The organism is Rathayibacter sp. AY1B4 (genome assembly GCF_002932815.1).
GTDB lineage: Bacteria > Actinomycetota > Actinomycetes > Actinomycetales > Microbacteriaceae > Rathayibacter.
The window spans coordinates 1-56,071 of the sequence record NZ_PSWN01000001.1 but is presented as its reverse complement, the minus strand read 5'-3'; the positions used below and the strand labels follow the sequence as shown (position 1 = coordinate 56,071).

Genomic DNA, 56,071 nt, shown 5'->3' with positions numbered 1-56,071 from the left:
TGACGGAGGTGCCCGCGCGCGGCTCGTCATCCGAGCCCCGGATCCGCGGATCCGCACCGCTTCATGAGAGTGATGTCTCGGGCACGATCTGCCCCCAGAGAGAGGTCGAGGGTGACTGTTAACGATCAGGACCCGTATTCCGTCGGTCACGTGGACTCGGACCCCGAGGAAACGTCGGAGTGGAACGAGTCGCTCGATGCGCTCGTCGAGGAGCGGGGCCGGGGTCGCGGGCGCGACGTCATGCTCAGCCTCCTCAAGCGCTCCAAGGAGCTCCACCTCGGCGTGCCGATGGTGCCCACCACGGACTACATCAACACCATCGCGCCCGAGAACGAGCCCGACTTCCCGGGCGACGAGGACGTCGAGCGCCGCTACCGCGCGTGGATCCGCTGGAACGCGGCCATCCTCGTGCACCGCGCGCAGCGTCCCGGCATCGGGGTCGGCGGCCACATCTCGACGTACGCGTCGAGCGCCTCGCTGTACGAGGTCGGCTTCAACCACTTCTTCCGCGGCCAGGACCACCCGGGCGGCGGCGACCAGGTCTTCATCCAGGGCCACGCCTCCCCCGGCCCGTACGCGCGTGCCTTCCTCGAGGGACGCCTGAGCGAGCACCAGCTCGACGGCTTCCGCCAGGAGAAGTCGCACCGGGGCGGCGGGCTCTCCAGCTACCCGCACCCGCGGCTCATGCCGGAGTTCTGGCAGTTCCCGACCGTGTCGATGGGCCTCGGCCCGATCAACGCGATCTACCAGGCGCAGGCGAACAAGTACCTCACCAACCGCGGCATCAAGGACGCCTCCGACCAGCAGGTCTGGGCGTTCCTCGGCGACGGCGAGATGGACGAGGTCGAGTCGCGCGGTCAGCTCCAGGTCGCCGCGAACGACGGCCTCGACAACCTGAACTTCATCGTCAACTGCAACCTCCAGCGCCTCGACGGACCCGTCCGCGGCAACGGCAAGATCGTGCAGGAGCTCGAGTCGTACTTCCGCGGCGCGGGCTGGAACGTCATCAAGCTCATCTGGGGCCGCGAGTGGGACGACCTGCTCGCCCGCGACACCGAGGGCGCGCTGCTCGACCTGATGAACAAGACGCCCGACGGCGACTTCCAGACCTACAAGACGGAGGACGGCGCCTACGTCCGCGAGAACTTCTTCGGCCGCGACCCGCGCGCCAAGAAGCTCGTCGAGGGCTACTCCGACGAGCAGATCTGGGGCCTGCGCCGCGGCGGCCACGACTACCGCAAGATCTACGCGGCCATGAAGGCCGCGACGGAGCACAAGGGCCAGCCCACCGTCATCCTCGCCCACACCATCAAGGGCTACGGTCTCGGCCGCAGCTTCGAGGGCCGCAACGCGACCCACCAGATGAAGAAGATGACGCTGGACAACCTCAAGTCGTTCCGCGACACCATGCGCATCCCGATCACGGACGCGCAGCTCGAGGAGAACCCCTACCTCCCGCCGTACTACCACCCCGGTCAGAACGACGAGGCGATCGAGTACCTGCAGGAGCGCCGCCGCGCGCTCGGCGGCTACCTCCCCGAGCGCCGCTCGAAGTACACGCAGCTGAACCTTCCCGAGGACTCGGCGTACGCGGTCGGCAAGAAGGGCTCCGGGACGCAGGAGATCGCCACCACCATGGCGTTCGTCCGCATCCTGAAGGACATCCTCCGCTCGAAGGACTTCGGCAACCGCGTCGTCCCGATCATCCCGGACGAGGCGCGCACCTTCGGCATGGACGCGTTCTTCCCGAACGCGAAGATCTACAACCCGCGCGGCCAGCACTACACGTCGGTCGACCGCGAGCTCCTCCTGGCCTACAAGGAGAGCCCGCAGGGCCAGATCCTCCACGTCGGCATCAACGAGGCGGGCGCCCTCGCGGCGTTCACCGCGATCGGCACCTCGTACTCGACGCAGGGCGAGCCGCTCATCCCGGTCTACGTCTTCTACTCGATGTTCGGGTTCCAGCGCACGGGCGACGCGATCTGGGCGGCCGGCGACATGATGTCGCGCGGCTTCATGATCGGCGCCACCGCGGGACGCACCACGCTGACCGGCGAGGGCCTCCAGCACGCGGACGGGCACTCCCCGATCCTCGCGGCGACCAACCCCGCCGTCGTGAGCTACGACCCGGCCTACGGGTACGAGATCGCGCACATCGTGCAGTCCGGACTCGAGCGCATGTACGGCGGGAAGCACACCGACCCGAACGTCATGTACTACATCACGGTCTACAACGAGCCGATCGTGCAGCCGAAGGAGCCGGAGGACGTCGACGTCGAGGGCATCGTCCGCGGCATCCACCGCATCTCCTGGGGTCAGTGGGACGGGCCGAAGGCCCAGCTCCTCGCCTCGGGCGTCGCCGTGCCGTGGGCGATCGAGGCGCAGAAGCTCCTCGCCGAGGACTGGGGCGTCTCGGCGGACGTCTGGTCGGTCACCTCGTGGAACGAGCTGCGCCGCGACGGCATCAAGGCCGAGCAGCACAACTTCCTCCACCCCGAGGACGCCGAGCAGGTGCCGTACGTGACGCAGAAGCTGGCCGACGCGAAGGGTCCCTTCGTCGCCGTCTCGGACTTCTCGCACCAGGTCCCCGACCAGCTCCGCCAGTTCATCCCGGGCGACTTCGCGACGCTCGGCGCGGACGACTTCGGCTTCTCGGACACCCGTGCGGCGGCGCGGCGCTACTTCCAGATCGACGGCCCCTCGGTCGTCGTGCGGACGCTGCAGCTGCTCGCCAAGCGCGGCGAGGTCGACCCCTCGCTCGCGGTCCAGGCGATCGAGAAGTACCGCCTCCTCGACGTCAACGCCGGCACCACCGGCAACGCGGGCGGCGAGAGCTGACGGACGAGTCCGTGCTCTCGCAGGAACCCGCACCGTCGAGTGCGCGGGGTCCTGCTCCTGCGGCGGAGCGTCCGGCCACCCGGCCGGGCGCTCCCCGCACGAAGGAGCAGACCCTCGCCTGGCTGCGCACCCTCGCCGGTGAGCTCTCGACGCAGACGATCAAGCGCCTCGAGGACACGCTGCCCTGGTACGGCAGCATGCCCCCCGGTCGGCGCTCGGCGGTCGGCCTCGTCGCCCAGGCCGGCATCACCTCGTTCATCTCGTGGTTCGACGACCCGTCGGCCACGCCGTGGATCGCGGCGGACGTGTTCGGAGCCGCTCCCCGCGAGCTGCTGCGCTCCGTCTCGCTGACGCAGACGCTGCAGCTGATCAAGGTGACGGTCGAGGTCGTCGAGGACCGGATCAAGAACGGCGGGGAGGACCTCCGCGAGGCGATCCTCCTCTACTCGCGCGAGATCGCCTTCGCCGCGGCCGACGTCTACGCGCGCGCCGCCGAGGCCCGAGGCCTCTGGGACGCGCGCCTGGAGGCGCTGGTCGTCGACTCGATCCTCACGGGCGAGGCCGACGACGAGCTGCCCAGCCGGATCGCCGCCCTCGGCTGGCACGGCCACGGCGAGGTCGCCGTCCTGGTGGGCACCGCCCCCAAGATGCTCGACGTCGACCAGCTGCGCCGCACGGCGCGGCACATGGACGCCGACGTGCTGATCGGCGTGCAGGGCAGCCGGCTCGTCCTGGTCATCGGCCGCGCCGAGCCGAGCGAGAACGCCACGGAGGAGACCGGCCCGCCGGTCGCGTTCCTCGAGATCGCGGAGGCGCTCGAGCCCGGCTTCGGGACGGGCCACCTCGTCCTCGGCCACGAGGTGCCGACCCTGGTCGAGGCGTCCCGCAGCGCCCGCGCGGCCCTCGCCGGCTTCGCGGTCGCCCGCTCCTGGCGGAACGCGCCGCGACCGGTCAACGCCGACGACCTCCTTCCCGAGCGCGCCCTCGCGGGCGACCCGCTCGCCCGGCAGAGCCTCATCACGCAGATCTACCGGCCCCTGCAGAAGCACTCGACCGAGCTTCTGACCACGCTGTGGGCCTACCTCGACAACGGCCGCTCCCTTGAGGCGACCGCCCGCGAGCTGTTCGTGCACCCGAACACGGTGCGCTACCGCCTCAAGCGGGTCGCCGAGGTGATCGGCTGGGACGCGACGGGCGCCCGCGAGGCGCTCATCCTCCAGTCCGCCCTCATCCTCGGCTCCATGAGCGACCCGGACGGCGCCGTCCGCCGGAAGCCGTCCCGCCGCTGAGGCCGTCTGCTCGCCGAACCCCTCCCGCCCCTGAACACTTGTAGACCCGCGACAAGCTCTTTGTGCTTTGTCAGTGGCTCCACGCGCCGCACGTGCGAGCGCAGATCGGAAGACTGGATACCGTGATCGTCGTCGTCGCCCCGGGTCAGGGCTCCCAGACCCCCGGATTCCTCGCCCCCTGGCTCGAGATCCCCTCCGTGGCCGAGCAGGTCGCCGCGCACTCGGAGGCGGTCGGCATCGACCTCGCCGCGCACGGCACCGTCTCGGACGCGGACACCATCCGCGACACCGCGGTCGCCCAGCCCCTGATCGTCTCCGCGGGACTCGTGAGCCTCGCCGCCCTCCTCGAGGGCGGACGGCGCGAGCGCATCGCGGGCATCGCCGGCCACTCCGTCGGCGAGATCACCGCGGCCGCCGGAGCCGGGGTCCTCACCGAGGCCGACGCGCTGGTGTTCGTCCGCGAGCGCGCCCGTGCCATGGCCGCTGCGGCCGCCGCCGAGCCGACCGCGATGAGCGCGGTCCTCGGCGGCGACGAGCAGGCCCTGATCGCCCGTCTCGACGAGCTCGGCCTCGAGCCGGCCAACTACAACGGCGGCGGGCAGATCGTCGTCGCCGGCGCGGTCGACGCGCTCGAGGCGCTCAAGGCGGAGCCGCTCCGCGGGACCCGCGTGATCCCCCTGCAGGTGGCCGGCGCCTTCCACACCCGCTACATGGCGCCCGCCCGCGACTCCCTCGCCGGCGTCGCCGCCGGGCTGACCCCCTCCGACCCGACGCTCCGTCTCTGGACGAACCGCGACGGGTCGGTCGTCGACTCCGGTGCCGCGTTCCTCGAGCTGCTCGTCGGCCAGGTCGCCTCCCCCGTCCGCTGGGACCTCTGCATGACGGCCTTCGCCGACGCGGGCGTCACCGGGATCATCGAGCTGGCACCCGCCGGCGCGCTGGTCGGCCTCGCCAAGCGCGGCCTCAAGGGCGTGCCGAGCATCGCCATCACGACCCCCGACGACGTGGACGCCGCCCGCGCCTTCCTCGACGAGCACGCCGCCTAGCAGGAGAGACCCCATGACGACCCCTTCCCTCACCCAGTCCAGCGGCAGCGCGTACACCCGGATCCTCGGCATCGGCGCGGCACGCGGCGACCTCGTCGTCCCGAACGACGACCTGATCGAGCCGATCAACTCCTCCGACGAGTGGATCCGCCAGCGCACCGGCATCATCGAGCGCCGCCGCGCCTCCGCCGACATCCACGCGGTCGACCTCGCGACCACCGCCTCCCTCGAGGCGATCGAGAAGGCGGGCATCCGCCCGGACCAGATCGGCGTCGTGCTCGTCTCCACGATCAGCAACACCGTGCAGACCCCGTCGCTGGCCGCGCTCCTCGCCGACCGCATCGGCGCGAACCCCGCCCCGGCGTACGACATCTCGGCCGCCTGCGCCGGCTACACCTACGGCATCGCCCAGGCCGACTCCTTCATCCGCTCCGGCCTGGCCGAGTACGTGCTCGTCGTCGGAGCCGAGAAGCTGTCCGAGCTGGTCAAGTCGACCGACCGCAGCATCTCCTTCCTCCTGGGCGACGGCGCGGGCGCCGCGGTCGTCGGCCCCAGCGACACCGCCGGCATCTCGAAGACCGTCTGGGGATCCGACGGTTCCAAGTGGGACACCGTCGGCATGGACAACCCGCTCGCGGCCTACCGCGACGGCACCGCCGAATGGCCCACCCTCCGCCAGGACGGCCCGTCGGTCTTCCGCTGGGCGGTCTGGGAGATGGCCAAGGTCGCCAAGCAGGCGCTCGCGGAGGCGGGCGTCCAGCCCGAGGACCTCGCCGCGTTCATCCCCCACCAGGCGAACATGCGCATCATCGACGAGCTCGCGAAGCAGCTGAAGCTCCCCGAGACCGTCGCTATCGGCCGCGACATCGAGACCACCGGCAACACCTCCGCCGCGTCGATCCCGCTCGCCACCCACCGCCTGCTCGAGGAGCACCCGGAGCTGCACGGCGGACTCGCGCTGCAGATCGGCTTCGGCGCCGGACTGGTGTTCGGCGCGCAGGTCGTGGTGCTCCCGTGACCGGCACGACCCCACCCCTAAACTGACCTACGGTCACTGACGAACACCCGAAGAACCCCCAAGGAGAGAACCATGGCACTGTCCAACGAAGAAGTCCTCGCCGGCCTGGCCGAGCTTGTCAACGACGAGACGGGCATCGCCACCGACTCCGTCGAGATGGACAAGTCGTTCACCGACGACCTCGACATCGACTCCATCTCGATGATGACCATCGTCGTCAACGCCGAGGAGAAGTTCGACGTGAAGATCCCCGACGACGAGGTCAAGAACCTCAAGACGGTCGGCGACGCGGTCCGCTTCATCGTCAAGGCGTCCGAGTAGTCGTCGCCCGCGCACCCCGTCCTCGTGGCGGACACCCCGGCCGGCGATCGTCGGCCGGGGTGAGCCCGGCACCCACCCACACGGAACAGAGAAGCTCGTCATGACCAAGAAGATCGTCGTCACCGGAATCGGTGCCAGCACTCCCCTCGGCGGGACCGCCCGGGAGTCCTGGAACGCACTCCTCGCCGGCGAATCAGGCGTCCGCTCCCTCGAGCAGGACTGGGTCGCTCAGTACGACATCCCGGTCACCTTCGCCGCCCAGGCCAAGGTCCGCCCGGAGGAGGTGCTCTCCCGCCCCGAGGCGAAGCGCCTCGACCCCTCCAGCCAGTTCGCGCTCATCTCGGCCCGCGAGGCGTGGGCCGACTCCGGCATCACCGACGTCGACCCGCTCCGCGTGGGCGTCGACTACTCGACCGGCATCGGCGGCCTCTGGACCCTCGTCGACGCGTGGGACACCCTCCGCGAGCGCGGACCCCGCCGGGTCCTCCCGATGACCATCCCGATGCTCATGCCCAACGCGGCCGCCGCCGCCATCAGCATGGCCATCCCCTCCCGCGCCTACGCCCGCACCGACGTGTCGGCCTGCGCCTCCAGCACCGAGGCCCTCGCGAACGCCTACGAGCACATGCAGCTCGGCCTCGCCGACGTGGTCGTCGCCGGCGGCACGGAGTCGGTCGTCCACCCGCTCCCGATCGCCGCCTTCGCGTCGATGCAGGCCCTCTCGCGCCGCAACGACGACCCGGCGACCGCCTCACGCCCCTACGACGTCTCCCGCGACGGCTTCGTCCTCGGAGAAGGCGCCGCGACACTCATCCTCGAGACCGAGGAGCACGCCCTCGCCCGCGGAGCCCGCATCTACGCGGAGCTCGCCGGCGGCGCCGTCACCAGCGACTCGTACCACATCACGGCGCCGGACCCCGAGGGCTCCGCCGCCGCCCGCGCCATGATCGGCGCCCTCGAGCAGGCCGGAGCCGCGCTCACCGACGTCACCCACGTCAACGCCCACGCGACGAGCACCCCGGTCGGCGACATCGCCGAGTACCGCGCCCTGCTGCGCGTCTTCGGCGACCACCTCCCGAACATCGCCGTCTCCGCGACCAAGGCGTCCACCGGCCACCTCCTCGGCGGCACCGGCGCGCTCGAGGCCATCTTCACCGTGCTCGCCCTCCACGAGCGCACCGCACCCCCCACCATCAACCTCTTCGAGCAGGACCCCCAGATCCCCCTCGACGTCGTCACCAGCCCCCGCGCCCTCGGCGACGGACCGCTGGTCGCCATCTCGAACTCGTTCGGGTTCGGGGGGCACAATGCTGTTGCCGCTTTCCGGACGGTGTAGCGGGGCGTAGCCCCGCTCCACCGTGCGGAAAGCGGGCTGCGCCGCTCCTTGCGCGGCGCAGGCGCGTCCGCTGGGGTGGGGGGCGGGGTTCCCGAGGGCCGGTGCGGTGCGGCGACGGTGATCCGCTGGAACGCGGATCCCCGGATACGCCTCGTGCCGCGAGGGATCTGCGCCGCCGTCTGGTGCGGGCTGGTGAGCCCGCCGTGCTGGTGGGGAGCGCGGGCTTCGCCGCGGCTCGGGTCGGATGCTCGGATCAACGAAGCTGTCCGGGTGGGAGCGCGTGCTTCGCCGCGGCTCGGGTAGAAAGCTTCGGTTCAAGCAGCTGTGCTCGAGGGGAGCGCGGGCTTCGCCGCGACTCGGGTCGGATGCTCGGATCAGGGCGGCTGCGCTCGTGGGGAGCGTGCGACTCGCCATTACTCGGGCCGTCGGTGTCGTGCGCAACAGAGGTGCGGGCGGCTCCACGAGCTTTCCGACGCCCTCCGCCGGAACGCGGTGCTCCGCCGACCGTCTGGTCGACGTGCCAGCGAGCGGCAACCGCGAGGTGACGACGCGACTTCGAGGCGGGCCTCTGCCGGAACGGGGGTCCGCTGGCCGCCTGGTTCAGGGAGGCGGGAGCGAGCGGTCCCCGCGAGGTGTATCCGCCGATCCGCGTGCCAGCGGATCGGCGTCGCCGGCCGCCGGCCGCTCCACGGAACCCGACCACCCGCCCGAGCCGACTGCGCGACGCCGCGCGAGGAGCGGCGTCGAATGAGCTCAGCCGACCCCGTGCATCCAGACGACGGGGGCGAAGTCGCCGCCGTAGCGGAAGGGCTCGAGCTCGTCCTCCCAGGCCTGGCCGAGGGCGAGGCGCAGCTCGCGGTGCAGCTCGATGGGGTCGGCGCCGGCGAGCTCCATGGCGGAGCGGATGCGGTCCTCGGGCACGACGGTGTTGCCCGCGCTGTCGGTCTGCGCGTAGAAGATGCCGAGCTCGGGCGCGTGCATCCAGCGGCCGCCGTCGACGCCGGGAGAGGGCTCCTCGGTGACCTCGTAGCGGACGTCGGCCCAGCCGCGGAGAGCGGACGCGATGACGGCACCGGTTCCGACCGGGCCCTCCCAGGCGAATTCGGCGCGCAGTGTGCTGCGGAGCACGGGCTGCTCGATCCAGGCGAAGTTCACGGCACGACCAAGGGCGCGACCTGTCCCCCACTCGAGATGGGGGCAGAGCGCGCGGGGGGCGGAGTGCACGAAGAGCACACCCCGAGTCTGCTGCGCCACCATGGTGTCCTCCGTTCGTCCCGGTGCGTCTTCCCCAACGACCCGGACCACGGAACACTCTGCGGTGCGCCTTCTTCGATTTTGACGGTGGACGTGCCACCACGCCCGATCATGCAGGAGCGGCGGACCTCCGTCAAGGCGGCTCGCCGCGCCTGCTCGACCGGCCGTGTGCGGCTCCTGCCTATACTCGGGTCGTCCGCGCCGCCGGACGCCGCACACCGCCAGACGCCCGCCGGGAGGAGCACCGTGTCCGTCCGCGACGGCCTGCTCGCCCTGCTCACGCTCGGCCCCGCCTACGGCCTCCAGCTGCACGCCGAGCTCCTCGACCGTGCCGCGCACCGGCCCCGGGTCAACGTCGGCCAGATCTACTCGACGCTCGAGCGCCTGCGCGAGCGGGGCCTCGTCGTCTCGGCCGGGTCCACCGACGACGGCCTCCCCCTGCACGCGCTCACCAGCGAGGGCCGCGCGGAGGCGGCCGCCTGGCTGACGGGTGACGGAGCGTCCCCGGAGGAGGACTGGGACGACGTCCTCGACCGGGTGCTGCTGGCCTCGAGCCTGTCCGGCGCCGACCTCGCCGCCGTCCTCGACGCGTACGAGAGCTCGCTGCCCGCCACCGCCGACGAGCAGGCGGAGGAGGAGGACGCGCACCCGCAGCGCCGCCTCGCCGCGATCGCCGCCGGCGTGCGGGAGGAGGCCCTGCGGCGCCTCCTCGAGGCGGCCCGCGACGAGCTCACGGGCGACGGGCCGGGACGGGGCGTCCGCGGATACGCTCTCGAGCGTCCCCGTCGGGGCCGTCGAGCCTCGAGCTAGGACGAGACAGGCGCGGGTGCCGTCGCCTAGGGTGGTTCGCATGTCCCGCACCCCCCTCGGTCTCCGCGTCCCCTCCCGGGCGCGCCGGCGCCTCGTCGCCGCCGGAGCGGGCACGGTCCTCGTCCTGTGCGCCGCCCTCGCCGCTCCGCTCTCCGCGTCCGCCGCCTACGACCCGTCCGACTACCCCTCGTGGTCCGATGTGGAGGCCGCGAAGTCGAGCGAGAGCGCCACCGCCGCCGAGGTCGACCGCATCACCGCCTTCCTCGCCGACCTGCGCGACCAGGCCGCCGCCCTCACCGACGCCGCCATCAGCCGGGCTGCCGAGGCGGACGCCGCGCAGAGCGCTCTCGACGAGGCGACTCAGCGCGTGAGCGCCCTGGAGGAGCGCGCCTCCGCCGCCCGCTCGGACGCCGACGCCGCGAAGGAGCAGGCCGGCCGTCTCGCCGCGCAGCTCTACCGCAACGGCGGGACCGATGCGACGCTCAACCTCCTCATCGGCGGCGACGAGTCGAGCGAGCTGCTCTACCGCCTCGGCACCATGACGCAGCTCACCCAGCAGACCAGCCGGCTCCAGACCGCGGCGCAGTCGACCGAGAACCAGGCCGTCTCCCTCGCCGCGCAGGCCGAGCAGGCCCGGGGCGAGCGCGTCTCCCTCGCCACCGCCGCGGCCGACGCGCTCTCGGCCGCCCGCTCCGCGCAGGCCGAGGCCGACGCCAAGGTCGCCGACCAGGAGAAGTACAGCCAGGAGCTCTACACCCAGCTCGCCTCGCTCAAGAACACCACCGCCGAGATCGAGCGGGAGTACGCCGACGGCCAGGACGCGAAGTCGGCGTTCGAGGAGCAGCAGCGCCTCTCCCGCCTCGCCGCCGAGGCCGAGGCCGCCCGCCAGCGCGCCGCGTCGGCTCCCGCCGCGGCCGCTGCTCCGGCAGCGCCCTCCAACAGCGGAGGCGGCGGAGGCGGCCCGGTCGAGCTCGGCGACGACGACCCGACCGGCGCGCGCAACAGCTCCGCCAAGACCATCGCCGCCCTCGGCACCTACGCCGGACGCACGGACGGCCTCTCCCCCGCGCAGGCCCAGGCCTACGCCCGCACCGCTGTCGGCCGCTTCGGCTGGGGCGCCGACCAGGTCGACCGGTGCCTCATCCCGCTGTGGAACGGCGAGTCGGGGTGGCGCTGGAACGCGCTGAACCGCTCCTCCGGCGCCTACGGCATCCCGCAGGCCCTCCCGGCGAGCAAGATGGCCAACTCGGGAGCCGACTACCAGACGAACGCGGCGACGCAGGTCGACTGGGGGCTCTCGTACATCAAGAGCGCCTACGGCTCGCCCTGCAACGCGTGGTCGAGCTGGAACAACCGCTCGCCGCACTGGTACTGATCCCGCGTCTCACTTCGCCTGGTCGTAGGAGTCGACGACGGCGACGGTGACCGGGAAGTCGACCTCGCCCTCTCCGAAGAGCGAGCGTCCGGCGCGCACCGCCGCCTCGCGGACGATCGCGGCGACCCGCTCGCCGACGTCGGCGGGAGCGTGCACGATCACCTCGTCGTGCAGGAAGTAGACGAGGTGCGCCCGGCCGACCGCGCCGCCCTCGGCGCGCAGTCGCGCCCGCAGCTCGCCCATCCAGCAGAGCGCCCACTCGGCCGCGGTCCCCTGCACCACGAAGTTGCGGGTGAAGCGTCCCCACTCGCGCGCTCGCGCCGCATCGGCCGAGAGCCCCTCGGGTCCGGGAGGCGAGCTGCGCCCGAGCCGCGTCGAGACGCTCTCGCCGCGCTCCCCCGCCCGAGCCGCCGCCTCGACGTGCGCGACCGAGCGCGGGTAGGCACGGGCGAGCCTCGGGAGCAGCCGCCCGGCCTCGCCGCTCGTCGCCCCGTACATCGCCCCCAGCATCGCGACCTTCGCCCGCGGCCGATCGGGGACCACGCCGGCGTCGACGATGCCCTGGTAGAGGTCGCGGCCCCGCCCGGCGGCGGCCATGGCCGAGTCGCCCGAGAGCGCGGCGAGGATGCGCGGCTCGAGCTGCGCGGCATCCGCGACCACGAGGCTCCAGCCCTGATCCGCGGTGACCGCGGCGCGGATCTGCCGCGGCAGCTGCAGCGCCCCTCCGCCCGAGGTCGCCCAGCGGCCGGTGACGACGCCGCCCACCACGTACTCCGGCCGGAACCGTCCGTCGCGCACCCACGCGTCGAGCCAGGCCCAGCCGTTGGCGGTGAGCAGCCGGGAGAGCTTCTTGTACTCCAGGAGCGGCGGCACCGCGGGGTGCTCGAGGGACTGCAGCTCCCAGGAGCGCGTCGACTCGACCGGCAGCCCCGCGCGCCGCAGCGCCTTGAGGAGCTCGGCCGGCGAGTCGGGGTTGAGCTCGGGCGCGCCGAGCTCGTCGCGCAGGCGGTCGGCCAGCGCCTCCAACCGGGCCGGGCGGCCGCCGAAGAGCGGGCGGGGGCCGAGCATCCCGGTGAGCACCCGGTCGTGCACATCGGCTCGCCACGGCAGCCCCGCGTGGGCGATCTCGCGAGCGATCAGGGCGCCGACGGATTCGGCGGCGAGCAGCAGGCGGAGCCGGCCGGCCTCGGCGGCGCCGGAGAGCGCCTCCTCCTGCAGGGCCAGCTCGAGGACGGGGTCGAGCTCGTCGGAGCCGCCCGCCGCCTCCTCGAACCCGATCAGCGTGTCCTGCGCGGCGGGGGCCGCGGCTCCCGCGTCCCACGGGTCGAGGGGCGAGCGCGCGAGAGCCGATGAGGCGGCGGAGACCGAGCGGCGGAGGATCGCGCGGGCCAGCCGGAGGTCGTGGCACCGGGCGACGACCACCCCGGCCGACAGCAGTGCGGGGTACCAGCGCGCGGTGTCGTCCCAGACCCAGCGCGGGCGCTCCGGCTCCCGCTCCCGGACGAACGCCGCCAGCTCGGCCGGCCCCCTGCCGCTCCCGGCCTCGGCGCCGCCGACGGGGTCGACCGCCCGCCACGCCCCCGTGGGGCCGCCGACGAGTGCGAGGAGCATCGGGCCATTCTCCCCCGTGGCGGACACGGAGGCCGCCGTCGCGAAGACGGCAGGGCCCCCTCTCGCTGAAGGAGTCACGGCGACGGCCGCGAGGGCGGGTAGCCGGGGAAGGGCTTCTCCTGCGCCGTCGGCGGCTGATGGGCCCACAGGGCGGCCGCGATGGTGTCCATCGAGCGGGAGTAGCCCACGAGCGTCCGCCTTTCCGGCTCGGCCGCCCAGGTCACCGCGCGGAACCAGGTCTCGCGGTACGGGCCGGTCTCGATGCGGCGCACCAGGCCGATCCGGCCGGTGCGCAGGGCGTCGACCATCACCCACTCGTCCTGCCCGCTGCTGCGCAGCATCTGGAGCGGACTCCACTCGATCATCGCGCCTCCCACCGGTCGATCCGCGGCCGTGGCGAGCACGAGCGCCGCGGCGTACACTCGCAGACTATCGAACACATGTTCGAACGGCCAACCGGGTCCGGCGAGTGAACGGGAGCACGACGATGGCGGTGATCGACGAGACGGCGCTGGTCTCGACCGACGGCGAGGGAGTGCCGATCGCGCTCGAGTGGCGGGGCGGGAGCTACCGGGTGACCGACCGGCCGACGGTGTGGACCTGCACGAGCGAGTGGTGGGCGCCCCTCGAGGGGTTCCCGCCGACGTTCGGGCGCACACCGGTGAGCATCGGCGGCTGGCGCTTCCAGGCGACGGACCTCGCGACCGGCGGAGCGTTCGTGCTCGACGTGGTCGCGTCGACGGAGCCGCAGTGGAGCGTGGTGCGGATCTACGAGTAGTGCCGGCGCGAGGCCGGCCGGGCGGCTACTTGTCGGCCGACCAGGGCGCCCGCGTCATGGCGATGAGAGCCGCGACTCCGGAGACGAGGCCGACACCGGCGATGGCGGACACGACGAGCCAGAGAACGAGTTCCATGCCACCAGTCTACCGAGCCCCGGAGCGGATCCTCTCCTCCCCGCTTCCATCCTCCGGCTGTGGAATAGCCTGGGCAGAGTGACCGACGCCCCCACCCGCGCGAGTGTCGGACTGCGCTCGGAGCGCGGCCCGATCCTGCTGTCCCTGATGATCTCGACCGCTCTGGTCGCCCTCGACGCCACGATCCTCTCGACGGCCGTGCCGTCCATCGTCGCCGACCTGGGGGGCTTCGAGCAGTTCCCCTGGCTGTTCTCGATCTACCTGCTGGCCCAGGCCGTCTCGGTCCCCCTCTACGGCAAGCTCGCCGACGTGATCGGGCGCAAGCCCATCATGCTGATCGGCATCGCCCTGTTCCTGGTCGGCTCGCTCCTGTGCGGCCTCGCCTGGAGCATGCCCGCGCTGATCGCGTTCCGAGCCCTGCAGGGCCTGGGGGCCGGAGCGATCCAGCCGATGGGCATCACCATCGCCGGCGACATCTACACGGTCGCCGAGCGTGCGAAGACCCAGGGCTACCTCGCGAGCGTCTGGGGCATCTCCTCGGTCGTCGGGCCGACCCTCGGCGGCGTGCTCTCGGACCTGGGCGCCTGGCGCGGCATCTTCCTCGTCAACATCCCGCTGTGCCTCCTGGCGGCGTTCCTCCTGATCCGCAGCTTCCGCGAGACCACGCGGGGCGAGAAGCAGCGGATCGACGTGGCGGGCGCCTCCGTGCTCGCCGTGGGCACCGCGCTGCTCATCCTCGGACTGCTCGAGGGCGGCAGCGCCTGGCCGTGGCTCTCCCCCGCCGGAGTCGGCGTGTTCGTCGTCTCGGCCCTCGCGTTCGCCGGCTTCGTCGCGATCGAGCGGCGCGCGGCCGCCCCGGTGCTCCCCCTCTGGGTCCTCACGCGGCGCGTGCTGATCTCGACCAGCCTGGTCTCGGTGACCGTCGGCGCGATCACGCTCGGCGTCACCTCGTACTTCCCGACCTTCGCGCAGGGCGTGCTCGGCAGCTCCGCTCTCGGCGCGGGCTTCGCCGTCGCGGCGATGACGCTCGGCTGGCCGGTCGCGGCGAGCCTGTCGGGCCGGCTCTACCTGCGCATCGGCTTCCGCAACACGGGCTTCCTCGGAGCGGGGCTCGTCGTGATCGGCACGGCGCTGACCGTCCTGCTCGGCGCCTCCTCGACGCTGTGGGAGATCGCCGGCTTCTGCGTGCTCATCGGCGCCGGGATGGGGCTCGTGGCGACTCCGACGCTGATCCGGGCGCAGTCGAGCGTCGACTGGAACGAGCGCGGAGTGGTCTCCTCGACCAACTTCTTCGCCCGCAACATCGGCAGCGCCGTCGCCGTCGCCGTGTTCGGCGCGATCGTGAACGCGAAGGCGGGCGGCGGCGTCCCCGCACCGGCGGACCTCGCCGAGGGCACCCGCTTCGTCTGCATCGCGCTCACGGTCCTCGCCGTGGGCATGCTCGCCGCGGTCTGGGCGATGCCGAAGGAGGGGCGCCCCGTGCCGGGAGAGGATCGGGCGGCGGAGGCCGAGCCCGATGCGGCCCGGCCGGACGCGGCCCAGCCCTAGCCGTCAGGCGGCGCCGTCGGTTCTCGTCGTCAGCCGGAGCGGCGCGCCGCGGCCGTCGCTCGCAGTCGGTCGCGGTGGGTGCGGCGCACCCGGTGCGTCCAGCGCTGCAGGGACGACCCCATCCCGGGGTGCCGCGCCAGCGTGTGCAGAGCGCGGTCGAACCGGCGGAGCATGTCCGCGAAGGCGCCGAAGGGGCGGGCCGAGATGCCGACCTCGAGGTGGCGGTCGAGCACGATCCGGTGCCGGAGTCCCAGGTGCACGCTGATCTCGACGTCGTCGTGCACGTAGGCGTCGTGCCGGTGCATCTCCTCCGCGATCTCCTCCCACGCCGACCGGCGGACGGCGCAGTTGGAGCCGAAGAGCGGCCAGTTGGCCAGCGCCGACCCCATCAGCACGAAGTAGGCGTCCATGTAGGCGACCCGCGCGATCACCCGGGCGATCGGGCCGAGCTCGTCGAAGCGTCCGGGACCGGTCACCGCTCCGACCTCGGGATCGGCGAAGTGGCCGGCCAGGCGCGCCAGCCAGTCGGGTCCCGGGCGGGAGTCGGCGTCGAGCCGTGCGAGGACGTCGCCGTGCGCCTCGTCGAAGCCGTGCGCCGTGCTCGCCGGGATCCCGGCTCCGTCGTGCCGCACCACCCGCGCGCCCGCCGCTCGCGCGACGGCGGCGCTGTCGTCGGTGCTCCCGTCGTCGACGACGACGATCTCGAACGGAGCGAGCGTCTGCTCGCGGAGGAGCTCGAGCAGCTGCTCGAGGTGGCGGGCGTCGTCCTTCACGGGGACGACGACCGAGATGCGCCGGTGATCCATCCGCCCAGTCAACGCGATCGGGCCGCTCAGCGGGGACACCGCCACGCGTCTCGCGCGAGCCCGGACCTGTCAACCGGCTCCCGAGCGCGCCGGATCCGCTGATGGGATCGGCCCGTGTCCGCCGGATCGGCGGCCCGATCGAGACAGGAGACGACATGACCCAGGGACCTCGAGACTTCCGGCCCACCCGTGCACTGGTGACCGCCTCGGACTCCGGCATCGGCCGGGCGACCGCGGTGGCACTGGCCGAGGCGGGCATGGACGTCGGCATCACCTGGCACAGCGACGAGGAGGGCGCGCAGGGCACGGCGGAGGAGGTGCGCTCCCTCGGCCGGCGCGCCGAGATCGCGCGCCTCGACACGACGGATCTGGAGGGCGCGGGCGACGTGATCGACGACCTCGCGGATCGACTGGGCGGACTCGACGTCGCCGTCAGCAATGCGGGCGGAGGCGGGGGCGAGCCCTTCCTCGAGCAGAGCCTCGACAGCTGGCGCTCGACCGTCGCCCTGAACCTCGACGGAGCGTTCGTCTGCCTCCAGCGCGCCGCGCGGCGCATGGCGGCCCAGGGCACGGGCGGCAGGATCATCGCGGTCACCAGTGTCCACGAGCACCAGCCGCGGGTCGGCTCCGTCGCCTACACCGCCGCCAAGCACGGGCTGGGCGGCCTGCTGAAGGTGGCCGCACTCGAGCTCGGCTCCCTCGGCATCACCGTCAACGCCGTCGCCCCCGGGGAGATCGCCACGCCGATGAACGACGCCGAGGATGTGGACCCCGTCACGATCGACCGCCCCGGCATCCCCCTCGGCCGCCCCGGCGACGCCCGCGAGATCGCGGCGGTGGTCGCCTTCCTGGCCTCTCCCGCTGCCTCCTACATCACCGGATCCTCGTACGTCGTGGACGGCGGGATGCTGCAGATGGGGCCGCAGGCCGGCTCCCACCTCCGGCAGGACGACTGGCGCGAGGCCTGAGCCGCCGACCACGGCGCCCGCCCGCCGGGTACTCTCGAAGAGGTGCTCCGGCGGGCGGGGCGCCTGCTCCGGGATGTAGGTGACGCACGTGTGGTTCCGGCGTCGACGCAGGTTCAAGATGGAGCCGTACGACCCCGATGAGAACCCGTCGCGCGAGCCCGCCTCCGTCGAGGAGGCCGCCGAGGAGGGCCTGATGCTCGCGCAGTACGCGAGCCGGATGGCCGTGAAGAACCGGGTGCTGATGGACGGCCTCGGCGCCGACGTCCCCTTCGACTCGGGCCGCTACTCCGTCGTCGCCGCGGAGGAGCTCGAGAAGCTGGCGCGCGAGTCCGAAGCGGCCGCCGAGCGCCTGCGCGGCATCGCCGCCGACGTGACCTCCGTAGGCGGCCGCTCCGACCACGTGCACGACTACCGCTCGGCCGACGTCGACAACCTCGACCACCGCGAGCGGCTCTCGCTCCTGGTCGCCGACTCCCTCCACAGGCGGGCGCAGGACGAGGAGTACCTCGCGACGCTCGTCGACGACGCCCGTCAGGACGCGTGGCGCGAGCTCGCGCAGTCGATCGAGGAGACCCTCGACCGCACCTCGCGGATCGACCCGGACGACGAGGAGTACCGCCGCGACCGCTCGGTGCGGATGGCGCTCGTGGTCGTCGACGACCTGGTCAAGCTGGCGGAGGAGCGCGGCGTCAGTCTCGAGGACTGACGGGCTCGTCGTGGGAGGCCGGGACGGGGCTCAGGCCCAGCCGGCGCGGAACGACTCGGTCGCCTCGGCGGAGCGCTCCCGGACCGACTCCAGCAGCTCCTTCATGGTGGAGCTGCGGAGGAACGCGAGGCGGTCGAGCTCGGTGACCGGTGCGACGCCGGCGAGCTGCCAGGCGTGCGCGGCCGGATCCTCGGCGAGCTCGACGACCGCGCCGTAGCGCTGCTCGACGAACTCGCTCGCGACCGCCAGTGCCGTGCGGACCGCCGACTCCGCCGCAGCCAGCGCGGGGGCGTGCTTCTCGTCCCACTCCAGATCGGGCAGCAGGCGGACCTCGGCGCGCGGGTACGGGTCGTCCTCGTACCAGCGGACGACCTCGAAGCGCTCCTCGCCCACGGAGTCGAGCGTGACGAACGACTCCGCCCCGTCGATGTTCAGGATGCGCGCGCGGGCGCCGACCGCGAACCGCTGGTCGCCGCCGCCCACCTCCTGGCCGCGCTCGATGAGCACGACGCCGAACGCGAGGGTCTCGTCCTCGAGGACGTCGCCGAGCATCCGCAGGTACCGCGGCTCGAACAGCCGGAGCGGGAGCGGCATGTGCGGCAGGAGCACGGAGCCGAGCGGGAACATCGGAAGATCAGGCACGGGTTCAGGCAATCACGTCGAGCGGAGAGCGGCCAGTACGGGCGCGGCGCGTCGGGACGTGCTAGCGCATCGCGCCACCGTGTCGTCCGCTCGCGGATGCTCGCCACGCCCCGGACGATCTCCGACGGCCCGCCCTCACCCGCGAGGCTCCCGCTCAGACTGGGAGCATGGATCTCGCCGAACTCCGAGCCGTCGTCCGCGCGGACCTGGCCGCCAAGGGCCACGCCTCCGACCGGCTCACCGTCCTCGTCCTCCGACTCGGGCAGTACTCGAGCTCTCGGAGGTCCCGGCTCCCCCTCCACCTCGTCTACCGCCTGGTCGATCTCGTCTGGACCCGCATGATCGTCGGAGCCGAGCTGCCGCCGGCCGCTCAGGTCGGGCCCGGCCTGCGGCTCCCCCACTGGGGCCGCGGCGTGATCCTGCACCCGCGCACGGTGATCGGGAGGAACGCGTTCATCTACCACGGCGTCACCATCGGCGAGTCGAAGGGTCGTACGCCCGTCATCGGCGACGACGTCTACATCGGCGCCCGCGCGACGATCGTCGGGGACGTGACCGTCGGCGACCATGTGCGGATCGGAGCCGACGCCGTCGTCGTCCGCGACGTCGCCTCCGGCTCGTCCGCCGTCGGCGTGCCGGCGAGGACCGCGTCGGCGGCGTCCTGAGGCACGGCACGCCGGTCCGACAGGAGCGGACCGCCCGCTCCGACGAGACCGGCATCAGGTGGAGGCCCGACCCGGCGCTGGAGAGGAGGAACGACCGCGGGTGGAGCGGAGTAGGGCGTACGGGACTTGAACCCGTGACCGACGGATTATGAGTCCGCTGCTCTGACCGGCTGAGCTAACGCCCCGCGGCGGCCGTCCGAGCGGCCGTCAGGTGGCGGCGGGTGCGGACGCTGCGTCGGAGGCCGGATCGGCCACCGGCTCCCCACGATACAGGCTCTCGAAGGTGCTGATCGTGCGGTTGATGTCGTGCGAGGCGACGATGCGGAGGGAGGCGCGCTTCATCGCCTCGAGGTCCTCCTGATCGGCCGTGAGCACGGCGGTGAGGCGCTCGGCGAGGGCCTCGGCGCTGCCCGGAGCGAAGAGGTAGCCGTTCTCGCCGTCGTGCACGAGGTGCGGGAGGGCCATCGCGTCGGCGGCGACGACGGGGAGGGCCGAGGCCATCGCCTCCATCGTCGCGATGCTCTGCAGCTCGGCGATGGACGGCATGGCGAACACGGTGGCGCGGGTGTACGCCTCCTTGAGCTCGGCGTCCGAGACGTAGCCGGTGAAGCGGACGCGGTCGGCGATGCCGAGGGTCGCGGCGAGCTGCTGGAGGTTGCGCATCTGGTCGCCGCCGCCGACGATCTCGAGCTTCGCGTCGAGCGCCGGATCGAGCAGGGCGACCGCGCGGAGCAGGACGTCGATGTGCTTCTCGCCGGTCACGCGGCCGACGAAGAGGATCGAGTGGCCGGCGCGGGCCGAGAAGTCGGGCGTGTAGTTGTCGGCGTCGATGCCGCAGGAGATGGCGTGGACGCCCCGGAGGCCCGTGTACTTCTCGAGGAACTGCGCGGCCTTGCGGGTCGGCGTGGTGACCGCCTCCGCCCGGCCGAAGGTGCGGCGCGCGGCCCGCCACGCCATCGCCACGGCCTTGGCCTGCACGGCCTTCGGCAGGAGGGTGAACTCGAGCATGTTCTCGGGCATGAAGTGGTTCGTGCCGACGATGCGGATGCCGCGCTTGGCCGCCTCGATCCCGAGGCCGCGGCCGACGATGATGTGCGACTGGAAGTGCACGACGTCGGGCTTCACCTCGTCGAGGATGCGCGCGCTGTTCTGCCGGATGCGCCACGGCATCGCGAAGCGCAGCCAGTCGTGCGGGTACCAACGCCAGCTGTAAAGCCGGTGCACGATGATCCGCTGCCCCTCGTGCGTCTCGACCCGGGTGCCGCTCCAGCCGTCGGCCGAGGGGGCGACGACGTGGACCTCGTGGCCGCGCTGCGCGAGACCGGCGGCGAGGCGCTCGGCGAACTTCGCGGCTCCGTTCACGTCGGGAGCGAAGGTGTCGCAGCCGATCACGACCGTCAGCGGTCGGGAGTCAGGCGATCCCGGTCGGGACGCGTCGCGGGGATCTGACACGGGAGGTCCTATCGGTGTCGTGCCGCTCGGGGAGAGAAGGGAGCGATCGGCGGAGGTCGGTCGGTTTCGTGGCTCTCGGCGCGGACCCATTGTAGGCAGAGGAGTCCTCACCACTCGGGATCCCGCGCCGTCAGCGCGCCTGCGGGTGGTGCTTGGCGAGGAGGAAGACGCCGTAGATGGCGACGGCACCGGCCGCGATGAAGAGCGGGATCGCCCACGGGGCCGCGTACTGCGCCTCCCCGAGCACGACGATGCCGATCGCAACGGCGACCAGCGGGTCGATGACGGTGAGGCCCGCCACGACGAGGTCCGGCGGGCCGGAGGAGTAGGCGTTCTGCACGAAGTACCCGCCGAGCGCGGTCGCGGCCAGGAGCGCCACGATGCAGACCACCGTCAGCGGGTCGAACTCGCCGTACTTGATGCGGTTGAGCACGACCTTCGCGAGAGTCGCGACGAAGCCGTAGACCACTCCGGCGCCCACGATGTAGAAGATCGCCTTCGCTCCGCGGCGGAAGACGCGGAAGGCGATGACGAAGACCGTGAGCACCACGGCGAGGATCACGAGGATCGTGATGAGCTCGGGTGTCTGGATGGACTTGTCGACCGCGTTGAACGCCGCCACGAGGACGAACGTGCCGACGCCTCCGACGCAGAGCACGATCGCCCGGATCGACGCCGCGTTCAGGCGCACCCGGCTGACCCGCGCGTTGACGACCGCGGTGATCACGAGCGCCACCGCTCCGAGCGGCTGCACCACGATGAGCGGGGAGAAGCCGAGGCTCGTCAGCTGGAAGACGATCGCGAGGCCGAGGAGCAGGGTGCCGATCACCCACGAGGGGCGCGAGAGCAGCGCGACCAGCTGGCCGCCGCTGAGCCCGGAGGAACCGGAGCGCTTCGAGAACCGCTCCACCTTCGCCACTCCCCGGTGCTGGAACTGCGCGCCGAGGGAGAGGAACACCGCGCCCACGAGAGCGATCGGGATGCCGATGAACTTCGCCGGGTCGTTGAGGAGTTCGGCGAGATCGGCGGGCATGGGGTCGACCCTACCCAGAACGCCTCCGGGAGTCCTCCGACGCACGGGTGAGGGGCTGAGCCCAGCGGATGATCCTCGCGGACCCGGTCGGCGGCCCCGCGGTACCCTGTCCCCCATGGCCGTCCTCCCCATCCGCATCGCCGGCGACCCCGTCCTCCACTCCCCCGCCGCCCCCGTCACCGAGTTCGACGATGCGCTGCGCACCCTCGTCGCCGACATGTTCGAGACGATGGACACCGCCCCCGGAGTCGGCCTCGCCGGCCCGCAGGTCGGCGTCCCGCTGCGCCTGTTCGTCTACGACTACGCCGACGACGACGGCACCCCCCGCCGCGGCGTCGCGATCAACCCCGAGCTGTTCGTCACGCCGACCCCGATCGGCGAGGCGGACGAGGACACGGAGTCGGAGGGGTGCCTCTCCTTCCCCGGCGAGCGCTTCCCGCTGCGCCGCTCCGAGCGTGCGATCCTCCGCGCGGTCGACCTCGAGCAGGAGCCGTTCGAGATCCTCGCGGACGGCTGGTTCGCGCGCGTGTTCCAGCACGAGTTCGACCACCTCGACGGCGTGCTCTACATCGACCGCCTCGAGCACGACTACCACAAGCCGGTCGCGAAGATCACCCGCAAGCGCGGCTGGGGCGGCCCCGGCGTCTCGTGGCTGCCCGGCGTGGAGCACCTCGAGGACTGACTCAGGCCAGGTCGACCCCGTGCACGCCGTTGTGGTGGCGGATCGCGGGGAACGAGGCGGTGACGCTCCGGCCGACGCCGGGCGTCCGCTTCTCGGTCACGTCGCCGCCGAAGAGGGCGGCCCGCTCGCGCAGCTCGGCGAGCGCGGGGCTGTCGATGCGCTCGGTGAGCGAGCGCAGGTCCGCCTCGAGAGCGCTGGCGTCCTGCTCCGCAGCGCCGTGCTGTTCGCGGTCGTCGTCGACCTCCACCCGGAGGCCGGTGGTCGTCCATCGGGAGCTGATGCGGACCTCGGTCCCCGCGCCGCCGGTCTCCAGCGCCGAGTCGAAGGCGTACTCGAGCACCCGGAGCACGGCCACCTCGGCGCCGTCCTGCAGCGGGAACGGCTCGCCGAACGACTCCTCGCGGACGCTCAGGCCTCGCTCGCGGGCGCCCTCGATCAGGGGGACGGAGCCGCCGGTGCGCGGCAGCTCCCCCGGATCGACGGAGGCGACGGTCGCGATGCGGCGCAGCTGCGCCAGCGAGGCCTCGGCCGCCCGCACGGCACGCTGCGCCGACCGCGCGGCTGCGGCGGGGTCGCGGTCGATCGTGAGCCTGACGCTCTCGGCCTCCTCGACGACGTGCGCGGCGCTGCGGACCGCGAGCTGCTCGAGCTCGCCGACGATGCGGAGCCTCGCCTCCTGCTCGCCGACCGCCAGCTCGAGGCGGACGACGCGCGCCGCCTCCTCCGCACGGCTCTCGGCGGCACGGCGCTCGGCGCCGACGGCGCGGCACCACAGCACGACGACCGCGACCAGGGCGATCAGGGCGAGGACGAGGACGACTTCGAGCACGACGGCCTCCGGGGGGACGGGACGGGTTCGGCACAGGAGCGCCGGAGAGAGATCGTACCCGCGCCGCGGACAGCGGACCTGAGGCCGCGGAGGGGGTTGCGGAGCCGTACTCAGCCGTCGGAGCGCACGGAGCGGGTGACGGTGAAGCGGCGGTCGTGCGCCACCACCGTGGTCGGCCCGACCGCACGGCGCAGCTCGGCCGGATGCGCGAGGTGGGAGTTGAAGACCGTCCACAGCACGCCTCCGGGGCGCAGCACGCGGCCGGCCGCGCGCAGCATGCGCCGGGCGACGAGGTCGGTGACGGCACCGTCGGAGTGGAACGGCGGATTGCAGAGCACGACGTCGACGGAGGACGCCTCCAGCGTCGAGGCGTTGTCGTCGCGGAGGACAGTGACGGCCAGCCCGTTGGCCGCCGCGGTCGCCCGGGCGGACTCGACCGCGGCACGCGAGGTGTCCGTCGCGGTCACGGCGAGGTCGGGGCGGGCCCGGGCCACCACGGCGGCGAGCACGCCGGTTCCGCAGCCGAGGTCGAGTGCGGTGCCCGCGGGAAGGGAGTCGACATCGAGGGCGGCGAGGAGGGCGCGGGTGCCGAGGTCCAGTCGCGCCCCGGCGAAGGCTCCCGGCAGCGCGACGACCTCGAGGTCGAGCTCGTCCAGACGGCGCCGCTCGGGCCCGGGCGCGGGCGGCTGGTCGGGGAGCGCGCCGCTCGCGAGCAGGGCGCGCGACTTCTGACGCGCGAGGGAGACGTCGATCCGCTCGTAGCGCACGGCGAGCACGTCGTTCATCGTGCGCGTCATGTGCTTGATGCGGCCGGCGCCGATCAGGGTCGCCGCCGGGTTCGCGAGTGCGGTCCCGGCCGCGACGGCGGCCAGGGCGTCGAGCGAGCGCGGCAGGCGCAGGAGCACCGCGTCGGCGTCGCGGACGGCCTCCGCGACGGAGTCGACGATCTCGATCGGCGCGAGGTCGACGCCCGACCCGCGCACCGTCTCGAGGTTCTGCGCGAGAGCGCGCTCGGCGGTGATCGAGTCCTGCACGACCCGCACGGCACGGCCGTCGGCGGCGAGGCCGAGGCTCAGCGCCCCGTAGGCGTCCCCGATCACGGCGAGGCGGCCGCGATCGGCGGCGAGGTCGAGCAGCAGGCGGTCAGTGGCGTCGACGGCGACGAGATCCGGCGCCTCGACGTCGGGGCGGCGGCGCAGGAGAGCGAGCACGTCCTCGCGCATCGCGCCTCCGATCGTCGGTCCGAGCGGGTGGGCCCTCGAGGGCGACCGCTCGCGGGCACGAAAAAAGGGCCCGAGAGTGGAGTCCCGGACCCTTCGCTCCCCGACTTGGACTCGAACCAAGAACCTACCGGTTAACAGCCGATTGCTCTGCCAATTGAGCTATCGAGGATCATCCGACCACCCGGAGGCGATCAGCGCGGTACTACTTTAGCAAACTCTCCGCGAACGCAAAATCGGGCGCGCACTCAATAGCCGGAGCCCGGGTCTACGCGGCCGACGAACGGCCCGCCGGCGGCACAGGCGGCCACGTTGGCGCGCACGCGCTCGGCCAGGAGCGGCGCGGTGATCTCGGGGGTGTCCGCGCTGTGGGGCGTGATCAGGCACCGGGGCTCGCTCCAGAGCGGATGCCCGTCCGGCAGCGGCTCGGGGTCCGTCACGTCGAGCGCGGCGCCCGCGAGACGGCCTTCGGCGAGGGCCGCGACGAGCGCGTCCGTGTCGACGAGGCTCCCCCGGGCGACGTTGACGAGCACGGCGTGGGCGGGGAGCCGCGCGAGCAGACCCGCGTCGACCATCCGCTCCGTGCCCGCGGTGGCGGCGGCGGCAAGGACCAGCACGTCGGCGTCCGCCGCGGCCTCGGCGAGCCGCGACGCCGGCAGGGTGCGGGCCGCGCCCTCCACCGGCTCGTCTCCGCGGCGGACGATCGTCACCCGGCAGTCGAAGACGGCGAGCAGCCGCAGGAGCTCGCGAGCGATCCCTCCTGCTCCGACGATCACCACGGAGGCGCGGTGCAGCGTGACCGCCTTCTTCGGCCCCCACGACGCGGCGCGCGCCCGCTCCGGCAGCGAGCGCAGGAGGGCGAGCACCAGCGCGAGCGCGTGCTCCGCCACCGGCTCCGCGTAGGCGCCCTTGGCGCTGGTCCAGACCACGTCCGCGCGAGACGCGGCGAGCACGGGCGCGAAGACGTCGACGCCGGCCCAGGGCAGCTGCACCCAGTGGATCGACGGGTGCTCCTCCAGCACAGCGGCCAGCTCGTCCGTGCGGCCGTAGGACAGCCAGAGCAGCGCGTCCGGACTCCCGTCGAGTCCGACGACCACTCCACCGCCCGACTCCACCGCCTCGGCGAACACCGGCTTCGGCCGCGGGAGCACCGCGACGCGCGGGACGGTCACTGGTCGGCCGCCTCGACGCGCTGCGCTCGGGAGGCGTCGAAGCGCTCGTACTCAGCGAAGGCCGCTCCGAGCTCGCGCACGTAGGGGTGCCGGGCCTCGATCAGAACCTCCAGCAGCGGCCCGTACGCGACGACCTCGCCGCCGACCAGCACAGCGATCCGGTCGGTCGCCCGGCTCAGCACGTCGATGTCGTGGCTGACCACGACGGCGGCGAAGCCCTCCCGGCGCCGCAGGTCGGCGAGGAGGTCGACGATCGACTCGCGCACCGTCGCGTCGATTCCCGAGGTCGGCTCGTCGGCGATCAGCACCTTCGGCCCGAGCACGAGCGAGCGGGCCACGGCCACGCGCTGGCGCTGGCCGCTGGAGAGCTCGTAGGGGTAGCGGTCGAGCAGGAACAGCGGCAGGTGCACGGAGTCGAGCAGCGTCGCCACCCGCACCGCCGCGGCCTTCGGGTCGTAGTGGCGGTCGCGGAGGAAGATCGGCTCGGCGATCAGCTCCGAGACGGTCAGCTCGGGGCGGAGGGTCGCTCCGGCGTCCTGCGCGAGATGCGCGACGTCGACGGTGAAGCGCTTGAGCTCGCGGGCGGGGAGCGAGCGGAGGCGGTGCCCCGCGACCGTCGCGTCCCCTCCGATGATCACCGGACGCGTGCGGCCGCCGTCGTGCCCCAGGCCGTCGCCGCCGAGCACGCGCGCGAGCGTGGACTTGCCCGAGCCGCTGCCGCCGAGGATCCCGAGCACCTCCCCCGGCTCCACGCGGAGGCTCACTCCCCGCAGCGCCGTCCACCGGCGGCTGATGCCGCGCGGCGGGTACTCGACGCTGAGGTCGTCGACGACGATGGGGGCCTGATCCTCGGCGGTCCGGCTCACGCCCGGCGCTCCGCCTCGACGATGCTGCGCAGGAGCTCGCGCCTCGAGGCCTGCTCGACCGGGTCGGGCACGGGCAGAGAGGCGAGCAGGCGCTGCGTGTAGGGGTGCTTCGGCGCGGCGAGCACCTCGGCCCCCGTCCCCTCCTCGACCAGCTCGCCGCGGTAGAGCACCGCGATGCGGTCGGCGAGCAGGTCGACCACGGCGAGGTCGTGGCTGATGAACAGGGAGGCGAAGCCGAACTCGCGCTGCAGCTCGGCGAACAGCTCGAGCACGCGGGCCTGCACCGACACGTCGAGCGCCGAGGTGGGCTCGTCGGCGATCAGCAGCTTCGGCTCGAGGGCCAGGGCCCGGGCGAGGCTGGCGCGCTGGCGCTGGCCGCCGGAGAGCTCGTGCGGGTAGCGGTCGCCGTAGGAGCGGGGCAGCTGCACCGCCTCCAGGAGCTCGTCGACGCGCGAGCGCGCCCCGGCGGCGTCGCCGGCCCGTCCGTGCACGATCAGCGGCTCGGCCACGCACTCCGCGATGGTGAGCAGCGGGTTGAAGCTCGACGCCGGGTCCTGGAACACGAAGCCGATGTCGCCGCGGACCGGCCGGAAGGCGCGCTCGCGGATGCCGCGCATCTCCTTGCCGAGGACCTTCAGCGACCCGCCGGTCACCGGCGTCAGGCCAGCGATGGCGCGCCCGATGGTGGTCTTGCCCGAGCCGCTCTCGCCGACGAGGCCGAGCACCTCGCCCGCGCGGATGCGCAGCGAGACGCCGTCGACCGCGACGAAGCCGGGACGGCCGAGCCGGCCGGGGTACTGGATCCGCAGGCCCTCGGCGGCGACGAGCGTCTCGGCCTCGGGGGCCTCGGCGCGCTCGACGGCGCGGACGCGGGCGCGCTCGACGCCCTGGCCCACGTGCGGGACGGCGGCGAGGAGCTTCCTCGTGTACTCGGCCTTCGGCGCCGAGAACAGCTCGGAGACCGTCGCCTCCTCGACCAGCTCGCCCTGGTACATCACGGCGACGCGGTCGGCCAGATCGGCGACGACGCCCATGTTGTGGGTGATCAGCACGATCGAGGTGCCGAACTCGTCGCGACACCGGCGGAGCAGGTCGAGGATCTCGGCCTGCACGGTCACGTCGAGCGCGGTGGTCGGCTCGTCCGCGACGATCAGGCCGGGATCCAGGACCAGGGCCATCGCGATGACGACGCGCTGCTTCTGGCCGCCCGAGAACTGGTGCGGGTAGTAGTCGACCCGCTTCTCCGGCTCCGGGATGCCGACGGTGCGCAGGACGTCGATCGCACGCCTGCGCGCCTCCTTCTTCGAGACGGAGCCGTGGGCGCGCAGTCCCTCCGCGATCTGCCAGCCCACCGTGAAGACCGGGTTGAGGGCGGTGCCCGGCTCCTGGAAGACCATGGCGACGTCGGTGCCGCGCAGCTCCCGGAGGCGGGCCTTGGGCACGGAGACGACGTCGGTCGCCGCGCTGCCGTCCTTCTTCGAGAGCAGGACCACTCCGGAGGCGGTGGCCGTCTCGGGCAGGAGGCCGAGGATGGTCTTCGCGGTCACGGTCTTGCCGCTGCCGGACTCGCCGACGATCGCCAGGACCTCGCCGCGCTCGACGCGCAGGCTCACCCCGGCGACGGCGCGGACGGCGCCGCGGTCGCTCGCGAAGGCGACCTCGAGGTCGGTGATGTCCACGATCGGACGCGCTGAGGCGTCCCGGACGATGCGCTGGTCGCTCATCGCGTCTCCTCCACTCCGGCGACGGGGTCGTGCCCCGGCGTCTCCAGGCCGTCGGCGGCGAGGACGCCGCCCGGCACGACGGACGTCGCGGCGACGTCGCCGGCACCGGCGGCCACCGCACGCCGACCGCGCAGGCGCGGGTCGGCGAGGTCGTTCAGGCTCTCGCCCACGAGGGTGATGCCCAGCACCACGAGCACGATCGCCAGGCCCGGGAAGACCGAGGTCCACCAGATGCCGCTCGTGACGTCCGACAGCGCCTTGTTGAGGTCGTAGCCCCACTCCGCGGCCGACGTCGGCTCGATGCCGAAGCCGAGGAAGCCCAGGCCCGCGAGGGTCAGGATCGCCTCGGAGGAGTTCAGCGTGAAGATCAGCGGCAGCGTGCGCGTCGCGTTCCGCAGGACGTGGCGGAACATGATCCGCGGCGTCGACGCTCCGATGACCTTCGCCGACTCGACGAAGGCGTCGCCCTTGATCCGCACTGTCTCGGCCCGGATCACGCGGAAGTACTGCGGGATGTAGACCACGGTGATCGAGACCGCCGCGGCGAAGATGCCGGCCCAGAGGTTCGACTGCCCGCCGGAGATGACGATCGACATCACGATCGCCAGCAGCAGGGTCGGGAACGCGTAGATCGCGTCGCAGATCACGACGAGCACGCGGTCGAGCCAGCCGCCGAGGTAGCCGGAGACGAGGCCGAGGAAGACGCCGAGGAAGATCGACAGGACCACGGCGACGACGATCACGAGGAACGCGGTCTGCGCTCCCCAGATCACTCGCGAGAGGACGTCGTAGCCGCCCACGGTGGTGCCGAGCAGATGCTCCGCGCTCGGCGGCTCCTGCGCGCCGAACGACTCGCCGCCCGAGCGCAGCTGCGAGTATCCGTAGGGCGCGATGAGGGGCGCGAACAGGGCCACCAGCAGGAACGCGCCGGTGATGATCAGGCCGGTGACGAGCATCCCCCGCTGGAGGCCGACGCTCTGCCGGAGCTGGTGGACGACCGGCAGACGGTCGACGAGACGGCGGCGCGGACGCGCCGGGGAGGTGGTGCTCATGCTCAGTACCTCACTCGCGGGTCGATGAGCGCCGCGATGACGTCGACGATGAAGTTGGTCAGCGCCACGATGACGGCGAGCAGGGCGACGATGCCCTGCACGGCCACGAAGTCGCGGGCCTGGAGGTACTCGGCGAGCTGGAAGCCGAGGCCCTTCCACTCGAAGGTGGTCTCGGTGAGGACGGCGCCGCCGAGCAGCAGGGCGATCTGCAGGCCGATCACAGTGATGATCGGGATGAGCGCCGGCCGGTAGGCGTGGGTGCGGACGAGCCGGAACTCGCTGACGCCGCGCGAGCGCGCCGCGTCCACGTAATCGGTTCCGAGCGTGCCGATCACGTTCGTGCGCACCAGGCGCAGGAAGATGCCCGCGGTGAGCAGGCCCAGCGCGACGGCGGGGAGCACCGCGTGAGAGAGCACGTCCGAGATCGCGGCCGGGTCGCCGGTCTGGATCGCGTCGATCAGGTAGATGCCGGTCTTGTTCTCGAGGAACTGGAGCGAGAGCTCGGTGCTCGTCGAGGCGCGCCCGGCGACGGGGAACCACTTCAGCCAGACGGAGAACACCAGCTTCAGCAGCAGGCCCGCGAAGAACACCGGGGTCGCGTAGCAGAGGATCGCGAAGATGCGCAGCACCGCGTCGGGCGTGCGGTCGCGGTGGTAGGCGGCGAGCATCCCGAGCGGGATGCCGACCAGGAACGCCACGATCAGGGCGTAGAAGGCCAGCTCGACCGTCGCGGCGCCGTAGGTGAGGAGCACCTCGGTCACTGGGCGGTTGTCGCTCAGAGTGGTGCCGAAGTCGCCGGTCAGCAGCTTGCCGAGGTACTCGAGGTACTGCACGATCAGCGGCCGGTCGTAGCCGGCGGCGGCTACGCGCTCGGCGAGCTGGTCCGCGGTCAGGCGGCCGCCGAGGGCCGCCGTGATCGGGTCGCCCGTGGAGCGCATGAGGAGGAACACCAGCGTCACGAGGATGAAGACGGTGGGGATGATGAGCAGGAAGCGGACGAGCAGGTAGCGCCCGAGTCCGCCCCCGGAGCCGCGCGGTCGCCGGGTGGGCGCCGTCGCCGCAGCCGTCGTGGCTGTCGTCACGTGATGCCTTTCGTGGAGAACGGCCGGCGCCTCCTGTCGGGGAGGCGCCGGCCGCGAGGGGGTGGATCAGCCCTTGCTGAGTGCCGCGTAGCGGAACTTGAACGAGGCGTCGAGGGTGTCCTCGGCTCCGCTCACGGTGCTGCCGACGACCGCGACCTGCGAGCCCTGCAGGTAGGGGACGGTCGAGAGCTGCGCCGCGACCTTCTCCTGGATCTGCTCGATCAGCGCGGTGCGCGCGTCGGCGTCGGTGGTCGAGACCTGCTGCGCGATCAGGCTCTGCACCTCGGCGTCGTCGAAGTGGTTCGCGAGGAAGTTCTCCTTGATGAAGAACGGCGAGAGGTAGTTGTCGGCGTCGGAGTAGTCGGGGAACCAGCCGAGCTGGTAGGCCGGGTAGACGTCGCTCGAGCGGTCCTTCGAGTACTGCACCCACTCCGTGGTCTGCAGGTTCACGGTGAAGAGGCCGGTCGACTCCAGCTGGTCCTTGATCAGCGCGTACTCGTCGCCCGAGGACGGACCGTAGTGGTCGTTCGAGTACTGCAGGTTCAGGGTGACCGGAGCGGTGACGCCGGCGGCCTCGAGGGTCGCCTTCGCCTTGTCCGCGTCGGGCGCGCCGTTGCCGTCGCCGTAGAGCGACTTGAGCGGCTCGACCGCGCCGGTCAGGCCGGCGGGGACGTAGGAGTAGAGGGGGGTGTAGGTGCCCTTGTAGACCTGGTCGGCGATCTCGTCGCGGTCGATCAGGTCGGCGACGGCCTGGCGCACGGCGAGGGCCTTGGCGCTGTCGGCCTCACCGGTCGTCGCGCCGAAGGGCTGGGTGTCGAAGTTGAAGACGATGTAGCGGATCTCGCCGCCGGGGCCGTCCACGACCTTGACCGTGTCGTTGCCGCGGAGGTCGTCGATGTCCGTCGCCGAGAGGCTGCGGAACGCGACGTCGATGTTCCCCTCCTGGATGTCCAGCTTGAGGTTGGACGAGTCCGCGTAGTACTTGACGTTGACGGTGTCCGTCTTCGCCTCGCCGAGAACGCCCTGGTAGTCCGGGTACGCCTTGTACTGGATGAGGTTGTTCACGTCGTAGTTCGCGATCGTGTACTGGCCGGCGAAGGCGTCGCCCGAGACGATGTCGGCGTCCGCGGTCAGCTCGTCGGCCGAGAAGACCTCCTCGTCCACGATCGGGCCGGCGGGGCTCGAGAGGATCTGCGGGAAGGTCTGGTCGTTCTCGGACTTCAGCGTGAAGACCACGGTCGTGTCGTCCGGAGCCGCGACGCTGTCGAGGTTCGCCAGGAGCGAGGACGGGCCGTTCTCGGCCGCGATGCCGACCTGGCGGTCGAAGGAGAACTTCACGTCGGAGGAGGTGAGGTCGTGGCCGTTGGCCCACTTCAGTCCCTCCTTCAGCTTCACGGTGTACTCCGTGGGAGCGGTGAACTCCGCCGACTCGGCGATGTCGGGCTCGACGTCCGGGCTGCCGTAGGGGGTGTTCATCAGGAACGGGAACACCTGGTTCATCACGGCGAACGAGCCGTTGTCGTAGGAGCCCGCGGGGTCGAGCGTCGTGATCTTGTCGGTGGTGCCGATGGTCAGGGCCCCTCCGGCGCTGCCGCCGGACGAGTCGTTCCCGCCGGCGGCGCAGCCCGTCAGCACGAGCGCGACCGCGGCGAAGCCTGCGGCGGCGGCCAGTGCACGGGTGCCGCGAGTGGATGCGGAATTCATCTCCGTCTGCCTCTTCCTGTCAAGGATGGGATGCGGGCGCGCTCCGGGCGCGCGGACTCTCGGCACACAGATCTCCTGTGGGCTGTGGCGTCACGACACTGGACGCCCGCATTGCTGTTCCTCATAGGTAACACAGTTGGAAGCGCTCTCCGAACCGGCACGGGCGTGCGGCCGATTTCTTCACACGACCGCAACACGCTCACTCCGTGCGCAGCGCCCGCTTCTCGCGCTCGAGCTCGACCAGGCGCACCTGCACCGCGCGCGCCATCACCGGATCGGCGGACGCGCGCTGGAGCGCCCCGCGCAGCTCGGCGATCTCGCGGAGCAGGTCGCGCTCGATGAGCGAGATCGCCACGTCGCGGGAGTAGCGGGCGAGCCCCTCCTCGTCGGCGGCCGGGATCGGCGCCACCGCGAGCTGGCGCACCAGCGAGGCGAAGGGACCGGGGACGTCGTCGGCGACGTGCTCGACCCAGTCGCGGTCCTCCGCCCGTTCGAGGTTCGCGACCACGGCGTCGCGGACCACGCGGAGGGTCTCGTTGGTGACCGCCGCGTGCGCCGCCCGGGCCAGGAGCTCCGGACCCATCGCCTGGGGCAGCTGGAGCATCGCCATCAGCGCCTCCCGCTCGATGCGCGTGACGACGTCGACGGGGAGGTCGGCGATGCGCGCGCCGAGGGGCGCCTCGGCCGCGGACGATTCGCCGCCGCCCCGCCCGCCCTGCTGGTCGCGGCCCTCGGGTCCGGAGGAGCGGGGCCGGGATCCGGCGGAGCGCACGGCGGAGTTGACCTCGGCCATGTCCAGGCCGAGCATCCGGGCGAGCTCGCGGGAGTAGCCGGGCCGCAGCGCCGGGTCACGGATCTCGGCGACGACCGGGGCGGCCGCGCGCAGGGCCGCGATCCGGCCCTCGACCGTCTCGAGGTCGTAGCGGTCCAGCAGCTGCCGGATCACGAACTCGAACATCGGCTTCTTGTCGTCGATGAGGCGGCGGACGGCGTCGTCTCCGCGGTTCAGGCGGAGGTCGCAGGGGTCCAGGCCCTCGGGCGCGACGGCGACGAAGGTCTGCGCGGCGAAGCGGTGCTCCTCCTGGAACGCGCGCATCGCCGCCTTCTGGCCCGCCGCGTCGGGGTCGAAGGTGAAGACGACCTCGCCGACGCCGCTGTCGTCGCCCAGCACCCGGCGCAGCACCTTGATGTGGTCGACGCCGAAGGAGGTGCCGCAGGTGGCGACCGCGGTGGTGACGCCGGCGAGGTGGCAGGCCATGACGTCCGTGTAGCCCTCGACGACGACCACCCGGTGCCCGCGGGAGATGTCCCGCTTGGCGAGGTCGAGCCCGTAGAGCACCTGGGACTTGTGGTAGACGGGCGTCTCGGGGGTGTTGAGGTACTTGGGGCCCTTGTCCTCCTCGAGGAGGCGGCGGGCGCCGAAGCCGACGGTCTGGCCGGTCACGTCGCGGATCGGCCAGACGAGGCGGCCGCGGAAGCGGTCGTAGACGCCGCCGCGGTTGTTGCTGCTGACCAGGCCGGCCGTGGTCAGCTCCTCCTCCGAGAAGCCGCGGCGCTTGAGCGCGGTCGTGAGCCCGTCCCAGCCGTCGGGTGCGAAGCCGACGCCGAAGCGGTCGGCGGCGGCGCGGTCGAAGCCCCGCTCGCCGAGGAAGCGCCGACCGACGTCGGCGCCCGGGGTCGCGAGCTGCTCGCGGAAGTACTCCTCCGCGGCGTCGTTCGCGGCGAGGAGGCGCGCTCGCCCGCGGGTCTCGGGCGCGCGGCCGTCGCCGTCCTCGTACTGCAGCGGGAAGCCGATCCGCCCGGCGAGGCGCTCGACGGTCTCGCTGAACGAGCTGTGGTCCATCTTCATGATGAAGCTGTAGACGTCGCCCGACTCCTGGCAGCCGAAGCAGTGGTAGAAGCCGGCCTGCGGGCGGACGTGGAAGCTGGGGCTGCGCTCGTCGTGGAAGGGGCAGAGGCCCTTCAGCGAGCCGATGCCGGCCGACTTCAGCGTGACGTACTCGCCGATCACGTCGCCGATGTTCACCCGCGCCTTGACCTCCTCGACATCTGACTGTCGGATCCGAGGCATGGGGTCCATCGTATCGGCCGCCGGAGCCGCCGAGCCGGGGTGGGGAGAACTGCACCAGGGCGGCGCGGATCACCCCGGAGACCTGTGATCGGCCCCGCACCCCGAGATCAGGGTCATCCCTGATCCGCACCCGCCCGCCATCTCCGAGAATCGACCCATGCCCCCTGCCGCCTCCCGCCCGCCTCTCCTGCGTGCTCTGCTCGTCGCCCTGCTCGGCGGTCTCGTGCTGGGCGGGCTCACCAGCCTGCTCCAGGGCTCCCTCCCGCCGTCGGTGAGCTCGTTCGCCAACTCCTCCGGGGGCTGGTCCATGCTCGTGTTCGCGCTCGTGCGCCTCGGCGGCGTCCGACCGGCAGCGGGGGCGGCGCTCGGCCTGCTGAGCTTCTGGGCGCTGCTCGAGGGCTACGACCTGGTGACCGCAGCGCGCGGCTTCGGCTACTCGCCTCCCTTCACGGACGTCTTCTGGCTGCTCGCCGTCCCCGCCGGGCCGATCCTGGGCGCCGCCGCCGCACTCACCCTCCACGGCTCGAGGACGTGGCGCGTCCTGGCTGTCGCGCCGCTCTCGGGCGTGCTGATCGGCGAGGGCGTCTGGGCGCTGAGCGCGGTCGCCGACACCACGAGTCCGGTGTACTGGTGGCTCCAGATCGTCCTGGGCGCGGGCTTCCTCGTCCTGGCCGTCGTGCGGAGGAGGCCGCGGGCACTCGTCTCGCTCGCGGCGCTCGGCGTCACCGCGGCGGCCGCCGTCGCCTTCTCCGTCGTCTACTCCGCGCTGTGAACCGTTCGAGAGGGTCGTCGCGGACCCTCCGCGCACTCGCGGGTTCCGCCCTCCTCCTGGCCCTCGCAGGGTGCACCACCACGGCGGACACCCCGGTCGCGCCGCCGTCGTCCGCCTCGGTGCCGTCGTCGACATCCTCCGCCACCCCTCCTCCGATCGACGTCTCCGCCGAGCTGGCCGCGCTCGAGAACGAGTTCGACGCCCGGATCGGCGTCAGCGCCGTCGACACCGGCTCGGGCCGCCGGGTCGATCACCGGGCCGACGAGCGCTTCGGCTTCGCCTCGAGCCTCAAAGCCCTCGCCGCAGCGGAGTTCCTGCGCACCGTCCCCGCCGCCGAGCGGGACGAGGTGGTCACCTGGACCGTGGCCGACGTCGAGGCGGCGGGCTACTCCCCCGTCACGGAGGAGACCACCGCCACCGGCCTGCCGCTGTCGCAGCTCGCCGAGGCGGCCGTCCGCCGGAGCGACAACACAGCTCTGAACCTCGTGCTCCGGCGCCTCGGCGGACCCTCCGCCCTCGACCGAGGACTCGAGGCTCTCGGCGACACCACCACCGAGGTGGTGAACGAGGAGCCCGCGCTGAACACGATCGAGCCCGGCAGCACCGAGGACACCACCACCCCGGCCGCGTTCACGGCCGACCTCGCCGCTGTCGCCACAGGTGACGTGCTGTCCGCGGAGGACCGGGCGCTCCTGCTCGACTGGATGAGCGGCAACGCGACCGGCGACACTCTCGTCCGGGCGGGCGCTCCGGCCGGCTGGAGCGTCGCGGACAAGTCCGGGGGCGCCGGCGGGATCCGCAACGACGTCGCCGTGGTGACGCCTCCCGGGCGGGACGCGGTCGTGCTGTCGATCCTCTCGACGCGCAACGACCCCGAGGCGGACTACGACGACGCGCTGGTCGCCCGCGCCGCGGCCGTCGTGCTGGGAGCCCTGCGGTAGCGGCCGCCCGGCGTCAGCAGTGCCGGTTCACGTAGCCCGCTGCGCCACGGGGGACGACGTCGCGGTCGCGGAGGGTGACCGAGATGCTCCGGCCCTGCGCGGCGCAGGCCTCGGAGTAGGCGGACCGGCCGTTGTCGGTGTACTCGATCTCGTAGACCTGGCGCCCGTAGACGTCCGTGTACGCCGCGCACTCGTCGTAGACCTGGCACTCCTCGACGACGGCGAAGTCGAAGCCGACCGTCCTCTTCCCGGCAGCGACGAGATCGGCTCCGTTCTTCTGGCCGATCGCCAGGCCGGAGCGGTGAGCGCGCGCCGTCAGGAGGGTGGCGAACGCCAGCGCCTGCGACTTCGTCAGCCTCCCGCCCGAGCGGGTGTAGCTGTCCAGATTGTCGGCCTCGACGGCGTCGAAGCCGTCCTCGGCGCAGCCGTCGATCCAGGCGCCGACGATAGCGAGCAGAGCGGTCCGCTTCGCGGAGGTCGAGACGTCGAAGAGGTACTCGTCCGGCCAGCCCGGATCGGCGAGGGGCTTCCCGTCCGCTCGCCTCACCAGGAGCTCGGGGTGCCGCTTCGCGAAGGCGGCGCTCTCGCCCGGCTGGGTCTGGAAGGCGTTCACGTAGCAGACGCTGTAGCGGCCGGCGGCGGGCGCGTCCGTGCGGTCGCGGTCGACGATGGTGACGCTCGACGCCGGAGCGTAGGCGCCTCCCAGCTGGTAGTCGAGGACGCCGTTCGCGGGAGGGAGCAGCGGTGCCGCCGAGGCCGCGGCGGGCTGGATCAGCAGCAGCCCCGCGACGACCAGGGCGAGGAGGCCGAGACGGGGCCGACGCGGCCTCATCCGGGAGCTCCCGGCGTGCGCCCTGCGGCTCGCACGCCCGTGGCCGCCGGCAGCGCGCCGAGTGCGAGCTCGCCGATGACCGCGATGCGGTCCGCCGGTGCTCCGTCGCGGGCCTGCGTCGACATCCCGCTGAGCACGGCGACGACGAAGGCGGCGACGGATCCGGCGTCCGTCTCCGGCGGCACGTCGCCCTCCTCGATCCCGCGCTCGACTCGTGCGGCGACGAGCGCCTCCATCTCGCGGCGACGGGCCTCGAGCCGCGGCTCGCTCAGCACGAAGCAGCCGGCAGGAGTGCCGGGCGCGGAGTACCCCTCCGCACTGACGCGGACGACGGCGGCGACGGCGTCGCGCGCCGTCGGCCGGTCGAGCAGCTCCTCGAGCACGGCGTTCGCGGTGCCGGAGTAGCAGGCCGCGGCGGCCTCGAAGAGCTCGTCCTTGTCGCCGAAGGCGGCGTAGAGGCTCGGGGCCGAGATGCCGATGTCCCGGGTGAGCACCGCGACCGTCGTCTCGTCGTAGCCGTCGCTCCAGAAGCGGTTCATCGCGGTCCGCAGCGCCACTTCGCGATCGAAGCTCCTCGGTCGTCCTGCCATGCCCACCAATCTATAGCAGGCGCTACGGAATGTGCTAGCGTCCTCGCCACCCGTTCTTTATCGATCGCTACAGAAAGCGGACCCCATGCAGATCCACGATTCCACCGCCCTCGTCACCGGCGCCAACCGGGGCATCGGCGCCGAGTTCGTCCGGCAGCTCCGCGCCCGCGGCGCCCGCACCGTCTACGCCGCCGCCCGGGACGTCTCCTCGATCGCGGTGAGCGAGGGCGTCGTCCCCGTCGCGCTCGACGTGACGGACCCGGAGCGCATCGAGGAGCTGGCCGCCGAGCTCGGCGACCTGCAGATCCTCGTCAACAATGCGGGCATCGCGCCGACCGTGCCCTTCCTCACCGGCGACATCGCCGAGATCCGCCGCACCGTCGAGACGAACGCGTTCGGCCCGCTCCTGCTGACCCGCGCCTTCGCCGGCCACCTCCGTCGCGCCGGCGGCGGCGCCGTGCTCACCGTGCTGTCCGTGTCGTCCTTCACGTCGTTCCCGGGCGCCGAGTCCTACTCGATGTCGAAGGCCGCGGCGTGGAGCGCGACCGACGGCCTCCGCCTCGCTCTGGCCGAGCAGGGCACCCAGGTCCTCGGCCTGCACATGGGGTTCGTCGACACCGACATGGCGTCCTGGACGGACGCGCCCAAGTCCTCACCCGAGGCGATCGTGACCGCCGCCCTCGACGGACTCGAGCGCGGCGACTCCGAGGTGCTCGCCGACGACATCGCCCGCAGCGTCAAGGCCGGGCTCGCCCTCGATCCCGCGGAGCGCTACGGGCAGCTGCTCGCCGGCTGATCCTCGACAGGCGGCGTCACCGGAGGTCGTCGTCGATGCCGCGGAGGTCGAGGACGAAGCGGTAGCGCACGTCGTTCCTCGCCAGCCGGTCGAGGGCGGTCCCGACCTCCGCGACCGGCAGCACCTCCACCTCCGGGGCGACGCCCTCCGCGGCGCAGAAGTCGAGCAGGTCCTGCGTGCAGCGGCGCCCTCCGCTGCCGGCCGAGGCGAGCCGCTTCCTGCCGACGAGCAGGTCCAGGACGTCCACAGTCACGGTGCCGAGGTGCCCGAGGAGGAACAGGGTGCCGTCGAGGGCGAGCACGCGCAGGTAGTCAGCCGGGTCGTGCGGGGCGGACACCGTGTCGATCACGACGTCGAGCGAGTCGCGGGCGGCGGTGAGCGCCTCCGCGTCCGTCGTGACGACGACGTGCTGCGCTCCGAGCCGGCGGGCGTCCGCCTCCCTGCCCGGAGACGTGGTCAGGAGCGTGACCTCGGCGCCGAGAGCCGCGCCGAGGCGGACCGCCAGGTGGCCGAGTCCGCCGAGGCCCGCCACACCGAGGCGGGTCCCGGGCCCGACTCCCGACGCTCTCAACGGCTCCCAGACCGTGATCCCCGCGCAGAGAAGTGGTGCGGCCGCGGCCGGATCCAGACCCTCAGGGAGTGCATAGGCGAACCGCTCGCTCACGACGTACCGGCCGGAGTACGCCCCGAGCGTGGGCGTCCCGTCGATCCGGTCCGTGCCTCCGTAGGTGAGCGTCGGGAAGCTCGCGCAGAAGTTCTCCTGGCCCGCGCGGCACATGCCGCACTCGCCGCACGAGTCGACGATGTTCCCCACCGCGACCGCGTCGCCCGGATGGAACGCCGTGACTCCCGTGCCGACGGCGAGGACCTCGCCGACGAACTCGTGGCCGGGAACGAGCGGGAATCCGGCGTCGGCGCCCAGCGCGTGGAGGTCGCTGTGGCAGACACCGCAGAAGTCGACGCGGACGTCGAGGTCGTCGGCGCGCAGCTCGCGCCGCTCGACGACGGTGGGGCGGAGGGAGTCGCCGGGACGCTCGGCGAGGAGTGCAGTGGTGAGCATGCCGGCGAGAGTACCTACCGGTTGGTAGCTTCTCCGGGATCGTCAGCGGAGTCGCAGGGCCGCATCGACGACCTGTCCCAGTGCGGCTCGTCGGCGCTGGTGCACCGGGTCGGGGTCGCCGGGGTCGGCGACCGTGGTGACGGAGCCCTGGGCCCAGGCCGCGGCGGTAGCGATGAGGAGGGTCCAGAGGTCGGCAGGGTCGAGGTCGGGGCGGAGGAGGCCGGCGCGCTGCTGCTCCGCGATGTCGGCGAGGTTCGCCTCGTCGATGCCCTCGTTGCCCGCGTAGAGGTAGCCGTCCGGCTCCTGCTCGAGCCGCTTCCACATGACCAGGCGCATCAGCGCGGGGTCGGCCAGGTAGTCGTCGTAGAGCCGTCTCGCGTAGTCCGCGGGGTCCGCTGCCGTGAACGGCACCCGCTGGGCGTTGGCGAGCACGTGCGCGTCGAACACCGCGTCGAACAGCCGCTCCTTCGCTCCGAAGTGCGAGTACAGCATCGGCTTGCTCATCCCCGACCGTGCCGCGATGCGGTCGACCCGCGCTCCCGCCAGCCCGTGCGCCGCGAACTCCTCCGTCGCCGCCTCGAGGATCCGCTGTCGTGTCCGCTCCCCTCCCACGCCCTCACCGTACCCGCCGACCCGCGCCCCTCCGCGCCTCGCGGTGCGGCGCCCTCCCCGCCCTCCGAGCCGACCGGCCGACCCGCACGCCAGCACATCGCCTCAGACGACGCACCCGGCTCCCTGGAACTCACCACCCCGACAAGCCGACCGCGGTGACGCCTGGCGGTGACCGGCGTGCCCCGGCACCGCTGAACGGCCGATCCGCGTGCCAGCGGATCGCCCCAGGCGGACGCACCCCGCTCCACGAATCGCACTACCCCGACAAGCCGACCGCGGTGACGCCTCGCGGTGACCGTCGTGCACCGGCACCGCCGAACGGCCGATCCGCGTGCCAGCGGATCGCCCTAGGCGGACGCACCCCGCTCCACGGAACGCACCACGTCGCCAAGCCGACCGCGCCACGCCGGGCAGGGACCGGCGTGGAATCGAGCACCGCCGACCGCGCCACGCCGGGCAGGGACCGGCGTGGAATCGAGCACAGCCGACCGCGCCACGCCGGGCAGGGACCGGCGTGCCACCGGCACCGCCGACCGGCCGATCCGCGTGCCAGCGGATCGCCCTAGGCGGACGCACCCCGCTCCACGAACCGCACCACCCCGAGAAGCCGACCGCGCCACGCCGGGCGAGGACCGGCGTGCAATCGAGCACAGCCGAACGGCCGATCCGCGTGCCAGCGATCGCCCTAGGCGGACGCACCCCGCTCCCTGGAACGCAACACCTCGCCAAGCCGACCGCGGTGACGCCGGGCAGGGACCGGCGGCACAGCTGAGCCGGGCGCCGCCCGGCTCAGCGCATCAGCACAACCTCTCGAACCAGGCGAGGGCGCTCTGGTCGGTGAGGTTGGCGACCTGGTCGACGACGACGCGGCGGCGGGCGTCGTCGCCGGGGGCGGCGTGCCAGTCCTCGGCGAAGCCGGGCTCGAGGGTTCCCGGGCCGCGGTCGAGGAGGGTGTCGGCGAGGCGGGTGAGGACTTCGCGCTGCTGAGCGTAGATGGGCTGGCGGGTGTTCCGCGACATCACGAACGTCGCGACGATCCCCTTGAGCACGGCGATCTCGGCCTGCTGCTCGCGGGGGACGACGACGTGGCCGCCGAAGCGGACGAGGTCGGGGTGCTGGTACGCCTCGCGGGTGGCCTCGGTGGCGGCGGCGGCGAAGCGGCCGATGAGCTGGCTGGTGAGGTTCTTGAGCCGGGCCTGGTCGCGGCGGGAGCCGTCCCAGGAGGAGACCCACACGTCGAGCGAGTCGAGACGGTCGAATGCGGCGACGAGCTCGTCGTGTCCGACCTCCCCGCCGACCCAGGAGTGCATCGACTGCACGAGGTCCTCGTGGTCGGCGCGGGAGCCGAGTGCTTCGACGTCGATGTAGCCGGAGACCACCGCGTCCTCGAAGTCGTGCACGGAGTAGGCGATGTCGTCCGAGAGGTCCATCACCTCGGCCTCGATGCAGCGCACCCCCTCGGGGGCGCCCTCGCGCATCCAGGCGAACGCGGGGGCGTCGTCGGCGTAGAAGCCGAACTTGGCGCGCCCCGACGGGTCCGCGACCGAGCGCGTGTCGGGCCAGGGGTACTTGCAGCTCGCGTCGATGCTGGCGCGGGTGAGGTTCAGCCCGTAGGGGCGGGCGTCGTCGCCGAACACCTTCGGCTCGAGCCGCGTGAGCAGACGGAAGGTCTGCGCGTTGCCCTCGAAGCCGCCGATCCCCTCGGCCCAGGTGTTGAGCGCGCGCTCGCCGTTGTGCCCGAACGGCGGATGCCCGATGTCGTGCGCGAGGCAGGCCGTGTCGACGACGTCGGGGTCGAGGTCGAGGCTCGTGGCGAGCTCCCGGCCGATCTGCGCCACCTCGAGCGAGTGGGTCAGGCGGTTGCGCGCGAAGTCGACGCCCGCCGTGGGGCTGAGCACCTGGGTCTTCGCGGCCAGGCGGCGGAGCGCGCTGGAGTGGAAGAGCCGGGCGCGGTCGCGGGCGAAGTCGGAGCGGCGGGTCGAGTGGTCCTCCGGCAGGAATCGCTCGGTGTCGACGAGCGAGTACCCCCAGAGCGCGCGGTCATCCACCGCTGTTGTGGATCTCGGCGGCTGAGACCGCGTCGCGCTGCCCGGCGTCGAGCTCGCGGGACTCGAGCCAGCGGTCCGGGAGGGAGGGGACCTTGGGCGAGCCGGCGCGGCCCCGCTGCCCCTCGGCCGCCTCGCCCGGATAGGGCTGCGTCCAGTCGAGCGTCGCCAGGAGCTCGTCGAGCTGCGCGAGCGACTCGACCGTGGCCAGGCGGGCGCGGAGGTCGCCGCCGACGGCGTAGCCCTTGAAGTACCAGGCGACGTGCTTGCGGATGTCGCGGCAGCCGCGCTCCTCGCTCTCGAAGAAGTCGACGAGCAGCTCCGCGTGGCGGCGGAACGCCTCGGCGACCTGCCCGAGCGAGGGACGGAACCGCTCGTCGGAGCCGGCGAACGCGGCGGCGAGGTCGCCGAAGAGCCAGGGGCGCCCGAGGCAGCCGCGACCGACGACGACTCCGTCGCAGCCCGTCTCGGCCATCATCCGCAGCGCGTCCTCTGCCGACCAGATGTCGCCGTTGCCCAGCACGGGCACGCTCGTGACCGTCGCCTTGAGCGTGGCGATCGCCGACCAGTCGGCGTGCCCGCTGTAGAACTCGGAGGCGGTGCGCGCGTGCAGCGCGATCGACGCGACTCCGGCGCCCTCGGCGGCACGGGCGGCCTCGAGGTAGGTGAGGTGGTCCGGGTCGATGCCCTTGCGCATCTTGACGGTGAGCGGGACGTCGCCGGCCGCCTTCACGGCGCCCTCGACGATCTGCCGGAACAGCGGGAGCTTCCACGGCAGGGCCGCTCCCCCGCCCTTCCGGGTGACCTTGGGCACGGGGCAGCCGAAGTTGAGGTCGATGTGGTCGGCCCGGTCCTCGGCGACGAGCATGGTGACCGCCTCGGCGACGGTGACCGGGTCCACTCCGTAGAGCTGGATCGAGCGCACCGACTCGCTGGGGTGGTGGCGGATGAGGCGCATCGACTCCGGCGTGCGCTCGACGAGCGCGCGGGAGGTGATCATCTCGCTCACGTAGAGGCCGTTGCCGAACTCGCGGCAGAGGCGGCGGAACGCCGTGTTGGTGATGCCCGCCATGGGGGCGAGCACCACCGGCGCGTCGAGTTCGAGGGGGCCGATCCGGAGCGCCGGCGCGGTGCGCGCGGGCGGGGCGGCCGTGAGAGTGGAGGACATCGGTATCGATTCTCCCAGATCCTGTGTTGGGGAAGGCGGAGTGACGAGCGGAGAGGTGGAGAGATGAACGGGAGCACACCTGTGGAGGACGGTTCGCAGCGGCTGGAGGCGGACGCGTCCGCCCGCGGCCTGGCGGTCGAGATCGTGGAGAGGCCCGCTGCCGGCAGCCTGCACGAGGCGGCCGCGCTGCTGGGCATCGAGCCCGGCGACATCGTGAAGTCGCTCGTGGTGAAGCGCCACGACGGCGGCTACCTGTTCGCCCTCGTCCCCGGCGGGCGGCAGATCGCGTGGCCGAAGCTGCGCGCGGTGGTCGGAGTGAACAAGCTCCGCCTCCCGGACGAGACGGCCGCCCTCGAGGCGACCGGCTACCGGCGCGGCACCATCACCCCGATCGGCTCCACGACGGCCTGGCCGGTCTACGCCGACGAGCGGATCCTCGGCCGCCGCGTGGCGATGGGAGCCGGCGCCGACGGGCGCAGCGCCTTCGTCGACGCGGACGCCCTCGTGGCCGCCTACGGCGCGACCGTGGCCGACATCACCGTGGAGGAGCCTCCGCGCTGATCGGCGGCACCTCGGCCTGCGCTTCCGCGGCCTGCGGCACGGCGCAGACGCCGTCCTCGCACAGCGGCCCGCCGGAGTCGCCGAGCATCTCGAACGGCCCGCTCACGCGACGGCCGCCCGCTGCTCCAGCACGTGCTCGAGGACCTCGGTGAACGCCGCCGGCTCCTGGGCGCCGGAGACGCCGAAGCGCCCGTCGAGGACGAAGAACGGCACCCCCGAGATCCCGTACTCGCGGGCCTGGGCGATGTCGGACTGCACCCGCCCGAGGTAGCGCCGGTCCTCGAGAGCGCGGCGCGTCTCCGCCGGGTCGAGCCCGACCTCGCCGGCGAGCGAGGCGAGCACTTCCGGATCGGCCAGGTCGCGGCCCTCGACGAAGTACGCGCTCAGGAGACGCTCGACGAGCTCGAGCTGCAGTCCGTTCTCCTTGGCGTGGTGGAGCGCCTGGTGGGCGGTGACCGTCTTGACGTGGCGCACCGACTCGAAGTGGTAGTCGAGGCCGACACTCGCCGCGATCTCCGTGACGGCGTCGAGCATCTGCTGCGCCTGCGCCTCCGGGATGCCCTTGTGCTCGGCGAGGAACGCCGCCTCTCCCCCGCGGTAGTCCTCCGGCGTGTCCGGCGAGAGCTCGAAGCTGCGGTACTCCACGACGACCTCCGGAGCCTCGGGGTGCGCGGCGCGGAACGCCTCGAGCCCGCGCTCGAACCGGCGCTTCCCGATGTAGCACCAGGGGCAGGCGATATCGGACCAGACGTCGACGGACAGGGGGCTCGGCTCAGCACTCACCCCCAGGACAACGGAGGGGGCGCCCCGCTATTCCCGCAGCACGCGGACGAGCTCGTCCACGTCGGACTCATCGTTCCAGAGGTGGAAGGCGATGCGGAGCCGGCCGCCGCGGCCCGAGACGCGCAGACCCGCGGCCTGCAGCAGCTCCAGGTCCGCTCCCCCCTCGTCCGGCCAGGACACCAGCGCCCGGTGCTGAGGCTCCCGGTCCAGCCGCTCGCACAGCAGGTCGCCGAGGCCGGAGGCGTGCGCCCAGACCGCGTCGAGGTCGAGCGAGCGGAACAGAGCGAGCGACGCCTCGGCGCCGGCGAACGCCTGCCAGGCCGGCGAGACGTCGAAGCGGCGGGCGTTCTCAGCCAGGTGCATGGCCGGTCCGTAGCAGGACGACCACACGTCCTCCCCCGAGTACCAGCCCGCCTGCACGGGGACGAGCTCGGCCGCGTAGGCGGGCGACACCGTGAGGAACGCCACTCCGCGCGGCGAGCACAGCCACTTGTAGGCGTGGGTGAGGGTCGCGTCGAAGCGGGAGGCGTCGACCGGCAGGACGCCGGCCGCCTGCGTGAGGTCGCACGCGGTCCGCACTCCGTGGCGCGCGGCCGCCTCGAGGACGGCGTCGAGATCGGCGAGCGCTCCGCTGCTGGACTGCACGGCGGAGAAGACGACGAGGTCGTCCCCGTCGTCGACGGAGTCGGCCAGCGCCTCGAGCGCGACGGAGCGCACGGTCACTCCGCGGTGCGCCTGGGCGAGGAAGGGGAACACGATGGAGGAGAAGTCGCCGTCCACGCAGAGCACGCGGGCCCCGTCGGGCAGCGAGGCGGCGAGCACGGCGGCCATGGCGGAGGTCTGCGAGCCGATCGCGACCCGGTAGACCGGGACGCCGGCGATCGCGGCGAACGAGGCACGCGCGCGCTCGGCGACAGCGCCGTAGGCGGCGGCCGTGCTCTCCCCGGACGACCAGCCGTCGAGGTCCGCCCGCAGCGCCTCGACGGTCTCCCGCGGCGGCAGGCCGAGGGTGCAGGCGTTGTGGTAGCCGCGGGCACCGGCGAAGCGCGCGCGCAGGTCGGCGGAGTTCGGCAGTGCGGTGCTCACCTCTCGAGGATGACGCTCCGGAGCCGGATCGCCAAGACCGGGGAGCGACCGGGCGCGTCGGCGGCGGGCCCGGTCAGCGGGCGGCGAGGGCGTGCGCCTGCTCGAGCACGGCGACGACCTCGCGGGCCTCGCGGACGTCGACCGGCGAGGGAGCGCCGTCCAGGAGCGACCGCGCGACCTGCTCGAGGAACGCGGCGTAGCGTCCCCGCTCACTCGGCACGGGGTGTGCGCCGGAGTCGTTGACGAGGACGCCCCATCCCTCCGGCGCGACCTCGCCGAAGCCGTCGTCGTCCGGTCGGGCGCCGCCGGTGCGGAGCGCGGTCTCCTGCGGATCCAGACCGTCGACGCTGAAGGCGGCGCGGGTGCCGAGCACGCGGAAGCGGGGGCCGGTCGCCCGGGCGACGCGGCTCATGGTGAGGTGGGAGCGGACGCCGCTGTGATGCAGGAGCGAGACGAACGCGTCGTCCTCGCTCGCCGAGCCCTCGTGGACGGTCCGGGTCTCGGCCGCCGTGACGACCGCCGGGCCGAACAGCAGCAGCGCCTGGTCGACCAGGTGGCTGCCGAGATCGAAGAGGATCCCGCCACCCTCGGCCGAAACCGTCTCGCTCTGCCACCTGCCCGTCTTCGGCGCGCTCCAGCGCTCGAAGGTCGACTCGAAGCGGAGGACCTCGCCGAGGACCCCTTCGCCCAGGAGGCGGCGGAGGGTGAGCAGATCGGCGTCCCAGCGCCGGTTCTGGAAGACGAAGACGGGCGCACCGCTCCGCTCGGAGGCGGCGATGATCGCGTCCGCGTCGGCCGTGCTCGGTGCGAAGGGCTTGTCGATCACGACGGCGACTCCGGCCTCGAGCACCCGGACGGCCTGCTCCCGGTGCACCGACGGTGGCGAGGCGAGCACGACCAGCTCCGGCCGCTCGGCGAGCACCGCGTCGAGGTCGGGCACGATCCGGGCCTCCGGATGCGCGGCGGAGGCCGCGGCCCTCCGACCGGCGTCGCGGGTGGAGACGGCGACGACCTCGAAAGCGGGATCCGCCGCGAGGAACGGACCGTGGAAGACGCTGCCGGCGAGCCCGAAGCCGACGATCCCGGCCCGGATCACGAGGAGGCCCCCGGCACGTCGACCGCGCCGCCGAAGCGACGGGAGCGGCCGGAGTAGTGCTCGATCGCGTCCCAGAGGTCGGTCCGCGTGAAGTCCGGCCAGAGCCGGTCGAGGAACACCATCTCGGCGTAGGCGCTCTGCCAGAGCAGGAAGTTGCTGGTGCGCTGCTCGCCGGAGGAGCGCACGAAGAGGTCGACGTCCGGCATCTCGGGCACGTAGAGCGCCTTGGCGATGGTCTTCTCGGAGATGCCGGAGGGCTTGAGCCGCCCCGCCTGGACCTCGGCGGCGAGCCGCTGCACCGCGTCGGCGATCTCGGTGCGCCCGCCGTAGTTGACGCACATGGTGAGGGTGAGCACGTCGTTGTCCGCGGTCATCCGCTCGGCGAACTGCAGCTCGTTGATCACCGACGCCCACAGGCGCGGCTTCCGGCCGGCCCAGCGGATGCGCACGCCCCACTCGTTGAGCTGATCGCGCCGGCGGTGCAGCACGTCGCGGTTGAAGCCCATCAGGAAGCGCACCTCCTCGGGCGAGCGCTTCCAGTTCTCGGTCGAGAACGCGTAGACGCTGAGGTGCTTCACGCCGATCTGGATCGCTCCGGCCACGACGTCCAGCAGCGCCGTCTCGCCGCGCTTGTGCCCCTCGATCCTCGTCAGGCCGCGGGAGTTCGCCCAGCGGCCGTTCCCGTCCATCACTATGGCGACGTGCCCCGGAACGGCCTTCCGCGGGATCGCGGGCGGGTGGATCCCGGTCCAGTCGAGGGGGCGGTACGGCTCGGCGTCCTTGTGGGTGAAGGGCTTCATCGGGTGACGTGCTCCAGGGATCTCAGACCGCGTTCGAGATGGAACTGCGTGTAGGCGGCGACCACTCCGCTCGCCCGCGACCGCGTGGTCGGCTCGGTGGTCTCGGCATGGGCCCAGTCTCCTGTAAGCAGTGCGCCCAGCAGGACCACGACCTCCGGAGCGACCCGCGGTGCGCCGGGCGGCGTGCAGTCGGCGCAGACGACGCCTCCGAGCTGCACCACGACCGCGCCGTGGGGCCCGGGGGCGCCGCAGCGCGCGCAGTCCTCGAAGCTGGGCGCCCAGCCCGCGATCGAGAGCGCCCGCAGGAGGTAGGAGTCGAGCGTCAGCACCGGCTCGTGCTCGTGCTTCGAGAGCGAGCGCAGGGCCCCGACGAGCAGCAGGTACTGCTGCAGGGAGGCGTCCGCGTCAGTGAGGCGGTCCGCCGTCTCGACCATCGCGCTCGCCGCCGTGTAGCTGTCGTAGTCGGCCGCGATCAGCGCACCGTAGGCGCCGAGCGACTCGGCCTGCGTGACGATGTCGAGGCTCCGGCCCTCGTAGAGCTGGAGGTCGGCGACCATGAACGGCTCGAGCCGCGAGCCGAACTTGGAGCCGGTCTTGCGCACGCCCTTCGCCACCGCGCGGATCTTGCCGTGGCTGCGCGAGAGCAGCGTCACGATGCGGTCGGCCTCGCCCAGCTTGTGCGTGCGGAGCACCACGGCTTCGTCGCGATAGGTGGGCATCCTCCGATTATCCCCCCGACCCCCGACACCCGGCTGGCAGCCCGGCCGGAGCAGGGCCCGCGCCGTGGAACGATGTCCGGGTGGCAGCCTCCCTCTTCGAGATCCCGGCCTGGGCCGACCTGCTCGCGATCGCCATCGGCTGCCTCCAGGGCGCGATGTTCGCGGGCGAGTTCCGCGACCGCCGGATCGACCTGCTCGGCGTCACGATCATCGGCACGGCCACCGGCCTCGGCGGCGGCGTGCTCCGCGATCTGCTGCTCCAGACGCCTCTGGTGGCCCTGCACACCGACGCGTACCTGATCGTCGCGGTGACCGCCTCCCTGCTCGGGATGCTGCTCCAGCACCTGCTGAACCGGGTCGACGGGACGATCACCGCCCTCGACGCGCTGACCCTCGGGCTCTTCGGCGCGATCGGCACCACGAAGGCCCTGTCGCTCGGCGTGCCGGAGGTGCCGGCCGTGTTCGTCGGCACCGTCTCGGCCGTCGGCGGATCCGTCGTCCGAGACATCCTGCTGAACCGGCCGATCGCGCTGATGCACGTCGGCTCGCTCTATGCGGTCGCCGCCTCGGTGGGCACCGGCGTCCTGGTCCTCGCGCTGCGCTTCGGAGTGACGATCGACTTCGCCGCGCCGCTCGCGGTGGGCGTGACCACGGTCATCCGGCTGCTCGCGGTCCGCTACGGCTGGAGCCTGCCCGAACAGCGCGCGCTCAGCGGGGTGCCGCGCCTGCGCTGGCGCCGCCGGACCTAGCGGCGGCCGACCCGGACGCAGGGAGCGGAGTCCCGCGCGGTCCGCGCACGGGAATGCCGTGGGAGCCGCGACGCATCACGGCTCCCACGGCGGGGATCGGGCCCGATCAGGCGGAGGCGCCGGCCAGCTCGCGGACCGGGACCTCCTCGCGCAGGGCGCGGTTGACGGCCGAGACGATGGCCTTGAGGGAGGCGGTCGAGATGTCGGCGTCCACGCCCACGCCCCACAGGGTGCGGCCGTTCACCGTGCACTCGACGTACGAGGCGGCCAGCGCGTCGCCGCCGGCGCTGAGCGCGTGCTCGACGTAGTCGAGGACCCGGACCTCGACGCCCTGCTGCTCCAGCACGGCCTCGAAGGCGTTGATCGGGCCGTTGCCCCGCGAGCTGGCCGAGACGCGCTCGTCGCCCACCCGGAGGACCGCGTCCAGCGCGATGCTGCCGCCCAGATCGCTCGACGTGTTCGTGCGCAGCAGCTCGAAGCGGCCCCACTTCTCGTCGGCGCGCTCGGCGGGCGCCGGCAGGTACTCGTCCTGGAACACCGTCCAGATCTGCTCGCTCGTGACCTCGCCGCCCTCGGCGTCGGTCTTGGCCTGCACGACGCCCGAGAACTCGATCTGCAGCCGGCGCGGCAGGTCGAGCGCGTGGTCCGTCTTCAGCAGGTACGCGACTCCGCCCTTGCCGGACTGCGAGTTGACGCGGATGACCGCCTCGTAGGAGCGGCCCAGGTCCTTCGGGTCCACCGGCAGGTAGGGCACGGCCCAGGTGAGCTCGTCGACGCTTCGGCCGGTCCGCTCGGCCTCGGCCTGCATCGCCTCGAAGCCCTTCTTGATGGCGTCCTGGTGCGAGCCGCTGAAGGCGGTGAAGACCAGGTCGCCCGCCCAGGGGCTGCGCTCGGGCACGGGCAGCTGGTTGCAGTACTCGGCGGTGCGCTTGATGCCGTCCATGTCGCTGAAGTCGATCTGCGGGTCGATCCCCTGGGTGAACAGGTTCACGCCCAGCGCGACCAGATCGACGTTGCCGGTGCGCTCGCCGTTGCCGAAGAGGCAGCCCTCGATCCGGTCGGCACCGGCCAGGTAGCCCAGCTCGGCCGCCGCCACGGCCGTGCCGCGGTCGTTGTGGGGGTGCAGCGACAGCACGATGTTCTCGCGCTGCGCGAGGTTGCGGCTCATCCACTCGATCGAGTCTGCGTAGACGTTCGGGGTGGCCATCTCGACGGTGGCGGGCAGGTTCAGGATGACCTTGCGCTCGGGAGTCGGCTCGAAGACCTCGACGACCCGGTCGCAGATCTCGCGGGCGAAGTCGAGCTCGGTGCCGGTGTAGCTCTCGGGCGAGTACTCGTAGTAGACGGCCGTGCCGGGGACGGTCGACTCCATCTCGCGGCACTTGCGGGCGCCGGCCAGCGCGATGTCGATGATGCCCTGACGGTCCTTGCGGAACACGACCTCGCGCTGCAGCACGCTCGTGGAGTTGTAGAGGTGCACGATCGCCTGGCGCGCGCCGCGGATCGACTCGTAGGTGCGCTCGATCAGGTGGTCGCGGGCCTGGGTCAGCACCTGGATGGTGACGTCCTCGGGGATCGCGCCCTCCTCGATGAGGCTGCGCACGAAGTCGAAATCGGTCTGGCTCGCGCTCGGGAATCCGACCTCGATCTCCTTGTAGCCCATCCGGACCAGCAGATCGAACATGATGCGCTTGCGCTCGGGGCTCATCGGGTCGATGAGCGCCTGGTTGCCGTCGCGGAGGTCCACGGCGCACCAGCGGGGCGCGGTCGTGATGCGCTTCGACGGCCAGGTGCGGTCGGGCAGGTCCACGGCGATCAGCTCGTGGAAGGGACGGTACTTGCCGATCGGCATGGGCGACGGCTTCTGGTTGTTCAGCATGAGGTGCTCTCCCGGCGCAGTGGTGCGCACGTGTCTGTTCTCGCTCGTGACCGATCCCGCTCGCGTGCGGCTCCGCTGGTGGGCGGTGCCGGTCGGGCGGTCTCGCGGGGATCCGGATGCGGATCGACCTCGCGGGCGAGGGATGGTTCAGCCGACGACGGACTCCGCGACGAGGATGGCCTGAGGATCAGATCTCGTCGCGGCGGAGAAGGAGGAGCTGTCCGAAGCGCACCCGGTCAGGGTAGCACCGCCCCCGCGGCGCGTCACCCCGGCGTCCCGCGCTAGGAGACCAGGCCGTTCTCGTAGGCGTAGACCACCAGCTGCACGCGGTCGCGCAGGCCGAGCTTGCCGAGGGTGCGGCTGATGTGCGTCTTCACCGTCGCCTCGCTCAGGAACTCGGCGCGCGCGATCTCGGTGTTGCTCATCCCCCGCGCGGCCAGGTGGAAGATCTCGCGCTCGCGGTCGGTGAGGGTCGCGAAGGCGGGCGGGGTCTCGCGTCCGCTGCCCGCCGCTCCGAAGTGCTCGAAGAGCTCGCGGGTCGCGGAGGCGGCGACCACGGCGGTCCCCGCGTGCACGGTGCGGACGGAGGCGAGGAGGAAGCCGGGCTCCGTGTCCTTCAGGAGGAAGCCGCTCGCGCCCGCCCGGATGGCGCGCGCGGCGGCCTCGTCGAGGTCGAAGGTGGTCAGCACGAGGATGCGCGGAGGCTCGACCCGCCGCTCCTGCGCGTCCGCGAGGATCCGCCGGGTCGACTCGATCCCGTCGACGCCCGGCATCCGGATGTCCATCAGCACGACGTCGGGGGCCAGCCGCGCGACCAGCTCCGCACCCTCCGCCCCGTCCGAGGCCTCGCCGACCACCTCGAGGTCGGGCTGCGAGCCGAGCAGCATGCGGATGCCGGCGCGGAAGAGGGCCTGGTCGTCGACGAGGACGAGGCGGATGGTGTCGGTCATGCGGGGCTGCCTCCGGAGGCGAGGGGTGGGGCGGTGCGGGCGAGGGACGGGGAGGAGGGCAGGCGCGCGTCGACGACGAAGTCGTCCCCGACCGGGCCGGCGGCGAGCACTCCCCCGACGAGCGCGGCGCGCTCGCGCATGCCGACCAGGCCGTGGCCCTCGCCCGGCAGGGAGTCGCGCTCGACGTCGGCGCACCGGGCGTTGCGCACGGTCAGGGCGAGCTCGCCGCCATCCTGGCGCAGGGCGATGTCGAGCGGCGAGCCCGGGCGGCCGTGGCGGAGAGCGTTCGTGGTCGCCTCCTGGGCGATGCGGTACAGGGCCAGACCGACGGCGCGCGGCACCGCCTCCAGGTCGACGGCGAGCTCGGCGCGGACGGGGGCTCCGGCTCCGCCCACGCTGTCGAGGAGGGCCGGCAGGTCGCGGGCGCCGGGCTGCGGGCCGTCGCTCTGCGAGTGCCGCAGCTGGGCGAGGAGCACGCGCACGTCGCCGAGGGCGTCCCGGGCGACGGAGGAGATGGTCAGCAGCGCGGCGTCGGTCTGCTCGGGGCTGGTGGCGCCGAGGTAGCGCGCGCCGTCGGCCTGCGCGATCACCACGGCGAGGGAGTGGGCGACGACGTCGTGCATGTCGCGGGCGATCCGGTTGCGCTCCTCCACGGTGTCGAGCTCGCGCTGCGCTCGGGCGCGCTCCTGCTCGGCCTGCGCGCGCAGGGTCTGGCCCTCCCGGGCCCGGCGGACCGCCCGCGAGAGCAGGCCGATGGTCCAGGAGAGGCCGAGCGTCGCGAGGATCCCGCCGAAGGTGGCTCCGGCCGACAGCAGGCCGTCGTAGGCGCTCGCGACGAGGTCGAAGACGAGGACGAGGTAGACCACGGCGACCACGGCGCCGAGGACGGCCGACACCGCGCCCGCGATCCGCACCCGTCGCGACTCCGACGCGCCGGCGCCGAAGAGGACGGCCAGGATGGCCAGATCCGCCGGTCCGGGAGTGAGGCTCGCGCTCATCTGCAGGGCGGCACCGGCCCAGGCGATCGAGAGGGCGAGGACCGGTGACCGCCGGTGCAGTACCAGCGCGACCGCGAGCACGCCCGCGACCAGCAGCTGCATCGCGCCGTCCACCCCGGCGAACGGGAGGCCGGCGACGAGGAGGAGCACCAGCGCCTGACCACCGGCGACCCCCACCGCGAAGGGGTCCTGCGGCCCGGCGACCCGGGTCAGCAGCGCGTCGATCCGATCGCCCGCGAGGACCGGCGCCCGCAGCGCGTTGAGGTACACGAGGACCTTCGCCGCACCGAGCACGGAGGCGACCGCGAGGGCGACCAGGGCGAGGACCACGAACTCCACGCGCGCCGGGAGCCCGGACGGATCGAGCGGGCCGGAGAGGCCGAGCGCGACGGTGACGCCGCCGATCCCGGCGAGGATCAGGCCGCCCGCGAGCGCCAGGGCACGGGTCCAGGGGCCCACCCGGCGGGTCGTCTGCCAGAGGACGACCAGGCCGACGAGCACCCCGTCGACGGGGACGCCGCCGAGCAGGACGCCTCCGTCGGCGAGCGCGCCGACCGCGACGAGCGAGGGGGCGAGCGCGGGCAGGAATCCCGCGACGGCGAGGGCCAGCGCGAGCACGAGGCCGCCGGCGATCCGCTCGGTCGGAGTGACCCCGGTGAGCCCGAGCAGCAGATGGAGGGCGGCGAGCAGCGCCCCGGCGATCGGCAGGGCCGCCGGTCGGTCGAGGAGGGCGCGCATGAGGACCACGCTACGGGTCCGCGCGCCCGGGGGCGTCGTCCTGGAGGGTGACCGCGGTCGTCCTCCGGCGTCAGAAGCCCAGGCGCCCCAGCAGCTTCGGGTCGCGCTGCCACTCCTTGGCGACCTTCACCCGGATGGAGAGGAACACGCGGCGGCCCAGCAGACGCTCGATCTGCTCGCGGGAGACGGCTCCCACCTCGCGCAGGCGCTGGCCGCCCTTGCCGATGATGATGCCCTTCTGACTGTCGCGCTCCACGAAGACGTTGGCGTAGATGTCGATCAGCGAGCCGTCCTCGCGCTCGACCATGTCGTCGAGCGTCACGGCGAGGGAGTGCGGCAGCTCGTCCGAGACGCCCTCGAGGGCGGCCTCGCGGATGAACTCGGCGATCCGCGAGGACAGGTCCTCGTCGGTCACCGCCTCCTCCGGGTAGAGGGCGGGCGAGACCGGCATCAGGCGCAGGAGCTCGACGGCCAGGACGTCCAGCTGCTCCTCGGTCACGGCCGAGATCGGCACGATCGTGTCCCACTCGCGCAGCTCCGAGACGGCGAGCAGCTGCTTCGCCACGGACTTCTTCGAGGAGAGGTCGACCTTCGAGACGATCGCGACCTTCCGGGCGCGCGGGAAGGAGTCGAGCTGCTCGTTGATGAAGCGGTCTCCCGGGCCGATCGGCTCGTCCGCCGGGAACAGCATCCCGATCACGTCGACGTCGCCGAGGGTCGAGGTGACGAGCGAGTTCAGCCGCTCGCCGAGGAGCGTGCGCGGCCGGTGGATGCCGGGGGTATCGACGACGATCAGCTGGCCGTCGGTGCGGTGCACCACTCCGCGGATAGCGCGCCGCGTGGTCTGGGGCTTCGAGCTCGTGATGGCGATCTTCTCGCCGACGAGGGCGTTCGTGAGCGTCGACTTGCCCACGTTCGGGCGGCCGACGAAGGACACGAAGCCCGCCCGGTAGGGAGCGGCGGCGGGAGTGGTGTCGGTCATCGTGCGTCCTCGTGCTGATCGCCCGTGGCTCCGCGGGTGGGAGCCGTGCTCGGGCTGGGGGTGGTGGTGCCGCCGTCCGCGATGATCGCGACGGGGCCGGTGCCGGGCTCGCCGGCGGTGTCCAGATCGGGATCGCGGCGGACGATCACCGTGGAGATGGTCCCACGGCGAGGGTCCGCCTGCTCGGCCTCGAGCAGCACTCCGCCGATCCGCGCCGTCGCGCCGCGCTCGGGGAGGCGCCCGTAGGCCTTGGTCAGCAGTCCGCCGACCGAGTCGACGTCGTCGTCCTCGAGGTCGAGCTCGAACAGCTCGCCGAGCTCGTCCACCGGCAGGCGCGCCGAGACGCGGTAGACCCCGGGCGCCGTCTCCTCGAAGAGGTCGACCTCGCGGTCGTACTCGTCGGAGATGTCGCCGACGAGCTCCTCGATCAGGTCCTCCAGCGTCACCAGGCCCGCGATGCCGCCGTACTCGTCGACCACCATCGCGAGGTGGTTGGACTCGAGCTGCATCTGGCGGAGCAGCTCGTCGGCCTTCTTCGACTCGGGCACGAACAGCGCGGGGCGCGCGAGATCGGCGACCGTGTCGTCGTCGTCCGGCCGCTCGTAGGTGTGCCGGGCCACGTCGCGCAGGTAGAGCACGCCGAGGACGTCGTCGACGCCGTCGCCGATGACGGGGAGCCGGGAGATGCCGCGGCTCAGCAGGAGCCCCATGCCGGCGCCGACGGAGGAGGTCGCCTCGATCGTCACCATGTCGGTGCGGGGCACCATCACCTCGCGGACGAAGGTGTCGTTGAACTCGAAGATCGAGTGGATCAGCTCGCGGTCGTCCTGCTCGAGCACGTCCTGCTCGGTCGCCTCGTCGACCATGCTGAGCAGCTGCTCCTCGGAGGAGAACCCCGCCGAGCGCCCGGTTCCCGGGGTCACCCGGTTGCCGAGGGCCACGAGCCCGTGCGCGACCGGACCCAGCGCGAGCCGGAGCACGTGCACGAGCGAGGCGCTGGTGGACAGGACCGCGCGGGCGTTGGCGCGCCCGACGCTGCGGGGGCTGGAGCCGACCAGGACGAACGAGACCGCCGCCATGATCAGGACCGCCAGCAGGAGCGCGAGCCAGAGCTGCGGGACCTCGACGACCAGCACCGTGGTGACGAACACCGCGGCCGTCGTCTCGGCCGCGATCCGCGAGAAGTTGACGACGTTGACGTGGGCGCTCATGTCGCCCGCGATCGCGCGGAGAGCGCGGGCGCTGCGGGAGTGCTGGGCCATGTCGAGCAGGTCGCTGCGCGAGAGGACGCCGAGGGCGGCGTCGGTCGCGGCGAACCAGCCGCCGACGGCGACGAGCGCGAGGGCGGCGATGAGGAGCTGGAGAGTGGGCACGGCGCGCTCTAGCGGCGTCGCTCGCTGATGTGGAAGCCGACCAGGATGTCGCGCTGGATGCCGAACATCTCGCGCTCCTCCTCCGGCTCGGCGTGATCGAAGCCGAGCAGGTGCAGGAGCCCGTGGGCGGTCAGCAGCTGCAGCTCGTCGAGCACGGAGTGGCCGGCCGACTCGGCCTGGGACTGCGCGACCTGCGGGCAGAGCACGATGTCGCCGAGGAGCCCGGCGGGGGTCTGCTCGTCCTCGGTCCCGGGACGCAGCTCGTCCATCGGGAAGCTGAGCACGTCGGTCGGCCCCGGCTCGTCCATCCACTGCACGTGCAGCTGCTCCATCGCGCCCTCGTCGACCAGCACGATCGCGAGCTCGGCGTCGGGGTGCACGTGGAGCGAGTCGAGCGCGTAGCCGGCGAGGCGCAGCAGGGCGGCCTCGTCGACGGGGACGCTCGACTCGTTGTTGATCTCGATGCTCACGGGGGCGGGTCTTCCTTCGGTTCGGGAGGGGCGGGCG

52 protein-coding genes and 2 tRNA genes are annotated in these 56,071 nt (G+C 72.7%); 19 read left to right on the top strand and 35 right to left on the bottom strand.

Annotated elements, in window-relative coordinates; genetic code table 11:
• The first annotated feature begins 111 nt into the window (after positions 1 to 111).
• The 6 genes from aceE (at position 112) to C5D66_RS00245 (ending at position 7,848) form a co-directional block, all read left to right on the top strand.
• Positions 112 to 2,838, top strand: coding sequence for a pyruvate dehydrogenase (acetyl-transferring), homodimeric type (gene aceE / locus C5D66_RS00270; RefSeq protein ID WP_104247522.1), 2,727 nt, complete (start codon positions 112 to 114; stop codon positions 2,836 to 2,838).
• 122 nt (positions 2,839 to 2,960) lie between these two features.
• A complete protein-coding gene (locus tag C5D66_RS00265) occupies positions 2,961 to 4,127 on the top strand; it encodes a CdaR family transcriptional regulator (protein WP_181027189.1) in 1,167 nt (388 codons plus the stop codon).
• Between the two features lie 122 nt (positions 4,128 to 4,249).
• Positions 4,250 to 5,173 carry an ACP S-malonyltransferase gene (locus C5D66_RS00260; protein ID WP_104255723.1) on the top strand — a complete coding sequence of 308 codons (924 nt, stop codon included), beginning with the start codon at positions 4,250 to 4,252 and terminating at the stop codon, positions 5,171 to 5,173.
• A gap of 13 nt (positions 5,174 to 5,186) precedes the next feature.
• Positions 5,187 to 6,191: a beta-ketoacyl-ACP synthase III gene (locus C5D66_RS00255; RefSeq protein WP_104223464.1), complete on the top strand. Its 1,005-nt coding sequence runs from the start codon at positions 5,187 to 5,189 to the stop codon at positions 6,189 to 6,191.
• 72 nt (positions 6,192 to 6,263) lie between these two features.
• A complete protein-coding gene (locus tag C5D66_RS00250) occupies positions 6,264 to 6,512 on the top strand; it encodes an acyl carrier protein (RefSeq protein ID WP_104223463.1) in 249 nt (82 codons plus the stop codon).
• Positions 6,513 to 6,612: 100 nt separating this feature from the next.
• Complete coding sequence (locus C5D66_RS00245) at positions 6,613 to 7,848, top strand: beta-ketoacyl synthase (RefSeq protein WP_104226673.1); 1,236 nt, start codon at positions 6,613 to 6,615, stop codon at positions 7,846 to 7,848.
• 753 nt (positions 7,849 to 8,601) lie between these two features.
• On the opposite strand, the gene C5D66_RS00240 is transcribed toward C5D66_RS00245, so the two are convergent.
• A complete protein-coding gene (locus C5D66_RS00240) occupies positions 8,602 to 9,105 on the bottom strand; it encodes a DUF3145 domain-containing protein (protein ID WP_104255724.1) in 504 nt (167 codons plus the stop codon).
• A 243-nt stretch (positions 9,106 to 9,348) separates the two neighbouring features.
• Here C5D66_RS00240 and C5D66_RS16975 point away from each other — a divergent pair, with 243 nt between their 5' ends.
• Together C5D66_RS16975 and C5D66_RS00230 are read left to right on the top strand one after the other, a co-directional pair.
• Positions 9,349 to 9,912 carry a PadR family transcriptional regulator gene (locus C5D66_RS16975; RefSeq protein WP_181067942.1) on the top strand — a complete coding sequence of 188 codons (564 nt, stop codon included), beginning with the start codon at positions 9,349 to 9,351 and terminating at the stop codon, positions 9,910 to 9,912.
• A gap of 40 nt (positions 9,913 to 9,952) precedes the next feature.
• Positions 9,953 to 11,287, top strand: a complete 1,335-nt coding sequence (locus tag C5D66_RS00230) for a hypothetical protein (RefSeq protein ID WP_104267569.1) — start codon at positions 9,953 to 9,955, stop codon at positions 11,285 to 11,287.
• A gap of 9 nt (positions 11,288 to 11,296) precedes the next feature.
• On the opposite strand, the gene C5D66_RS00225 is transcribed toward C5D66_RS00230, so the two are convergent.
• Entirely contained in the window at positions 11,297 to 12,898 is a 1,602-nt protein-coding gene (locus C5D66_RS00225; protein ID WP_104255726.1) for a bifunctional 3'-5' exonuclease/DNA polymerase, read from the bottom strand.
• A gap of 74 nt (positions 12,899 to 12,972) precedes the next feature.
• Positions 12,973 to 13,263, bottom strand: coding sequence for a hypothetical protein (locus C5D66_RS00220; protein WP_146076962.1), 291 nt, complete (start codon positions 13,261 to 13,263; stop codon positions 12,973 to 12,975).
• Positions 13,264 to 13,367: 104 nt separating this feature from the next.
• Between C5D66_RS00220 and C5D66_RS00215 the strand changes: the two genes are divergently transcribed.
• Positions 13,368 to 13,676: a hypothetical protein gene (locus C5D66_RS00215; RefSeq protein ID WP_104226677.1), complete on the top strand. Its 309-nt coding sequence runs from the start codon at positions 13,368 to 13,370 to the stop codon at positions 13,674 to 13,676.
• Positions 13,677 to 13,959: 283 nt separating this feature from the next.
• On the top strand, positions 13,960 to 15,360 hold the full coding sequence (locus tag C5D66_RS00210) for an MDR family MFS transporter (RefSeq protein ID WP_104255746.1): 1,401 nt from the start codon (positions 13,960 to 13,962) through the stop codon (positions 15,358 to 15,360).
• A gap of 29 nt (positions 15,361 to 15,389) precedes the next feature.
• On the opposite strand, the gene C5D66_RS00205 is transcribed toward C5D66_RS00210, so the two are convergent.
• A complete protein-coding gene (locus tag C5D66_RS00205; protein WP_104223456.1) occupies positions 15,390 to 16,166 on the bottom strand; it encodes a glycosyltransferase family 2 protein in 777 nt (258 codons plus the stop codon).
• Positions 16,167 to 16,321: 155 nt separating this feature from the next.
• On the opposite strand from C5D66_RS00205, the gene C5D66_RS00200 reads away from it, so the two are divergent.
• Positions 16,322 to 17,134 (top strand): SDR family oxidoreductase, encoded by an 813-nt coding sequence (locus C5D66_RS00200; protein ID WP_104226704.1) that lies wholly within the window; start codon positions 16,322 to 16,324, stop codon positions 17,132 to 17,134.
• Between the two features lie 118 nt (positions 17,135 to 17,252).
• On the top strand, positions 17,253 to 17,840 hold the full coding sequence (locus C5D66_RS00195; protein WP_104223455.1) for a hypothetical protein: 588 nt from the start codon (positions 17,253 to 17,255) through the stop codon (positions 17,838 to 17,840).
• A 30-nt stretch (positions 17,841 to 17,870) separates the two neighbouring features.
• Here C5D66_RS00195 and C5D66_RS00190 read toward each other — a convergent pair whose 3' ends face one another.
• Positions 17,871 to 18,482, bottom strand: coding sequence for an LON peptidase substrate-binding domain-containing protein (locus C5D66_RS00190; protein ID WP_258074847.1), 612 nt, complete (start codon positions 18,480 to 18,482; stop codon positions 17,871 to 17,873).
• 167 nt (positions 18,483 to 18,649) lie between these two features.
• On the opposite strand from C5D66_RS00190, the gene C5D66_RS00185 reads away from it, so the two are divergent.
• The gene (locus C5D66_RS00185) at positions 18,650 to 19,147 is read left to right on the top strand and encodes a serine acetyltransferase (protein WP_104255727.1); all 498 of its coding nucleotides are present in this window, start codon (positions 18,650 to 18,652) and stop codon (positions 19,145 to 19,147) included.
• Positions 19,148 to 19,258: 111 nt separating this feature from the next.
• Here the strand turns inward: C5D66_RS00185 and C5D66_RS00180 are convergent.
• The 3 genes from C5D66_RS00180 to C5D66_RS00170 form a co-directional block, all read right to left on the bottom strand.
• A tRNA-Ile gene (locus tag C5D66_RS00180) sits at positions 19,259 to 19,332 on the bottom strand.
• A gap of 22 nt (positions 19,333 to 19,354) precedes the next feature.
• Positions 19,355 to 20,599 carry a glycosyltransferase gene (locus C5D66_RS00175; RefSeq protein ID WP_258063944.1) on the bottom strand — a complete coding sequence of 415 codons (1,245 nt, stop codon included), beginning with the start codon at positions 20,597 to 20,599 and terminating at the stop codon, positions 19,355 to 19,357.
• Between the two features lie 130 nt (positions 20,600 to 20,729).
• Positions 20,730 to 21,632, bottom strand: coding sequence for a DMT family transporter (locus C5D66_RS00170; RefSeq protein ID WP_104223451.1), 903 nt, complete (start codon positions 21,630 to 21,632; stop codon positions 20,730 to 20,732).
• A 115-nt stretch (positions 21,633 to 21,747) separates the two neighbouring features.
• Here C5D66_RS00170 and def point away from each other — a divergent pair, with 115 nt between their 5' ends.
• The gene (def, locus tag C5D66_RS00165) at positions 21,748 to 22,314 is read left to right on the top strand and encodes a peptide deformylase (RefSeq protein WP_104255729.1); all 567 of its coding nucleotides are present in this window, start codon (positions 21,748 to 21,750) and stop codon (positions 22,312 to 22,314) included.
• 1 nt (position 22,315) lies between these two features.
• Here def and C5D66_RS00160 read toward each other — a convergent pair whose 3' ends face one another.
• From C5D66_RS00160 to dnaG, 10 genes are all read right to left on the bottom strand, one after another.
• A complete protein-coding gene (locus C5D66_RS00160; RefSeq protein ID WP_104255730.1) occupies positions 22,316 to 23,143 on the bottom strand; it encodes a hypothetical protein in 828 nt (275 codons plus the stop codon).
• 110 nt (positions 23,144 to 23,253) lie between these two features.
• Positions 23,254 to 24,366, bottom strand: coding sequence for a class I SAM-dependent methyltransferase (locus C5D66_RS00155; protein ID WP_104255731.1), 1,113 nt, complete (start codon positions 24,364 to 24,366; stop codon positions 23,254 to 23,256).
• Between the two features lie 96 nt (positions 24,367 to 24,462).
• Positions 24,463 to 24,535 (bottom strand) — tRNA-Asn (locus C5D66_RS00150).
• A 76-nt stretch (positions 24,536 to 24,611) separates the two neighbouring features.
• A complete protein-coding gene (locus C5D66_RS00145) occupies positions 24,612 to 25,535 on the bottom strand; it encodes an NAD(P)-dependent oxidoreductase (RefSeq protein ID WP_258063951.1) in 924 nt (307 codons plus the stop codon).
• Complete coding sequence (locus C5D66_RS00140; protein ID WP_258063950.1) at positions 25,532 to 26,401, bottom strand: ATP-binding cassette domain-containing protein; 870 nt, start codon at positions 26,399 to 26,401, stop codon at positions 25,532 to 25,534. Before C5D66_RS00140 ends, C5D66_RS00145 begins: the two co-directional genes overlap by 4 nt.
• The gene (locus tag C5D66_RS00135; RefSeq protein ID WP_104255732.1) at positions 26,398 to 28,125 is read right to left on the bottom strand and encodes an ABC transporter ATP-binding protein; all 1,728 of its coding nucleotides are present in this window, start codon (positions 28,123 to 28,125) and stop codon (positions 26,398 to 26,400) included. The genes C5D66_RS00140 and C5D66_RS00135 overlap by 4 nt, the downstream gene beginning before the upstream one ends.
• Positions 28,122 to 29,177: an ABC transporter permease gene (locus C5D66_RS00130; RefSeq protein ID WP_104226685.1), complete on the bottom strand. Its 1,056-nt coding sequence runs from the start codon at positions 29,175 to 29,177 to the stop codon at positions 28,122 to 28,124. Before C5D66_RS00130 ends, C5D66_RS00135 begins: the two co-directional genes overlap by 4 nt.
• Positions 29,178 to 29,179: 2 nt before the next feature.
• Positions 29,180 to 30,259 carry an ABC transporter permease gene (locus C5D66_RS00125; RefSeq protein ID WP_104223444.1) on the bottom strand — a complete coding sequence of 360 codons (1,080 nt, stop codon included), beginning with the start codon at positions 30,257 to 30,259 and terminating at the stop codon, positions 29,180 to 29,182.
• Positions 30,260 to 30,325: 66 nt separating this feature from the next.
• A complete protein-coding gene (locus C5D66_RS00120) occupies positions 30,326 to 31,963 on the bottom strand; it encodes an ABC transporter substrate-binding protein (protein ID WP_104223443.1) in 1,638 nt (545 codons plus the stop codon).
• A gap of 199 nt (positions 31,964 to 32,162) precedes the next feature.
• On the bottom strand, positions 32,163 to 34,034 hold the full coding sequence (dnaG, locus tag C5D66_RS00115; protein WP_104255733.1) for a DNA primase: 1,872 nt from the start codon (positions 34,032 to 34,034) through the stop codon (positions 32,163 to 32,165).
• 157 nt (positions 34,035 to 34,191) lie between these two features.
• Between dnaG and C5D66_RS00110 the strand changes: the two genes are divergently transcribed.
• On the top strand, positions 34,192 to 34,806 hold the full coding sequence (locus C5D66_RS00110) for a DUF6518 family protein (protein ID WP_181067945.1): 615 nt from the start codon (positions 34,192 to 34,194) through the stop codon (positions 34,804 to 34,806).
• Positions 34,803 to 35,747, top strand: a complete 945-nt coding sequence (gene bla / locus C5D66_RS00105; protein WP_104255734.1) for a class A beta-lactamase — start codon at positions 34,803 to 34,805, stop codon at positions 35,745 to 35,747. Before C5D66_RS00110 ends, bla begins: the two co-directional genes overlap by 4 nt.
• 13 nt (positions 35,748 to 35,760) lie before the next feature.
• Here bla and C5D66_RS00100 read toward each other — a convergent pair whose 3' ends face one another.
• Together C5D66_RS00100 and C5D66_RS00095 are read right to left on the bottom strand one after the other, a co-directional pair.
• Positions 35,761 to 36,579 (bottom strand): endo alpha-1,4 polygalactosaminidase, encoded by an 819-nt coding sequence (locus C5D66_RS00100; RefSeq protein ID WP_104255735.1) that lies wholly within the window; start codon positions 36,577 to 36,579, stop codon positions 35,761 to 35,763.
• Positions 36,576 to 37,169, bottom strand: coding sequence for a TetR/AcrR family transcriptional regulator (locus C5D66_RS00095; RefSeq protein WP_146083163.1), 594 nt, complete (start codon positions 37,167 to 37,169; stop codon positions 36,576 to 36,578). Before C5D66_RS00095 ends, C5D66_RS00100 begins: the two co-directional genes overlap by 4 nt.
• 85 nt (positions 37,170 to 37,254) lie before the next feature.
• Here C5D66_RS00095 and C5D66_RS00090 point away from each other — a divergent pair, with 85 nt between their 5' ends.
• A complete protein-coding gene (locus C5D66_RS00090; RefSeq protein ID WP_104255737.1) occupies positions 37,255 to 37,965 on the top strand; it encodes an SDR family oxidoreductase in 711 nt (236 codons plus the stop codon).
• 16 nt (positions 37,966 to 37,981) lie between these two features.
• Here the strand turns inward: C5D66_RS00090 and C5D66_RS00085 are convergent, their stop codons facing one another.
• The 4 genes from C5D66_RS00085 to dusB form a co-directional block, all read right to left on the bottom strand.
• A complete protein-coding gene (locus C5D66_RS00085) occupies positions 37,982 to 39,025 on the bottom strand; it encodes an NAD(P)-dependent alcohol dehydrogenase (RefSeq protein ID WP_104255738.1) in 1,044 nt (347 codons plus the stop codon).
• 42 nt (positions 39,026 to 39,067) lie between these two features.
• Complete coding sequence (locus tag C5D66_RS00080) at positions 39,068 to 39,637, bottom strand: TetR family transcriptional regulator (RefSeq protein ID WP_104255750.1); 570 nt, start codon at positions 39,635 to 39,637, stop codon at positions 39,068 to 39,070.
• A 797-nt stretch (positions 39,638 to 40,434) separates the two neighbouring features.
• Positions 40,435 to 41,685 carry a deoxyguanosinetriphosphate triphosphohydrolase gene (locus C5D66_RS00075; protein ID WP_104238216.1) on the bottom strand — a complete coding sequence of 417 codons (1,251 nt, stop codon included), beginning with the start codon at positions 41,683 to 41,685 and terminating at the stop codon, positions 40,435 to 40,437.
• Positions 41,678 to 42,850, bottom strand: coding sequence for a tRNA dihydrouridine synthase DusB (gene dusB, locus C5D66_RS00070; RefSeq protein WP_104226691.1), 1,173 nt, complete (start codon positions 42,848 to 42,850; stop codon positions 41,678 to 41,680). Before dusB ends, C5D66_RS00075 begins: the two co-directional genes overlap by 8 nt.
• 63 nt (positions 42,851 to 42,913) lie before the next feature.
• Here dusB and C5D66_RS00065 point away from each other — a divergent pair, with 63 nt between their 5' ends.
• Positions 42,914 to 43,411 carry an aminoacyl-tRNA deacylase gene (locus C5D66_RS00065; protein WP_104223436.1) on the top strand — a complete coding sequence of 166 codons (498 nt, stop codon included), beginning with the start codon at positions 42,914 to 42,916 and terminating at the stop codon, positions 43,409 to 43,411.
• A 102-nt stretch (positions 43,412 to 43,513) separates the two neighbouring features.
• Here C5D66_RS00065 and C5D66_RS00060 read toward each other — a convergent pair whose 3' ends face one another.
• The 5 genes from C5D66_RS00060 to recO all read right to left on the bottom strand — a co-directional run bounded on the left by C5D66_RS00060 (position 43,514) and on the right by recO (position 47,895).
• Positions 43,514 to 44,194, bottom strand: coding sequence for a DsbA family protein (locus tag C5D66_RS00060; protein ID WP_104255739.1), 681 nt, complete (start codon positions 44,192 to 44,194; stop codon positions 43,514 to 43,516).
• Between the two features lie 27 nt (positions 44,195 to 44,221).
• The gene (locus C5D66_RS00055) at positions 44,222 to 45,280 is read right to left on the bottom strand and encodes an aminotransferase class V-fold PLP-dependent enzyme (protein ID WP_104255740.1); all 1,059 of its coding nucleotides are present in this window, start codon (positions 45,278 to 45,280) and stop codon (positions 44,222 to 44,224) included.
• Positions 45,281 to 45,353: 73 nt separating this feature from the next.
• Positions 45,354 to 46,376, bottom strand: a complete 1,023-nt coding sequence (locus tag C5D66_RS00050; RefSeq protein ID WP_104255741.1) for a Gfo/Idh/MocA family oxidoreductase — start codon at positions 46,374 to 46,376, stop codon at positions 45,354 to 45,356.
• Positions 46,373 to 47,176: an isoprenyl transferase gene (locus C5D66_RS00045; RefSeq protein WP_104234456.1), complete on the bottom strand. Its 804-nt coding sequence runs from the start codon at positions 47,174 to 47,176 to the stop codon at positions 46,373 to 46,375. Before C5D66_RS00045 ends, C5D66_RS00050 begins: the two co-directional genes overlap by 4 nt.
• The gene (gene recO / locus C5D66_RS00040; RefSeq protein WP_104223431.1) at positions 47,173 to 47,895 is read right to left on the bottom strand and encodes a DNA repair protein RecO; all 723 of its coding nucleotides are present in this window, start codon (positions 47,893 to 47,895) and stop codon (positions 47,173 to 47,175) included. Before recO ends, C5D66_RS00045 begins: the two co-directional genes overlap by 4 nt.
• Positions 47,896 to 47,975: 80 nt before the next feature.
• Here recO and C5D66_RS00035 point away from each other — a divergent pair, with 80 nt between their 5' ends.
• Positions 47,976 to 48,644 (top strand): trimeric intracellular cation channel family protein, encoded by a 669-nt coding sequence (locus tag C5D66_RS00035; protein WP_104223430.1) that lies wholly within the window; start codon positions 47,976 to 47,978, stop codon positions 48,642 to 48,644.
• 106 nt (positions 48,645 to 48,750) lie between these two features.
• Here the strand turns inward: C5D66_RS00035 and leuA are convergent, their stop codons facing one another.
• From leuA to ybeY, 6 genes are all read right to left on the bottom strand, one after another.
• A complete protein-coding gene (gene leuA / locus C5D66_RS00030; RefSeq protein ID WP_104238221.1) occupies positions 48,751 to 50,523 on the bottom strand; it encodes a 2-isopropylmalate synthase in 1,773 nt (590 codons plus the stop codon).
• A 281-nt stretch (positions 50,524 to 50,804) separates the two neighbouring features.
• Positions 50,805 to 51,473 carry a response regulator transcription factor gene (locus C5D66_RS00025; protein WP_104234459.1) on the bottom strand — a complete coding sequence of 223 codons (669 nt, stop codon included), beginning with the start codon at positions 51,471 to 51,473 and terminating at the stop codon, positions 50,805 to 50,807.
• Complete coding sequence (locus C5D66_RS00020) at positions 51,470 to 53,209, bottom strand: sensor histidine kinase (RefSeq protein WP_146079305.1); 1,740 nt, start codon at positions 53,207 to 53,209, stop codon at positions 51,470 to 51,472. The genes C5D66_RS00025 and C5D66_RS00020 overlap by 4 nt, the downstream gene beginning before the upstream one ends.
• A gap of 70 nt (positions 53,210 to 53,279) precedes the next feature.
• A complete protein-coding gene (gene era / locus C5D66_RS00015) occupies positions 53,280 to 54,191 on the bottom strand; it encodes a GTPase Era (protein WP_104223426.1) in 912 nt (303 codons plus the stop codon).
• Entirely contained in the window at positions 54,188 to 55,564 is a 1,377-nt protein-coding gene (locus C5D66_RS00010; RefSeq protein ID WP_104223425.1) for a hemolysin family protein, read from the bottom strand. The genes era and C5D66_RS00010 overlap by 4 nt, the downstream gene beginning before the upstream one ends.
• 8 nt (positions 55,565 to 55,572) lie before the next feature.
• On the bottom strand, positions 55,573 to 56,034 hold the full coding sequence (ybeY, locus tag C5D66_RS00005) for an rRNA maturation RNase YbeY (protein WP_104223424.1): 462 nt from the start codon (positions 56,032 to 56,034) through the stop codon (positions 55,573 to 55,575).
• Between the last annotated feature and the right edge of the window lie 37 nt (positions 56,035 to 56,071).

What these genes read in the sequence shown, in the direction of transcription:
- C5D66_RS00230 (WP_104267569.1), top strand. Translation starts at nt 9,953, where the DNA reads ATGTCCCGCACCCCCCTCGGTCTCCGCGTCCCCTCCCGGGCGCGCCGG.
- C5D66_RS00100 (WP_104255735.1), bottom strand. Translation starts at nt 36,579, where the DNA reads ATGAGGCCGCGTCGGCCCCGTCTCGGCCTCCTCGCCCTGGTCGTCGCG.
- C5D66_RS00255 (WP_104223464.1), top strand. Translation starts at nt 5,187, where the DNA reads ATGACGACCCCTTCCCTCACCCAGTCCAGCGGCAGCGCGTACACCCGG.
- dnaG (WP_104255733.1), bottom strand. Translation starts at nt 34,034, where the DNA reads ATGCCTCGGATCCGACAGTCAGATGTCGAGGAGGTCAAGGCGCGGGTG.
- def (WP_104255729.1), top strand. Translation starts at nt 21,748, where the DNA reads ATGGCCGTCCTCCCCATCCGCATCGCCGGCGACCCCGTCCTCCACTCC.
- C5D66_RS00185 (WP_104255727.1), top strand. Translation starts at nt 18,650, where the DNA reads ATGGATCTCGCCGAACTCCGAGCCGTCGTCCGCGCGGACCTGGCCGCC.
- C5D66_RS00095 (WP_146083163.1), bottom strand. Translation starts at nt 37,169, where the DNA reads ATGGCAGGACGACCGAGGAGCTTCGATCGCGAAGTGGCGCTGCGGACC.
- recO (WP_104223431.1), bottom strand. Translation starts at nt 47,895, where the DNA reads ATGCCCACCTATCGCGACGAAGCCGTGGTGCTCCGCACGCACAAGCTG.
- C5D66_RS00155 (WP_104255731.1), bottom strand. Translation starts at nt 24,366, where the DNA reads ATGCGCGAGGACGTGCTCGCTCTCCTGCGCCGCCGCCCCGACGTCGAG.
- C5D66_RS00250 (WP_104223463.1), top strand. Translation starts at nt 6,264, where the DNA reads ATGGCACTGTCCAACGAAGAAGTCCTCGCCGGCCTGGCCGAGCTTGTC.
- C5D66_RS00245 (WP_104226673.1), top strand. Translation starts at nt 6,613, where the DNA reads ATGACCAAGAAGATCGTCGTCACCGGAATCGGTGCCAGCACTCCCCTC.
- C5D66_RS00045 (WP_104234456.1), bottom strand. Translation starts at nt 47,176, where the DNA reads ATGAAGCCCTTCACCCACAAGGACGCCGAGCCGTACCGCCCCCTCGAC.
- era (WP_104223426.1), bottom strand. Translation starts at nt 54,191, where the DNA reads ATGACCGACACCACTCCCGCCGCCGCTCCCTACCGGGCGGGCTTCGTG.
- C5D66_RS00025 (WP_104234459.1), bottom strand. Translation starts at nt 51,473, where the DNA reads ATGACCGACACCATCCGCCTCGTCCTCGTCGACGACCAGGCCCTCTTC.
- C5D66_RS00130 (WP_104226685.1), bottom strand. Translation starts at nt 29,177, where the DNA reads ATGAGCACCACCTCCCCGGCGCGTCCGCGCCGCCGTCTCGTCGACCGT.
- C5D66_RS00210 (WP_104255746.1), top strand. Translation starts at nt 13,960, where the DNA reads ATGATCTCGACCGCTCTGGTCGCCCTCGACGCCACGATCCTCTCGACG.
- C5D66_RS00135 (WP_104255732.1), bottom strand. Translation starts at nt 28,125, where the DNA reads ATGAGCGACCAGCGCATCGTCCGGGACGCCTCAGCGCGTCCGATCGTG.
- C5D66_RS00225 (WP_104255726.1), bottom strand. Translation starts at nt 12,898, where the DNA reads ATGCTCCTCGCACTCGTCGGCGGCCCCACGGGGGCGTGGCGGGCGGTC.
- C5D66_RS00170 (WP_104223451.1), bottom strand. Translation starts at nt 21,632, where the DNA reads ATGCCCGCCGATCTCGCCGAACTCCTCAACGACCCGGCGAAGTTCATC.
- C5D66_RS00085 (WP_104255738.1), bottom strand. Translation starts at nt 39,025, where the DNA reads ATGCTCACCACTGCACTCCTCGCCGAGCGTCCCGGCGACTCCCTCCGC.
- C5D66_RS00120 (WP_104223443.1), bottom strand. Translation starts at nt 31,963, where the DNA reads ATGAATTCCGCATCCACTCGCGGCACCCGTGCACTGGCCGCCGCCGCA.
- dusB (WP_104226691.1), bottom strand. Translation starts at nt 42,850, where the DNA reads ATGTCCTCCACTCTCACGGCCGCCCCGCCCGCGCGCACCGCGCCGGCG.
- C5D66_RS00220 (WP_146076962.1), bottom strand. Translation starts at nt 13,263, where the DNA reads ATGATCGAGTGGAGTCCGCTCCAGATGCTGCGCAGCAGCGGGCAGGAC.
- leuA (WP_104238221.1), bottom strand. Translation starts at nt 50,523, where the DNA reads ATGCTGAACAACCAGAAGCCGTCGCCCATGCCGATCGGCAAGTACCGT.
- C5D66_RS00090 (WP_104255737.1), top strand. Translation starts at nt 37,255, where the DNA reads ATGCAGATCCACGATTCCACCGCCCTCGTCACCGGCGCCAACCGGGGC.
- C5D66_RS00240 (WP_104255724.1), bottom strand. Translation starts at nt 9,105, where the DNA reads ATGGTGGCGCAGCAGACTCGGGGTGTGCTCTTCGTGCACTCCGCCCCC.
- C5D66_RS00020 (WP_146079305.1), bottom strand. Translation starts at nt 53,209, where the DNA reads ATGCGCGCCCTCCTCGACCGACCGGCGGCCCTGCCGATCGCCGGGGCG.
- C5D66_RS00205 (WP_104223456.1), bottom strand. Translation starts at nt 16,166, where the DNA reads ATGGATCACCGGCGCATCTCGGTCGTCGTCCCCGTGAAGGACGACGCC.
- C5D66_RS00200 (WP_104226704.1), top strand. Translation starts at nt 16,322, where the DNA reads ATGACCCAGGGACCTCGAGACTTCCGGCCCACCCGTGCACTGGTGACC.
- C5D66_RS00110 (WP_181067945.1), top strand. Translation starts at nt 34,192, where the DNA reads ATGCCCCCTGCCGCCTCCCGCCCGCCTCTCCTGCGTGCTCTGCTCGTC.
- C5D66_RS00065 (WP_104223436.1), top strand. Translation starts at nt 42,914, where the DNA reads ATGAACGGGAGCACACCTGTGGAGGACGGTTCGCAGCGGCTGGAGGCG.
- C5D66_RS00195 (WP_104223455.1), top strand. Translation starts at nt 17,253, where the DNA reads ATGGAGCCGTACGACCCCGATGAGAACCCGTCGCGCGAGCCCGCCTCC.